Raw genomic sequence first — 49,115 nt, 5'->3', positions numbered from 1 at the left:
AAATCTTTTGTCTTCGAATAAGTGTTCGATATCGGAGATAGCCGAATTAGCGAACGTCACTGTAGAGTTTGTAAAGCAGATCGAGGCAGAGAAGGCTAAAGCAAAATAAAACAGATTATAATATAAGATTTTAAGGCCACTTGGATACTGTTTAAGTGGCCTTTTTCTTTTTTATAAGTTAAGCTGGTCTTAGACAATACCATTTTGAATAAGCTCTCATTTAAATAAAAGTAATTGTAAGGCCGAAGCGACGAACTCAACTTTTTTAGAAAGGCTCCCTTGTCGGTTAATAAGGGAGCCTTGTATTTGAAAAAAATTAATTTAAATCACCGATTGTTTTGTTATCATCCCTTACTAAAGCAAGTAGTTTCTGAACAGCGGGTTGCCTCCATTTCTCGGGCATATCTCCGTCCAGGTAACTTAAATCCTCTGCTATAATTAGTTCGTATCCTTCAGACGATATTTTGGCATATTGGCCTACCTGACCACTTTCACCTAACTCAAAATCAAATAACTGTTCTGTTTCCGTTGTTAAAATAACCGGTATATCTTTATATATTTTAGTTTTTGTCATAGATTAAAATATTCTTTATTTCTTGATAGAAAATAGTTGTTAAAATAATAGCTCAAATTTTGAAAACGTTGGCAAAGACTTTGCAATGATCCATATGGCTTACGCTACCTATTCATGCTCCAGTTCTGATTTTTCACAGGCGAGAAGTTCATCTGCGCAGAGTTTCCCGAATTTATCAGCTGCTAACGGACTATCTGCGGTAATTAATTTTCTGTCAACGTGACAATCGCCGGCAATTTTTTTATTCAAAATTTCGATCCCAAGCTGTTTGAGTTTTTCGCCATAAAACCAGGGCATCTCGCCGGGCTGGTATCCACTTTCTGGCAAAGCCTTATCCATTTCATCAGGAAACGAATTAATCTTATATCCCTTAAAAGGAAACTCAGCGTCTCCGCAATCTGCTACGCTTAAGAGCGCTGCGGGGCCATGGCAGATTGCCAAGAGATATTTATCTTCCGCTATTACCCATTTGATAAGTTCTTTGACATCATTATTTTCAGGTAGTCCGAGCATTGCGCCATGCCCGCCCGGGATAAAAACGGCAACGTAATCAACATATCCTTTATTCGTGTCAGCTATAAAATCTCTCAGGTTGTGCGGGTTTGAAAATTGCGTATTATACTTGTCGAGGATTTTACCGATGTTTTCATCTTCATACGGCATAGCCCACATCTCAAATTTTACAGGAGCACCTGTTGGTGTGTAGAAGTCAACCTCAAATCCAGCCTGTTCAAAATGAAGAATGGGAACCAGTGTTTCGACCGGATGATTGCCCGTTGAAAACTTCTTTCCATTTTTCATGGTCATATACCGTTCTTCTGTGCAGAGCACAAGAATCTTTTTTCGGGTGTCCTTGTTGATATCACTGTACTTTTTTTTACTGTAATTTGTCTTGGTCGTAACCATCGTCTTTCTTGAAAAAAAAGAAGGTTCGTAACCAATGCCGTCAAATACAGGCTCTTTGCTCAAATCGTTTGAAAATAATGACATAGTACTATTTTTTATTGTTTGTAATTCGTGCTATTGAAAAGCTTCGAATGTCAAACTTTCCACATTTTATAAATCTTTAAGAGATAACAATATCCAAACCCGTGCTGTTTCGCCTAAAAAATATTTGTAAAAAAACAGCACCCAAACAAAGTCGTCAAACGGTCATGGCTGAAGAAAAAAAGGTAGTCTCGCAGGGTAAAATGAGTTGTCAGCAGATCTCAAAAATTATCATGGAGCAGATGTCCAAAATAAAAGTTCCATTACTGGAGCACATTTTGATGCAGTTCGAGCCTCTGAGTTCAATTTGAAAGGTTGCTTTGATGCCTATAGGAGAGGGGATGGCAGATGCCTATGTTGTATCCATTTAATAACCAACGGTCAAATATAGCTTTAACGCGTTGGTTATTTCATAAAATGAAAAGACAGTTTGATCTTAAATGGTTCTTCCATCGTTAGCTAACTCTCCGTCGTTGGCTTCCTCACGGTCATCAATCTCTCGTTCATCAATCTCTCTTTCGTCGTCTTCCTGTTCGTCAATTTCAGGAAATTCATTTTCTTCTTCGTTTCCCAGTTCTTCGTCGATGCCTAAATCATCCTGATCGGGCATTTCTGGAGTTTCATCGGGTTCATTTTCAAATATTTCCTCTTCAGGATTGTCCGGCACATCGTTCGGAAGATCCTCGGGCCCCTGTTGTGCAACAATTGCGAATGCAACGATAAGTATACCTTGATACCGATCCTGCGTAATTTGGTTTTTATTCATCTTTTAATAAATATATAAAGTGAACCTTCTTGGGATCGGTTTCGTTAACTGATAAACTACGCAATATAGATCGTTTAATACTTGAAATCGCTGTGATAGCATAGTGTCTATACCAGGTAAAGCATTAGTGCAAATATCAAGTATGTCGTTAATCCCTAAAATAATAAAATTGGTGCCCCAGATTGATAAATTTTTGGGGAGTAAAAGATCTTAATAATTTAAATTTAGCATTTTATTGATCACCTTCTCCAGATCGACGATGTCGAATGGTTTTTCCAGGTAGTCATCAGCTCCTGCCAGTTTAGCCAAGCTTTCTATATCTTTGTTCGCGGAAAGATAAATTACCGGTATTCTCTTGAATTCCTGATGGTTTTTGAGTAACTGAGTCGCTTCAATTCCTCCAATGGATGGTATCCAGTTATCCATTAAAATTAAGTCAGGCTTTGTCTCAGTAACCTTTTCTATCACGTCGTGGGAGGTAGAGGACACAGCTACTGAATATCCGAAGCTCTCCAATATCATAGAAATCATCTCCAGCAATTGTTTGTCATCGTCAAACAATAATATTTTCTTCTTTTCCATTCTTAAAATTTTTCGATCAGCGGAATAAGTTCGTCGATATCTATAGGTTTAGAAATATAACCATCTGCGCCAGCACTTAGGCATTTTTCCCGGTCACCGGACATGGCCTGAGCAGTAACCGCAATTATGGTAACATCGTTAAATATTTCGCTGGATCCCCTGATCCTGGCAATGCCTTCATATCCATCTATTTCAGGCATCATCATATCCATCAGCACGATATTGATATTTTTATGCTGATGGAGTATTTCAAGCCCTCCTGCTAAGGAAGCACTGCTTAGTACAGCATAACCTTTTGACTTAAGAACCAATTTTAGGGCAAAAATATTATAAGGTTCATCATCGATGATCAGAATCAATTTTTTATTGTCCATATTTTAATCAGTTGTATAACCATACACGTAATAATGAAAGCAATTGATCGGTATCCACGGGCTTTGAAATATAATCAGAGGCCCCGGCTATGATACACCTTTCCCTGTCACCGATCATGTTTTTTGCTGTTATGGCAATTATCGGTATTTCACTATAATGGGGATTTTGACGAATCATTTTAATCGTTTCATACCCATCCATTTCGGGCATCACCATATCCATAAGAATAGCAGAAATATCATCGTGTTCTTCAATTTTGTCTAGACCTTCCTTTCCGTCCATTGCAGAAACAACATTAATCTGATACCTTTCAAGCGCTTGAGAGAGATAATAAATAGTGCGTATATCGTCATCGACGATAAGAACTTTTTTATTTTGCAGTACTTCTCTGATGGTTCCTAAAGACGATTTTTTTGACCATTCTTCACCAGGATGGTTTCCTACTAAATGCAAAAACAGTCCAACTTCGTCCAGTATTCGCTGGTAGGAATTTGCCGTTTTGATGACAATCGAATCGGCATATTGCTTCAATTTTAGCTCTTCAGATTTCGAAAGATTCTTCCCTGTGAATACAATGATAGGTATATTTTCTAAACCGGGTTTTTGTCGTATCGAGTCTAATGTGTCATATCCCATATTGCCCGGAACGCCCATGTCCAGTATAACGCAATCTGCTTTATCAGAATAGAGACTGTCGACGCTTTCTGTAACGGTAGTCTTTATTTCAGAAATGATATCATAGCTTTCCAAAAAGTTAGCAAGTGCTGCTGCATGTTTTGAATTTTCCTCTACAATAAGCACCTTTTTCGGATTCCGGGCAAGTGCTTCCTCAATTTTTATAAACATCTGCGCCATTTGTTCCAGCGCAATAGGTTTATCCATAAAATCGATAGCCCCTTGGAGCAGACTTTCCCGTTTAACTTCAAAAGATGACATAACATGGACTGGAATCGGACGTGTAATTGGATTGTTTTTAATCTCTGCCATAACCTGCCACCCATCTTTTACAGGTAATTGAATATCCAATAAAATCGCCGTAGGCTTATACCTTATCGCTGCATCAGCTGCCTGGTCTCCACGCACGATAACTACCCCTTTATACTTTTGCTGCCGGGTATACCTAAGCAGCGCTTTAGCAAAATTAACATCATCTTCCACGATCAATATCACTTTATCGTCCTCTTTTATATCATTCCGGTCATCATCAACATCCGGCGGGATAATGTCAACGGTATGCGGATTACTGGACATTATGATGTCCTGTGTTTCTTCGATGTTTTCCGCAATGGACTGTATAAGCTCTTCCGTTGTCGGAACAGTATTTTCTTCCTGATTTTCGGGAATTAAAAGGGTAAAGGTACTTCCTTTTTTTTCCTGGCTACTTAAACGGATCTCTCCGCCCAACAGACGCGAGAGTTCACGGCTGATCGAAAGCCCAAGACCTGTCCCGCCAAATTTACGCCGTGTGGATCCGTCAGCCTGCTGAAAAGCTTCAAAAATGACGTCCTGTTTGTCCGGTGCAATTCCTATACCGGTGTCAGTTACGGCAAAAGCAATCTGTCCATCTTGTGCCTCGCTTGGGAAGACGGAAAGTGTGACTTGTCCCTCTTTCGTAAACTTGATGGCATTCGATAATAGATTCCGTAGGATCTGGTCCAGTCGCTGGCGGTCAGTACGTATTGTCTTTGGCAGGTTGTCTGCCAATTTTATTGTAAATGAGAGTGCTTTTTCCCTTATAATCGGAGAAAATAGATTGTCCAGGTCTTTTGTCAGATCCGAAATTGCAACCTGCTGATAATCGAGTTCCATTTTACCGGACTCAATTTTTGAAAGATCGAGAATTTCGTCGATAAGGGTCAATAGGTTTTTTCCCGATAATTGGATCACCTCGGCCGATTCAATCTGTTCGGTTGTCAGGTTCTTTTCGGGATTATCCGACATTAGGCGTGATAGAAGCAAAATTGAATTGAGCGGTGTACGCAGCTCATGTGACATATTTGCCAAAAATTCTGACTTATATTTCGTGCTCCGCGCCAGTTCTTCCGCTTTTTTCTGAATTTCCTGATTTCGGTCTGCTATCAGTATATTTTTTTCTTCTAGCATTGCAGAGCGTTGCTCCAGTTCTTTATTGGCTTGCAGCAGTTCTTCCTGTTGTACGCGTAGTTCTTCTTCGGACGTCTGGAGTTTTTGGGTATGGATTTCAAGATTTGCATTGAGATTTTCCAGCTCGGCATGCTGTGCCTGAAGTTCCTCTGTCTGCGATTGCGTTTCTTCAAGCAGCTGCTGTACTTTCAGCCGCGCCTGAGCTGCAACAATCGCTGCACCAATATGACGGCCCGCTTCTCTATAAAAGGGCATCTGGGGTTCCTTGAATTTCCTGAAAGAACCAAGTTCAATAACACCAATGCAGGTGTGACCATCAAAAATTGGAAGTAATAAGATCGAATGCAGGGGTAAATATCCTGCAGTAAAACTGACCACATTTTTCGAAGGATATGGATTTTCTATGATCCGTACTTTGCCGTCCACAAACGCTTGACCGACAGCGCCTTCTCCGGGTGCGATAAATTGCCGCATCGAATCTTCATGGCCGTAGGCTCCTATCAGTGCTAGCTGCGTATGCTCAAGGATATAAAGGGAGCCGTTGGCACATTCCCCATAAGTGACTAAGATTTGCAATGCATCGGAAACTAGATCTTCTTTCACTTTGTTGCCGACTAAAACTTCGTTTAGCAAGGCGAGCCCGGTCTGGCGCCATTCATTGTCGCTAAGTTCATCGAAAGATTGTTTTAACGAATCTGCCATATTGTTCAGTGAACCGGCTAAACTTCCTAGTTCATCATGCTCCTGGTCATTGATTTTAACCGAATAGTTTCCGGCAGCAATCTGTCCCGCAATACGTTGTGTTGCGACGAGTCTTTGGGTGATCTCCCTATCTTTTTTCTTAAGGTCTTGTTCGAGCTGTACCCGTTTCGCCAGGTCCCTTCTAAGCCTTATATAAGAAAATATGGTAATGAACAGCGAAAAAATCGCAGCGATGATCACAAAAAGTGAAGTCAATGTTGATGCCGTATTGAGCCTTCCGGACCTACTGTCGAGCAATTTCTCCTCATTGTCCACAAGTCTGGCGAGAAGCGCACGGCATCTGTCCATATATTTCTTGCCCTCCTCCATGTCCTCTAAGGTCACCGTACCCCGGGCCTTTTTTATGTTAACCAGTCCGGCCAGTTTATTCAATCGGGACTCGACCAGCTGGCCGATGCTATCTATTATTTTTTGCTGCGGGAGATTGTCCGATACCAGGTCACGGGCGGTGGCAATTGACTGAGGGAGGGAGCGGGAACTGCTATAATAGGGTTCCAGAAAATGTTCTCTTCCGGTGAGCAGAAACCCCCGCTGTCCAGTCTCGGCATTTTGCAGGTCGATCAAAATTCTGTTCGAGCGTGCAATAACACGTCTACTGTGATCAACCATTTGACTATTATGGATCTGATTACGGATACTTAGATATGATGCTGTCGAACTGGTCAATAACAGGGCCAGTGAAAATCCAAAGCCGATCTGCAGATCTCTTAAAAAACGTTTTGGCATTGCCTGGTTCAATTTAAAGGTAAAGAAAAATAAAAAGTAGTTCCTCCTGTGGGGGCACTGCGTACACCGATAGTTCCATTGTGCTGCTTAATTATTTCAGCGCAGATATAAAGACCAATCCCCAGACCCTGAAAGTTTACGGACGATTCTTCCACACGGTAAAACTTATCAAACACGTGTTTTTGCCTGTTTTCCGGGATACCTATACCGCAATCGGTGACAAATACACTAACTGAGTCAGATTCATATTGTATGTCTACTGTTATACAGGGCCTATTGACTGAATATTTTATCGCATTACTGAGAAAATTGATCAAGACTTGCTCTATACGCCTCTTATCAGCTTTTATCATGTGGTTGATAAGATTGGGATCGTAATGAAAATAAAAATCAACATCGGCATTCATCTGTCTCATTGAGGATATAGTCTCTTCAATCAGGTTTTCAATTACAAAATCCTCTTTTCTTAAATTTAGCTGGCCGCTATCAATTTTAGAAATATCGAGCAGGTCTTTTATCAGCTCCTGTAATTTATCTACATGTCCATCTAGGGTAAGGAGATGTTTTTGGATAGAAGAAATGTCGTTTAAGCCGATCAGACGCATCATAAATTGCACATAACCCTTAATACTGGTCAGAGGTGTCTTTAGTTCGTGGCTGGCAATGCTCAAGAATTCGTCTTTCTTTTTTTCCAATTGTTTTCTGTGGTCAATGTCCGTCAGGGTTCCCACCCAAATTGGGCCCGATTCCTGCTCGCGTATCGGTGCTATGCGAAGAAGAAAATATTTGTAATTTTCTGCGCTAAGCTCTTTGATGCGGACTTCTTTTTCATAAACCGTTCTGTGTGACACAGCGTCAGTCCATAGCATTTTGATCTCCTCGTCATCGGGATGTGTGGGTGGAAAAGATTCAGCGGACCGAGCAAATCGGTACCATTGGGAATTGACAAATTTTATGCCCCCATCAAAATTTGCAGTGAAAGCCAGCTGCGGTAAGGATTCGAGTGTCAGGTGGAGCTGGTCAACCTGTTTTTCAAGGGCACGCTGGGCTTTTTTGCGTTCTTCGATTTCAGATAGAAGCTGTTCCTGCATTTTATTGAGAGCGACTGTCTTTTCATGGAGATCATAGAAAGTTTTGACTTTCAGATTCAGGATATCCGGATCGACAGGTTTAGTGACGTAATCATGACCACCGGAAGCATATCCCTGCGTAATGAATTTTTTGTCCTTGCTGACTGCCGATAGGAATATTATCGGGATATTTTTTGTTTTATTGAGGCCACGTAGGGTTGCTGCAACTTCAAATCCATCCATATCCGGCATCTGGACATCCAGAATAATGAGTACGTAGTCGGTTTTCAGGGATTTTTTTAGCGCTTCCTCACCAGAGAGGGCAGTATCCACTAAAAAATTTTTTGATTCTAAGAGCTTCTTTAATGAAAATATGTTTTCTTCTTGGTCATCTACAATTAAAATCATGGTTTCTGCATTTATGTTTAACGGTAGTTTGAGATTGTATAAGTAAATGTTAAATATACACAGTTTATTTGTATCAACGAATTCAACTCTGTCCTAAAGGGAAAATTTTTGATAAATTATAAAAGCCGGCAGCAAATATAGATTTAGCCGTTTATAAATTGGGGTAATATAGAAAATCGATACAAGTCTACCAAAACTAGCTTTGCGGTATTTTTGTTGATCATGTTTTCCTCATTAGTTCATATTTTGATTATTTATTCGACTCGGTTTTAAAACATTTTTGGAGGGCAAATGGTTGGGTAAAAAAGCAGATAGATTAGAAACAATTAGGTTGTTTTTAATCTATCATTAAGGATACTTAAAAATAAATGAACTATTGTAGCTTCAATAATGCATAGAAATAAACTCTAATTATCTGATATAGTATTTACTATCGTCTTAAAGCGTATGATTGATTTACAAAAAATATTTGCAGATGGGGTGGTCCCAGATCGAAAGTGCTGCAGCTAATTTTAAAGGGGGGATTACAGCTTACACGCTTGAAGAGAAAGTAGACCAAAGCACAGCAAAAATATGGAGAAAATATTTTGGTAACTTTTGAAGGAATACTTGCGAAGCTATTTTAGCGATTTGCGAAAAGGCCTATCCGCATTAACCGAACGATAAACCGCGAGGGAAAATCATTTAATGTTTACAGCAAGCCTGCTCATTTTTCGTGATTTTTCCTCGCAACTATATCTTAGGGTTTCAAAACTACTTTAACGCAATCGTCTTCTTTCTCATTGAAGATTTTATAGCCATGCTCCGCTTCAGTAAGCGGAATGGTGTGGGTGATAATATCATCGAGAACTACTTTATTTTCGCTGACGAGGTTGACAAGCTTGTCAATATAGTTAAGAACAGGGGCTTGACCCTGCTTAATGGTGATACCTTTATCAAAAATCCTGAATAGTGGGAAATTATCGTATGGTGAACCATATACGCCCATGATCGATACTGTTCCCATTCGTCTGACCGCTTCAAAGCACATTTCCAATACTTTTATCGACCCTTTTTCAAAATTTATCGTTGCTTTTACTTTATCCATAAAATTTCGTTCGGGCTCAAAGCCTACTGCATCTACGCACACGTCGGCTCCTCTTCCGTTAGTCATTTCACGAATTGCCTGAATAACATCTACTTTATGTGGGTTTAGGATTTCAACGTTATTGACTGCTTTCGCTTTCTCCAACCGATAGTCCAGTGGGTCTATAGCGATAACTCGACCAGCACCATTAAGCCATGCTGCTTTTTGAGCCATCAGGCCGACAGGACCCGAACCAAAGATTGCAACAGTTTCACCGCCTTTCAGATTTGCCCAATCAATCGCAGACCATCCGGTAGGAAAAATGTCTGTTAAAAACAAAGCCTGTTCATCAGTCAGGTGTTCGGGAATAATCCGAGGACTGATATCGGCATAAGGAACGCGTACATATTCAGCCTGACCGCCAGAATATCCTCCGTAAAGATCAGTATAGCCGAAGAGTGCACCACCTTTTTGATCCATCAAATCCCCGTTGGGACCATAGTGTTTAAAGTTTGAATTCTCGCAGGCAGGAGATGCTTCATGCGTACAGAAAAAACATTTTCCGCAAGCGATCGGAAAGGGGACTACTACACGGTCGCCTTTTTTTAGATTGGTGATTTCTGAGCCCACTTCCTCTACGATGCCCATAAATTCGTGTCCCATGATCAGGTTTTCCTTCTGCGGGACTGCACCGCTTAGAATATGTAGATCGGAGCCACATATTGCGGTCGCGGTTACTTTTAGAATGACGTCTCTTGGGTCAAGTATAGCTGGGTCAGGTACATTATCGACCCTGATATCGCCGGGCTTATGGAATACTGCTGCTTTCATAATTTATATTTTAGAATGTGTGTACATTTAACCAATTATTAATCTGTGTTTTAAAGGAACACATCCAAAACAACTTTGGTTCAAAAAATAATAGCACACAACTATTCACAACTCAATGAAGGGTATTTTTCTCAAAAGATAACGTATATGCAACATCAATATGTGTCAAACCATTAGGTGTTCGGTGATGTTCACGGTGAAAGAATAATTCATTAAATGAAGGTGATGAAGATTAAATAGAATAGGTTGTATGGCGGAATGATATTATTTTTAAATTCACTAGAATCAATCTCTGTCGAAGAGTCTTCGAATTGCTCTATTGTTTTTTTGAGTTCTTTCCGCTCGCAACAATACTAAGGCTAATCAATAACAGCAATGATAAGGTAATTAGGTAAGGTCTTTTGCTTTAGCTCAAAGCCGCCGAAGCCCGTTAACATGTAACCAATTAACAAGGGAGGCTTTTTATTTTTCCCTTTTCTGCTTTACCAGCACGATCCAATCATCTTGTACGCTTTCTGTAACCACCAATAATCGCGCATCGTCTATTGACAATAAATCGTCCTCCCAAAGTGGAGTTGTGCAAGTTCGAGCGAGCAATTGCTCCAGATTTCCTTTCATGGGTTTATAGGCATGCGCACCGCATTTCCGCCATAAGTAAGTGAAGTTTAAGCCAATCCTTTACTATAAATTATATCGCTGACAATGAATGTGATAAAAATTAAATCATTTCTCGCTGTTGATTGTTTGCTAATAATATTAGTAATTTTGAATGCAGCAATTACCAAAAATCAAAGGCGACAATACAGGGCCTTTGATACAATTGAAAAAAACATGGAGAGGAGTATAGTACATTGTGATCTCGATACATTTTTTGTATCTGTCGAGCGTTTGCAGAACAGCAAGCTCATCGGAGTACCTGTGCTCATAGGAGGAAGTAGTGACCGTGGGGTAGTTGCATCTTGTTCCTATGAGGCCCGCAAGTTTGGGGTGCATTCGGCTATGCCAATGCGGCTGGCGCTGCGCATGTGTCCAGAGGCGGTGGTCGTACGGGGCGATCACGATCGGTACAGTCATTATTCGGGTATAGTTACACAAATTATCGAGGAAGAAACGCCTATTGTCGAAAAAGCCAGTATAGACGAACATTACCTTGATGTCTCCGGTATGGACCGCTTTTTTGGCTGTTGGAAATGGACACAGAAACTCCGCCAGCGTATTATCCGAGAGACTGGATTGCCCATTAGCTTTGGCCTGTCGGTCAACAAGACCGTCTCCAAGATTGCCACCGGTACGGCCAAACCCTGTGGTGAAAAGCAGGTGCAAAACGGTGCCGAAAAAGGTTTCCTCGCACCACTATCCATCCGTAAAATTCCCATGGTAGGCGAGAAGTCCTTTACCTTGCTCCGAAATATGGGAATTTCCAAAATCGGAACCTTACAGCAGATGGAAGTGTTCACCATGCAAAAGGTCCTCGGGGAAAATGGGATCAACATCTGGCGTAAAGCCAATGGGCTCGATGATTCCCTCGTGTTGCCTTTTCGGGAGCAAAAGTCCATGTCCAAAGAAAATACCTTTCAGCAGGATACCATCGATATGGACGTACTTCGCCGAACGCTGATCAGTATGGTCGATATGCTCGCTTTCGATCTGCGCAAAGAGCAGAAGCTGACGAGCTGCGTTACCCTCAAGATCCGTTACAGCAACTTCGATACCCATACGCAGCAGTTGCAGATTGGCTATACCAATTCGGATCGAAAGCTTACCGATGTGGTACTTGCACTCTTCAAGAAACTCTATAGCCGCAGGATGCTGATACGGCTTATCGGGATCAAATTCTCCGGTCTGATCTATGGTTCCTATCAGACCGATCTCTTTGACGACAGTGCCGAGGAGGTCAACCTCATGCAGGCCATGGACAAGATCCGAAAACGCTATGGGGCCGAATTTCTGATGAAGGCCATCTGTGCACCGCTGCCAGAGAAAGGAGGGGAGCATGCTCCTAAATCTACATAGCTATTATAGCCTGCGCTTTGGCACGCTCAGCCTGCAGGATCTTATTTCGGGCATGCTGGCCGGCGGTTATGACACTGCCGTGCTTACCGATATTAATAACAGCTCGGGATCGCTGGATTTTATCAAACTGGGCCGTGCTGCCGGACTGAATTTACTGGCGGGAATGGAATTCCGCGCTGGCGATCAGCTTTGTTTTGTCGTCATTGCCAAAAACGAACAGGGCTTTCGTGAGATCAATGAATACCGCACCAAACTCAATCTGGAAGACAGCGCTATACCAGAGCGTGCGCCCGAATTTGAGCAGGTCTTTGTCATCTATCCCTTTAGCAAGCTTAATGGTTTTCCATTGCGGGATTTTGAATACATCGGCATCCGGCCCAGCGAGCGCACACGGGCCCAGCTGATGGACCGCAAGGTGCTCGATCGCTGTGTAATACTCGCACCAGTCAGTTTCCGAAAGGCCGACTATACCTTACATCGGCAGTTGAGGGCGATTGATAACAACTTGCTGATCTCGCAGCTCGGCGATGAGCAGATAGCTGCTGAGGACGAGGTATTTATCACTCGGGTTAAGCTGATGCGCTTATTTTCCGACTTGCCCCAATTGCTGGCCAACACCAACCGTATACTAGGCCAGTGTTCTTTCAGCTTTGATTTTACCAGCGTCAAAAATAAAGCAACCTTTACCGGTAACCGCTACAACGATAAGCAGCTCCTGCACAAGTACTGCATGGATGGCTTTACCAGGCGCTATGGCCGCAATGATCGGGTCGCGACCGAACGTATCCAGCGGGAGCTCGAAATTATCGAAAACCTGCGTTTCTCCAGTTATTTCCTGATTACGGACGATATCTGCCGCTATGCGCGTGGGCGCAATTTTCACTATGTAGGCCGTGGGTCGGGGGCCAATTCTGCTGTCGCTTACTGCTTAGGGATCACCGATGTTGACCCCATTGCACTCAAGCTTCCCTTTGAGCGTTTTCTCAATCCCAAGCGCAAGAGTCCTCCTGATTTTGATGTGGACTTTAGCTGGAATGAGCGCGACGAGATGTACGATTATATCTTTAACCGTTATCAGACCGGTCATACAGCCTTGATGGGCGCCATGAGCACCTTTCGCTCCCGGAGTATCCTGCGCGAGCTGGGCAAGGTATATGGGCTACCCAAGGCCGAGATCGACCGTCTCGTGCATGAACCCGAGCATATGCTCAACAAGAATGAGGTGACCAACACCATATTAAGCGTGTACAACCGCATGGCCGATTTCCCCAATCAACGCACCATACACGCCAGTGGCGTGCTGATCTCGGAGGAACCATTGACCTGTTATTCCGCAATGGACAATCCGCCTAAGGGATTGCCGACCATGCAGTTTGATATGTACGTGGCCGAAGATATCGGTTTTGAAAAGTTCGATATCCTTTCGCAGCGCGGTATCAGCCATATCAAAGATTGCCGTACCATTGTGCGCGAAAACTTGGGCGTGGTCATTGATACCGACAATCCCAAGCGTTTTTTTCAGGATGTCCATATCGCAGCGCAATTAAAATCAGCCAATACCATCGGTTGCTTCTATATCGAGAGTCCGGCGATGCGGCAGTTGCTCACCAAGTTACGTTGCGATGATTACCTGACTTTAGTGGCTGCCTCATCCATTATTCGTCCCGGGGTGGCCAGTTCGGGCATGATGGGCGAGTATATCCGTCGGCATCACGACTCCACTACAGTCGTCTATCCGCATCCTGTGTTCAAAGAACAGCTCGAAGAAACCTATGGCGTGATGGTCTATCAGGAAGATGTGATGAAGATCGCCAATGCCTATGGCGGGCTCGATATGGCCGATGCCGATGTGCTGCGGCGGATGATGTCGGGCAAATATCGCAGCAAAGACCATCTGATCGAAATTGAGGATAAGTTCTTTTCCAACTGTAAGACGAAGGGCTACCCCGAAAAGATTAGCCGCGAGATCTGGCGGCAGATGGAAAGCTTTGCCGGTTATTCCTTTAACAAGGCGCATTCAGCATCCTTTGCCGTAGAGAGTTATCAGAGTCTTTTTCTCAAGACCTACTATCCTTTGGAGTTTATGGTTGCGGTGCTCAACAATTATGGCGGGTTTTACAATCGTAAGGTCTATGTGAATGAAGCGCGAATTTCAGGTGGCAATATCTGCCTGCCCTGTGTCAATCAGTCGGTCTTTAATACGTCCATTCAGGGTAAGGATATTTACCTGGGTTTTGACTGCCTGCTCAATTTGGAAGGTAAACTGGCCCATCGCATTATTGAGGAGCGTGAAGCCAATGGCAAGTACACCAGTCTAGAAAACTTTGTCAAACGGACACAGACGGGTATTGAGCAGGTCGTTATCCTAATTCGTGTGGGTGCCTTGCGTTTTACGGGGACGGGGAAAAAGCAATTGCTGTGGGCTGCTCATCTGATGATGAGCAAGCATAAGCCTGTCGCAGCAGGTATGGCGCTCTTTGAGACCGAAAGCCGCAAGCCTATTCTTCCGCCTTTGGAAGAAAATATCTTGGAGGATTATTACGACGAGATGGAGCTGATTGGCTTTTGCGTAACGGGTACGCTATTTGATCTTACCAAAAGCGATTACCGGGGCGATATGCCCGCTCGGGAACTCCATCTGCATGAAGGAAAGATAGTCCGCGTGGTGGGGGATTTTGTCTGTGAGAAATTTGTGAAGACCAAGCGTGGCGACCTGATGAAATTCGGGACTTTCCTCGATGCTGAGGGGCGATTTTTTGATACCGTCCATTTCCCGCAGAGCCTAGCCAAATATCCGCTCCGTGGGGCCGGAATCTATTTGGTTGAAGGCAAAGTTATCCTTGAATACGGATGCCCTTCCGTTGAGGTGATCCGCTGTGCGAAGATGCCATTGAAACCTGATCCGAGGAGTGAGTAGTATTTTCTTTTGGATAAACGGGCAAACGCTCTGCAACGAGGATTGTTCTTTCCTCACAGGGATCACGTTGTGATGCGGTAAGGTACATCGTTATAAATTTAAAATCATTGCCCCATGGATCAACTTAGTTTGTTTGAAAATGAAGGATATATTTTTCCAGAAGATCTCCTGGAATTTGAGCCAAATTTTATTACCCAGCTAGAAGCTGATCAGCTGTTTGATTTCCTGTTCAGGGAAGTGCCTTGGCAGCAGACATCCAAAAAAATGTATGATCGAACGGTGCTGACCCCTCGGTTGACAGCCTGGTATGGTGATGAGGATGTAGACTTACAGCTGGCCGGAAAAATGATAGGCGTTAACGAATGGCTTAAGCCTTTAAAGGCGTTGAAGGAGCGGATAGAAAAGCGGTTTCATTGTACTTTCAATTCCGTATTGCTCAATTTATATCGTGACAACAATGATTCAGTAGCCTGGCACCGCGATCGTGAAAGCGAATTAGGCAACAGACCCGTGATTGTGTCGGTGAGTCTGGGGCAAGCACGCTATTTTGATTTCAGAAAAGTGGACGATCACAGCAAGAGGTATTCATTACTCCTTAAGCATGGCTCGTTACTATTGATGAAAGGTAATCTGCAGGAGATATGGGAACATCGCATTGCAAAATCCACGCAAAAGATGAGTGCACGTATCAACCTGACTTTTCGCCTGATCAACGAACAAAAGAGAAATAATATATAGGCATCTATTTAAGACCAGCTTTTTCTGTGCTCAACTTTTTTATAAAAGATCAAACGAAAGCAAATCAACCCTTGTTATATCCATACTTTCATAAATTAGGTTAATAACAGGTAGTAAAAACCTTGAGATCCCCCTCCTCAAGGTTTTTTTTTTTAAAACGAATTTTATATTTCTGTTGTCCTTTATACGAAAAATGAGAAGATTGCTTTTGCTGGCTTGATTTGCACTTGTTAGGCCAGCATTTTTTTGAAACCGACTATCCCATTATTGGGATCATAACTATATATCAGGGCTGGTTTATTCCGGCCTTTTTTAGGATATAAATCCTATCTTAGTTCTATGCTGTACAATCCCTTTGAACAAGTCACCAAAAGTTCGTTTCGCGAGCTCGTCGAGTCAGGCTATGCCGACTTTGTGCTGCAGCGTTTTGAGTGGCCCGATGTTAAGGAAAAGACAGGCTTTCTGCTTACGCCTTATGATGATAAGGAAGCCGCCGATCAGCATGCCCATCAACTGGGGGTAAAGGAGGGAAGAGCCTTGCAGCTGCCGCAGGATGCCGATAAGATCGAAAGCTTGTTGGAAGCAGGATCAGGCTATCGTATTTTTCTCAATCGTATCAAAGAGGAGAACTGGGATAAGCGTATGCTCAAGCTATACGAGAAAAATATTGTCAATTACCTGCGTACCAAGACCAGGTTTCAGCGCAAAAATCCGATCGATATCCTATTCTCCCTAGCATATGGTCGGGTAGTGGCTACCATTACCGATGGGCAGACCAAAAAGAAAGTATTTGCTATCGAGATCCTTCGGTAATCAGATCCGGTCCGAACCAGAAAGCAGCCATTTTCTTGTCGTAGGGCAATCCATATTTACAGCACAAATTGCGTATATTCGTATCAAAGCCAAACAAAAAAGGATACCATTATGTGCTGGGATATTAGCCTACATACCGATATTGAGATTATCAAAAAGACCTTTCCGCAATTGCGGGACGAGCGTCGTCAATTGGATTACAACTATGATTACCTGGAAAACGTCCAGGCCATTACCTTTCCCAAATATCCGATCCTGTATAAGGACAAGGACTCAAGCCAGCTTGCATTGACCGAGATGGAGTGGGGGGTATTGCCTACCTATATTGACGATCCCAAACTGCAGGCCGATCGGCGGCGCAATATGATCAATGTGCGTAGCGAGCGTATCCTGGAAGATAAAAAGTCCTATTGGTACCGCTTGCGCAAGCAACGTTGCCTTATCCCTGTGAGTGGTACCTTTGAGCATCGTGCGGTAAAGGGCTGGAAAAAGAAAGTACCTTATTTCATCGGCGAAGCGGGGAGAGAGCTATTCTATTTACCAGGTTTGTACCAGTGGCATGAGACGGTGGATGAGGATGGTGCGGTTGAACGCGTGGGTTCCTTTGGAATGCTTACAAGGGCAGCCAATGAAGTGATGGCCAATATCCATAATGATGGCCCCAACAAACATCGTATGCCTTTGTTCTTGCCTGAGGACCTCGAGCGTCAATGGATCGAGGATATAAACGAAGAAGATATGCCGCCGATTTTTCGATTTGAAATGCCCAATGAAAAGTTGAAACATTATCCAGTTTATACCTTGAGAGGATATCCAAACCGCCCAGATGGTAAACATCGTTATGAGCAATTTGATTGGGAAGGATTGCCACCATTGGGGAGTGATAAGGTGCAGACTTCGTTGTTTTAATCGAAGGCCACATATAGCTAGCACCTTAGTTTACTAAGGTGCTTTTTGCTTTTCTTATCCGCGGGCGATCCTATCTTAATTGTGTGCTATCCCATATAAATCTTTTGGAGGCGGCTGGTTAGCAATTCAATTTTTCCTTCCAAAATAAGATGATAAAAGTTTTCGAAACCATCCTGATAGATTACCTGTTCGAGCGATTTTATTTCATCTCGGATTTGATCCTTGAGTGAAGATCGTCTTGGTATTCATTTCCATAATAGGTTAGCTATTTTTAAATATTACGCCAAACTTCCTTTTACAAAGGTCGCGCGCAATGAAATTATTTTATTGTTGCAATTCCAGTTTTCAATTTATAGGCATTTCTTTACAGAAAAGGGCTCGAAAGACCAACCGACAATTTAATTGTTAGATCTGATATATTTCATTGCCCTCAGTCGCATAGGAGCTACTATAATTCAATTCAGCATTTAGCTCTATAGCAAAAGTTTTTGTGAGATATTCTAATTCTTCCATTAAAAAGGCCACTAAGACAGTTCGGATCTTTTCTATTTTATACGCTTTAGAATTTATAGATGCCACTAAGTACCTGTCTTTTGTTTCCTCCATTGGGGAAAGAGAGATACGATCGTTGTTGACTGAGTAGATTTCTATCCTGTCGTTGTCCGAATCTGTATTAAAAAACAAGTATCGACTCTCGTAAAAGGAGGCCGAGCCTACTTCATTTTTTAACTTCCCACATATCCGGAATGAAAAGTAGTCGGGCAAATTCCCGTCGGATTCATAGATAAGATCTAAATTCCGATTAGCTAACAGCAGCACAAGATAAGGTGAGCGAATTACTTTTTTTATCTCATTTAGAATAGTATAGAAGTCTTTTCTATAAAATGGTGCAAAAGCAATTCTAAATTCTGAAGGCTCATTACAGACCTGATGAAAGGTTTTTAGCTTGGCTTGAAGAGATTTATACATTGGGTATTTTGTTGATTTAGTTATATAATTTTAAGCTATTCATTATGACAATTCGTTGAAAGTCCTGTTAAGATAATAATTCTACTGGAGAAATAAAATTATAAACGCTAAGCCTGCTGGCCATATTAGGATTTCAGGTCAATACACCTATCAAAAGTGTCAAGATAATTTCCGAAGTGGTGGCTTTTGGTTCGTTCGATAATAGATATCTTCACTACTTAAAATTCTGATACCTCATATAAGTGAATATCCTACCCAAATATTTTGTAGGGGGGACTGCAAAAGTGGCAAATCGCTGCTGCAAATTTAAGGGTATCAACACGGATAAATATTCATCAAGCAATTGCTGCGCTATGGCTACATTGGTAGGAGCAAGCTTCCTACTCAATAGCTTTTCCACCTTGACCCATTCCCTCATTTCATGATCAGTAGATTCTTCCATAGTGTCTTCGGTTGTGCAGATAAAGGAGATCAGCTCGATCGGATTCTCCTCATTATGGTGAATGGCATTTTTAAAAGGCCGTTTGATTTTTACCGTCAAATTTAATTCTTCGAACAGTTCACGTCGTAATGATTCCTCATAAGATTCTGACGCCTCCACTTTTCCGCCCGGGAATTTTTTTTTTACTTTTAATGGTTTTATGAGATTATTATCGACCTATCGAATTCGTGTTTGGCATTAGTCGGCAAGTTCACCCTATACCAATTTCCCTTATTCCTTGAGGTTTCCTGAAAACATAAAAGCCAGTCCATTTTTGTATAAAGATGAAGGTCTTTCATACCAATGGTTTTGTGGTGCACAGTCATTAGGAACTAAATCATGTGATTTCAACAGTAGAATTCAAGAGTTTTCATGACTCAAAGTCACCAATATTTTTAGTGATTTGTTAAAAGCGATTTTAGAATCGAATTATTAAACTGAGCAAAATGCCATTGGGCGGCAAAGTGCTATAAAAATTATAGTCGTTAATTTCAAAAGCTAAGCGATACAGTTAAAAAATATTATGCACATTTGGTTCCTAAATTTTCCGTAAATTAGTGATACTAATTAACATATTATGAAAAGATTAAACCTATTAATTTGCATAGGAATATGCGTGTCATCCATTTCTTGCTCTTCCGTTCAGGAGATTCTTCCAGGATACAAAATGTATGCAGCGCCAAATGGTGCGGACAAGCCAGGTAGAATTTATAGGCTTGGCAATGACAAAAAAACAGATTTCTTAGTGGGCTATGTCGAAGTAAATCCTGCTGCTGAAGTTATTGTAATTCCAGAACGCGAACAGACGAAAACATTCAGTTTGGGTGCTTTAATGTCATTTGTTTCTGCTGGTGGGACAACTATTGGGGCAAATGGTGGCTTAAATATAGATCAGCTGTCGAAATTTAAAATTAAATTGAATGATACACATGTTTATAAGGTGAGCGATCAAGATATTGTAAAAATCTATCCTGATCTTAAAAAACGTTTAATGGATGATATTAAGATATTTGGTCATAAAGATCCGAAATATTTCATTGTTCGAGAAGCTGTCACAGCCAAAGAGATTTTTATACAAATGGATAAGTCTCTAACTTCGGATTCAAATGTTAAGGCTAATTTGGAAAAGCTGATAGACGGAAAAGCAAATGTAAAATGGTCTAACTCGGCCAAAGATGAAATAAAAGTGTCTCTGGATCAGGGACTATTTGTGTTCTATAAGCCAGAGCAGATTGTTTTAAGCAATAGTATAGACGGAAGTGGTAAAATAGCAATCACTAAGGTCGATAATGAGAGTTTACAATTATTATCTATCGGTGATTAGCAATGAAACTCATATATATATTATTTTTTTTGTCTATACTTTTCATTATCAACTGCTCACCTTCAAGGAGAAATTTAGTTCGTAAAAATCGAGCTGTAGAAGAAAAAGCGAAAGTTCTCTTGAAATGGTATGATACCCTTGTAAAAACGCCAACTTTGCATACTTATGTTTTTGAAACCAAAGTTTTTAATAAAAAAGACATTCCTGATCCCGACTTTGATTATATTTTTATCAATCCAAGTTGGTGTTTTGATGAAGATGCATGTGCTTTTCAAACGGATCGGGATCTAGTGAAGAAAGCCAAAAGATTTATGATTAGGGCTTACGGGGAAGGGTATGATTCATTATTTCTAAAGCCTGAATTAGAAAAAGCTTATACTTATCTAAAATCAAAAAATCTGAAATACGATAATGTATGGTTACAGGTTCCAGTGCAAAAGCCGGACAGGGCAAATGTAGACAGCATCCTCAAAGAAAGCTATCTACTAAGTCCAAAATTGCCAGCTTTTATGCCTGATGATGAGTTTAGAAAAATATTTAAAACCTCGTACGAAGATTATGACCGAACAAATCGACTAAATACATACTACAATATTAAAAGGGAATGGGTTAAGTATGAGCTTTTTCAAAAATATTACGCACAGGCATTTGAAAATATTTCAGAATTAGTAGAGTCAGACCGGTATAATCCCAAATTTAAGATGAGTGACCTTCCAGGACCAATGTTAGACTCTTTAAAGACTCGCTTTAATTATTTAAAAAGCTTACTACCTGATTCTCTGCAGCAAAAAATTTCATCAAGTACATTGAAGATAGGTTACCTATCGCAGCCTTACTTAGCACCTAAATTATATCTTGAAAATTTTGGACAAGACGTTTATATTTCACCGTTACTCATTCGAGCAGCTGTTATCAGTGGACTTCTAGACGTTTTCGAATATTCAAGCAGAGTTATAGGTTTTGAAAATCCAAGGTTATTTTCTGTTCTTTTGGTTGAAAATTATAATAATGTTGTGGAAAGATCCTTTAAACGGTCGAAACCTCGAAAAAGTTTGCTTTCAGTTGAGATGGATATTTTCTATCCACGTATCCAAGAGAAATGGAGAACTCAATTCGATTTCGTTTTATTGCACGAGGTTGGGCATATTATTGATAAAAAGTTCACGGAAGAACAATGTGATTGTTTTGCCATAAATATTTTGAAACGTAATTTTCCAAAGGTGGATCTAGGTATTTTTAACAATTTGGTTTTTACTTATAAAAATGACTATTGGGGGCGTTCGGATGATGAGTTAGTACGTGAAATTTTCAGAGAGCGATATAATGGAGCTATCAAAATGAGTGAAAGTCCAAAAACTATAGATTGTCTAAAAATTGCGTATTCGAAAAATTAATATTTTAAGTGAGCTAAAAAATATCGATAATAAATAATTGTAGTAATTCCAAATAATATTACACTTTTAGTTTAGATGAAAGCTCGAAGTTGGCACAAGATTGAAAATTTTAGATGGGAATACAATCATTACAGACTGGACAGCACACTGAATGATTTAACTCCCAAAGAATTTGTTAATTTACAGCTCACAAGGCCCGAAACTCCACTTTTGACTGTGTGAACAAGGGGGAGGAGGTCATAAGTTACTGCGAAATATGGTATTATATTTCCGAGGTAAGGTCTACAGTTCTTTCAAGATTGAAACACTGAAATTCAATAGAAAACCGTATTTGAGATACAAACTTTTGTCTTCGTAAATCCATCAACGGTTAGAGAAGCAATTAAATCATTATCTAATCTGGGTATTGTACAATGAAATCCCTGTAATCCTCAAGCATCCGAGTATTGAACGTTTTAATCTTATGGTTAGATCGCTTGAATATCAGGGTAAAATTATACCGATCACAGCTTTATCCTACAATAAGTTATGGAAGTACTTTTGGCACAATGTTTTATAATTCTTTTGTATTCAAAAGTCTCCCGGCTGGTAATCAATTAAAGAATAATCTTTATCAACAGGTATTTTTTAGAATATCTGTTCCTATTTATAACAGAAGTGTAGTTAAAAATAGCCTTTCTCAGAATGCAGTATTACGAAAGCAATTATTAAACAATTTAAGCGGCGAAAGATTACAGAGGAATAATCAGTTAAAGAATTATATCATCAATTGGCGGTCAAACTATAAGATGTATAATTCCAATGCCAGTATTTGTATTGCAATGAAAGGTGCACTTAATGATGCCGAAATTAATTTTAAAAATGGAAAAATCAACTACAGTGAACTTCATGATGTAAGAGCAAGATATTTGAGCTCCGAGCGTGAAAAGATAAGATCAATGTATAATTGTTATTTCCACAAATTTTTAGTAAACAACCTTATAAGCAATTTGTAATAAAATTTTAATAATAAATGAAAAAAATATTCTTTTTGACTCTTATGTCAACATTTTCCTTAGGTATAGCCTATGGACAAGAATCTCTTGAGATCTATAAAAAGACGGATACCGTTCCGAAAGTAGTCTACAAAGTACTTGATGATCGAGCGCATGCTACAATTGAAATCCAAGGCAAAGATTATTTGGATGATATTGTACCAACATTGAAAGCTGAAGGTATAAATTCGATAGGGCATAGTACTGAGAAGAAAGCTTTGGTGGTTGAACTGAAACCTGGATATAAACCAGTTTTAATAAATTTGTCTACATTAAAAAACAAATATACCAACGTAAAATCTGAACGAGTATTATTTAAAATTGATGACCGGTTTGTTCAACAGAATCCCGATGAAGTTTTAGTTGATTTTCTTTCCCCCATATCGTTTTGCGCTCTCCCTGCTCAATGTAATCACCTGATCATATTGCCAAAGGGTATTCTGTTCGTATAGTAAACGATATGATCAATAGTATCGATATCTAGTCACTTTTAACCGTATGAAGCTCGAAATTGTAGTAATCTTAATCGACAGGGTACTATTTTTTAAATTTCATGAAACCGTTCCCATTATTTGGGAGCGGTTTCATGAAATTTAGTTGCGTCTAACCGTCAAATACCTTAAACCTTTGCTGTAATTTGGGGTAACCAATATGTCCTCCTGTAGGAAGATTTCAAAAACCATTTTAAATATTTAAAGAGATGAAGGTATCAAAAACTAAATGTTTCAAAATAAAGGTATTAATTTTTCTCCTATTGACTGTAATTTCGATTCCGATAGTTGTAGCGCAGTCATCAGTTTTCCATCCAGAGGTTCAACTGGATTTTGTAGAATCGAAGATCAGACAAAAACAGGAACCCTATTGGTCTGCTTATCAGTCTTTGATCCGTTTGGCAGATTCTTTGCCGATGAATCATCACGCCGTTGAAAACCTAAGCATTCCTGGTTTCTACTCCGATAAGGAGAAACATAGGGAAGTGGCGATGTATTTACAGAAAGACGCATTTGCAGCCTACAGCGCTGCATTAGCCTTTCGTCTTAACCGGCAAAAGAAATATGCGAAGAAAGCTCTTTATTTTTTAAACGCTTGGGCTACTATTAACAAGAAATATGATCAGTTGGACGGCTCATTGGTGATGTCCTATGCTGGCTCTGGTTTGATGATTGCTGCTGGATTAATGCAGAATACAAAAGTCTGGAAAGCTAGCGAGCAGCAGCAATTTAAACACTGGACACACAACGTCTTCCAGAAAGCAACCCATAGTATCCGATCACGTCATAATAATTCAGGAGATTGGTCACGCTTTTCTGCTCTGTTAGCTGCGGCCTACTTACGTGATACCGCCGATTTCAATGTCACGACCAATCTTATTAAAAATGATCTTTTTGATAAGATTGCTGCAGATGGCCATATGGTCGAGGAAGTGAAGCGAGAGGGTAAAGGATTGTGGTATACTTACTTTTCTCTCGCGCCGTTAACAGCTTCGATGTGGACGATCTTCAATATGACCGGAGAAAATCTATTTTTTGTAGAGCAAAACGGAGCATCCTTATTAAGTGCACTGCGTTATTTGGAGTACTATACTTTGCATCCAGATAAATGGAGGTGGTATAAGAATCCCGATGTCGCTACTTCCAAAACCGTTACTGGTTTTTGGCCACCCAACCTTATGGAAGCCATGAAAGATGTTTACCGGGAAGAAGCATTCGAGACTTTTGCAGCTTGTTACAGACCCATTATATTTCAAAGGCATCATTTCGCTTGGACTTTCCCAACGTTAATGCCGCTCGATTTTGATCAGTATAAAAGCAGAAACTAAAGGCAATCGACACTATTGGAAATTATAGGAGATGCGGTTGTTGGTAAATATTTTAAAATAATATAAATTGATGAAAATAAGGTTTTTTATTGCGTTAAGTATACTCGGGCTTTATCCAGAACTATCAGCTTGTCAAGGATTAGTAGGTGATAAGGAGGCACGGAGTGAAAAAGTGGTTCAAGTTAGGAAATATTTGGATCGGGTCGCTTCCTGGCAGTTGGATAGTATTGAAAATAAGGGGTTACGTCATGCTGCCCGTGAATGGACGTCGGCGACTTTATTCACTGGTATGATAGAGATGACGAAGCTGTCAGGTGGAGAACGTTATGCCAGGTATCTCGAGTCGGTAGGAGAGCAGTTTGATTGGAAAATGTATGCGGACAAATATCGGTATTATGCGGACAATTATTGCGTTGGGCAATTGTATACCTGGAAATATAGTCACGATAAAAATACAGGTTATATAGCGGATTTCGCCCGTTTAGCAGATACATTGGTACGTCGTCCGCATAGCGAATCCCTGGCTTGGAAAAATGATATTGCACTTCGAGAATGGGCTTGGTGCGACGCCCTATTTATGGGGCCACCAGCACTTTCTGCAATTTATAAGGTTACGGACAACCTACAATATCTCGATTTGGTAGACACGCTGTGGTGGAAAACTACAAACTACCTTTACAATCCTAAGGAAAGCTTGTTCTATAGAGACCAAAGTTATTTTGATAAAAAGGAGAGCAATGGTGAGGATGTTTTTTGGTCTAGGGGAAACGGCTGGGTTTTGGCCGGGTTGGTTCGTGTCCTAAACGATATGCCGCAAACTTATAAAAGCCGCGCGAGATGGGAGGGCCTTTATCGTAGTATGGTACAGCGGATTGCATCTTTGCAACAGAATGACGGTTATTGGCGGACGAGCTTGTTGGATCCCGAGCTTTACCCCGCAAAAGAAACCAGTGGAACAGCATTATTTACGTATGCGATAGCTTGGGGCATCAATAATAAACTTATCCTTTCCAAAGATTATGAGGCTGTCGTATGGAAGGGCTGGAAGGCACTCCGTAGTGCGGTGCATCCCGATGGTAAATTGGGTTATGTGCAGCAGGTAGGCGAGGCTCCCGGCGAAGTTAGCTATGAAGATACGGAAATTTACGGTGTAGGTGCCTTTCTTTTGGCGGGTAGTGAGTTGTTGAAGCTCTTGCAAAAAGAATAGTCTAGGGCGAGTGACATGAGCAAAGTTTTCGTTAGGTTGGATTTTGACAGCGAGAAAAATTTATTATTATCGTCAGGGGAATTACAAAAGCTATTTTCTTAGCTGTGGAAAAACAGAAAGTTGTAAGGCAATAAATAGGTTGGTATCAAGATTGGTCGTAGGGATTTCTACGGCCAATCATCCGAGCGAAAAGATGCCACAGGAATACCTTCAGTACGATATAGTTCGCCAAAACACCAGTCATGAAAAGCATACCGCACAGCAACGGGCACCTGTACGGCAGTTGAAGTAACAACAATACGGTTATTTTGGAGTACAGCTGTTGCTGGATGAAAGATCTGGTCAGCGCCCGCTAGTTCAAACTGGGTTAATGGTTTTCCGTAGCTCGTGAGCCCCATAGGACAATGTTTCATTGAAACAAAGACAGTATCATTAAGGATGACGATTTTATCCAAAGTTGGTGTCTGATAAGCTATTCCATGTTTTTGATAGTGGCTACCCAATGCCCAGCTTGCCAATCGCTGAGCTACAAACGTTTTATTGGCAGGATGGATATTGTGCATTTCACCTATATCTATCGTAGAAACCATTCCTGCATTCGGGAGGCTATCTTGTGTTTTGAGCTGCATTTCGCGAAGACGAGGTAGTAAAGTAGCCTGTCCAGCAGGATATTGCATAGGAGCTATCTCTACATAATAAAAAGGCCATTCTCCCATATCCCAGCTCTTTCTCCAATCGCGGATCATATTTGTTTGTAATTTGTTGTAGTCATAATAATTATATCGGTTTTGTTCGCCTTGATACCAAATCACACCAGCAATGCGAAATCCGATGAGTGGGCAGATCATGCCGTGATAAAGATTGCCCGGCTGTTGGTGTGGCTGCTTTCCAATTGATCTATTCGGTAATTTTTGCCCTCTTAGTGACTTTTCTACAAGGGAGGGCTTCATCCAGGCTTCAATTGCTGAACCGCCCCAAGTGGCTTGAATAATACCTACAGGCACGTTAAGATGCTGTTGCAGGTACTTTGCAAATTGGTAGCCCAGCGCACTGAACCTGACGACCGAAGCCGTATTTGCTACAGACCAACTTCCCTTTAAATCAAACTGGGCATTTTCCGCATGTTGTCTTTCTACCTGGAAGAGACGAATTTGATCATTGGGTGACTCCAATAGCATTTCTGTCGCATGAAGAATAGGCTGGCCGTAATAACCCTTTACGGGAATGTCCATATTGGATTGACCTGAGCATATCCAAACTTCACCGATCAAAACATCGTGCAATGTCAGTGTCTCTTCTTGTTGTATTTGAATCTTATAGGGACCACCAGCTTTTGGAGTTTCGACCCATAGTGACCAATTCCCAGCTTGATCTTTGAATGTTTGATATCTCTTTCCATCCCAGGAAGTTTGTATCTGTATTTTCTTTTTTGACGTGCTCTTACCCCAAATCTTGACCTTACTTGATTGCTGCAATACCATGTTATCTGCAAAAAAATGTGGTATGGTTAAATTTGCTAAGCTTAGTTGGCAAGATATTAAGCTGCATATAAAAGCAAAGATGTATTTCATGAATTGAACTTTCTATTACTTGTAAGTTTTGCTATAAATCCAGCAATGATCAAGACGGCCAGTCCGACAGCCATGACCATATACGAGAATTGTGTAGTTAATGCCCCGAGAACGATGATCCCGATCCCGACTACTGCCATAGAAGCGGCGATAACCCTAATTCCAAATTGATTCTGTTGCTCGGTATCGGCATGTTTTTCATGGTGTTTTTTGGCGATGGAATCGCTATCTTCGATTTTTATAGGAACTAGTATATGTCGCGCTATTTGACCGGTTGAAAGATAATACAATTCAAATACGGATAATATAAGAATTGGAATTCCCATACCAAATATAGTTTCCATGGTTAAATTTAACTTCAATCCCAAGGTGTCAGGGGCAATTGTTTTTAAAAATAGATTTACTGCCAAAGAAATGATCGTAGCGCAGACGACCGAAAGCCCAGTTTGTCTTTTTGAAAATAAGCTCCATATAATGGGAGCGAAGAGTGCACCACCGGCAATGGATGCAGTGCTCAGTACCACATTGACGATCCCTCCAGCAGAAGGTATCCACATGGCAATTAGAATAGTACCTATGCCAAAGATCAAGGTGAATAATCTTGCTACGGCGATAACTGACTTTTCAGAAGCTTCAGGTTTGATAAGATTCTTGTAGATATCTTGTGCAAATACTGTTGCTGCCATATTAATTGTGGTGTTAGCTTTACTTGACGTTGCCGATACCATGCCTGCCAGAACCAAACCGATAAGCCCTGCGGGCATTACCTTTTGGATAAGCATCATGTAAGCATCTTCTACCTCCAGTCCTGCTAGATTGGGGTTAATAATGCGATAAATCATAGGCGGGAGCATCCAGATTAATGGACATATAAAATATAAGATGCTAAAAATACCCGATACTTTTTTTGAGTCTTTAGCTGTGCCTACACTGGTGTACCGTTGTACATAAGACCAATTCCCGCCGAGATAGAATGTTTGGTATACAATAAAAGCTAACATAAAGCCAATCGTATATTCTTCATTAAAAGGTTTGAAAAAATCTTTGGGTGCCTCGCGAATCAAGGTATGAAAGCCGCCAATTTCACTGAAAGCAATGGGAATCACAATGACTACTGCGGCCGACAATATAACGAATTGAACTACATCAGTTACCAAGACTGCCCATAATCCGCCGGCAGCGGTATACAAGATGATAATCAGTCCAATGATTACAATGCATAAATTAACGGGCAGATCGGCAGCGACGTGAACCATCTTTCCTACGGGATAGAGAACTGCGGCTGTAGTGAATAAGCTTAATAGCAAGGTCATATAAGTATAAAACTGCTTTTCCTTCTGACCAAAACGCTTCCCTATATACTCTGCGGCGGTTGCCACACCTGTTTTTTTCCATCTTGATGCGATAAAGAGAGTTACAAGCAGACCGCTAATAGCCATGGTCAACTGGATGGCATTCGCGATTAATCCGTGTCTGTAAGCTATCGATCCCCAGACAACAAATGTGCCTGCGGAAAAATAACTAATAAAAAGAGATAGTCCATTGATCCACCAGGGGGTTTCACCCCCTGCCTCAAAAAAAGCTTGTCCAGTTCTACTTCCTACACGCGTAAAAGTAAGCCCAATAGCAAAAATCAACAGGCTAAAAATGCCCATCACGATATAGTCTAACTGTATCATCCGATAATTTTTTTAAATATCATTTATTTTTTTCCGAAACAACGTATATCAAATAGTGAGGCCGGTACATGATCCGACGGGTGCAGCATTTGTATACTAATACTTTCAGTAAGTATCGGTTCGGTCAAGGTAATGCGATTTAATGTCCTGAAGTTTTCAGACGTTGAATATATGATCTCACCTGAGGAATCTTTGATAGTATATGCGCGCACACAGAAAGGCATGATGTTTTCTGGATGACTCATCAACACTGACTCCATGGCATGGTCAAAGTCTGTGTCGAACCAAAGGTCAATTTGTGTGATATCCTGCGGGCTATTCCAATTGAGTACAATGGTAGGTGTTTTATCTTTAGGGTCTGCAACCCAGGCATTTGTAGAAGATACAGGTCTATTAATTCCATTTTTTAGTTGAATACTTGCAAAAGTATCTATTTGCTGTTCGAAAGTCACCGCAATGTTTTGTCCATTGGGTCTGCGTTGCGGGCACCAGAATTCAAATTCGTCTACACCTACACCAGTTATTGGAATTTGCTTTCCATTGTTAGATACGGCTTTGTTAAAAGAGTTAAATACGGACATGGTGCCTGTTACACGTTGATCTGTGTAGCCCAATTGTATATTAGTGTTGGCTTGGAAAGTCAAAAAGACATATCCATCAGAAGGTAATAGCGTATCGAAATCAATGTCGACCGAAGTCGTCCCTTTGCTAAGCGGAATCGTACGTGTCGCCAAGGTAATGTCTGGAGTGAAATTTCCAGCTTTCTCCGGTATCCGTATCGAAGTCTCCAATACGGTGTCTTTTGTTACTTGCAGGACCAAATGGAAAAGCGGGAGTTTTCCTTTTTTCATGGGAAGCAATTGCGCTGATGGTATAGCCAGCGGCTTCCATAGGCTGACGCGATCAAAACCAGTAAACTGTAATTCACTGGAAGTACTGATGTGTGCTTGGAGAGCAAGATCTTTCTCATCGTGTAAGGCCAATGAGGGAATATGCTGACCTTCTGCCATTAGACGTTGTTGCAGGTTATGCATGTTGTTGTCCAATGTTAGTTGTCGTGGTGACACTTGCAACTCTTTGCATAGTGCCGCTGCCATACCCACTGCTTGACCGACATAAGCACAGGTTGCCATTACTCGCGTGGCACCAAAAGCCACATGGCTTACACTAATTATACGGCCTGTCAGAAATAGATTACCGATGTTTTTGCTATATAAACTTCTGTAAGGGATATCGAATATCCCCTTGCTATGCCATTGATTACAGCCTGGCAATTCACTATAGACTCCGTCGGCTGGATGTAAGTCGATCGACCAACCGCCATACGCAACTGCATCTGGATGTTGACGTTGTTCAACGAGATCCTGTTGTATCATCATATAGTCGCCTTCAAAGCGCCTACTTTCACGTTTTCCAGGTATCATTCCTACCCATTCTAAAGTGAGCGTTTCAGCTTCCGGAAAACTTCCGGAGTTTTTAATATAATTCCATACGCCATAGATGATTTTCCATAATTCCCATTTGATCGTTTCTGTATCGTGTACTGTATCTAAGCGGCCTCCATATTCCACCCACCATAGTTTACAGCCATGTTCGTTGGCTTTAAACTGCTTGAATCGCGGTATTTGACTGATATCCTTCAGAGCGAATGCAGGTGGGGTGAAAGAAATAGGCATTCCAGCATCCTTTGTATAGAAATATAAAGAATGGCCTAGTAATTCACCATATTCTTTACTTGGTGCCATACCTTCACCAAACTCCTCCTTACTTTCAGCGCCCATACGGAATGCAGCCCCTGCTAGAAATCCTACGATGCCATCGCCAGATGCATCGCAAAAGAATGGTGCTTGAAATGTGTATAGAGTTGAATTCTGGCTACAGAAAGCATGTATACGCTCTATTAGGTCTGCAGAGGATTTTTCGACACTGTATACAGCTGTGTTTAAGAAAAGTTGGATATTTTTCTCCTGATTTACTTTATCAATCAGGATCATGTCCAAGATGATTGGGTTGCCTTGAGGATTGCGATAGGTATTTTCAACTAAAATTTCATCGATCACACCACCTTCCCTAGACCAGCGATTGTTGTTTCCCATGTGTGAGGTGGCACCTAAGATCCAAAGACGAACCTCGCTGGAGGCATTGCCACCTAGAACGGGTCTATCCTGTATCAGGATTACTTTTAAACCTTGTCGTGCTGCGGTAATGGCGGTACAAATACCCGACATCCCTCCGCCTGTCACGATCAGATCGCTATTGTATTGAATATGGTGTAGATTTCTTTTTTCTAGCGTATTGTTTTTGATCATGGATAAAATTGGGATTAAGTGCTATAATTCGTTAGATCAAATTTATCCAATCTATGGGTAGGAGCTGCTGTGGTTTGTTATAAAATTTCCATGGGAACGCTCCCTATATTTGGGAACGCTCCCGCGTTAGCTGCTTTTTTTGGGAAATTATTTACCAGAGCGTACCGTCGAATCGCGTACCATGAGCTTGGCTTCCATTGTACAGATTATCGGTTTCCATTCTTCGATATTTTTTCCAATTAGCCCCAATAAGAGGTCCATTGCTGTTTTACCTATTTCCCGTACAGGCTGTGCCACTGTAGTAAGGCTAGGTTCGGCAAAGCTCGAACCATAGTTGTCACTGAATCCGACTACAGCAATATCTTCAGGGATACGTTTATTCATTTTTTTGATTATCTGCATAGCTTCTATGGCTGTGGGGTCATTCACAGCAAAAATACCGTCTATGGGGTTATCGAGTTCAACTAGAAATTTGACAAACATTTTGATTTTATTTAAGCTGAGGTCCGAGTCGATAATTAGATCCTGATCGATAGGAATACCATGTTTTGCCAAAGCATCACAATATCCATTGAGTCTTTTTTGGCTAATGCTGAGTTGTCTGGGGCCGGCTAAGTGTGCAATTCGGCGTCTTCCTAGGCTGATAAGGTGCTCTACAGCGTTGAATGAGGCATCATAATCGTTGACGACAACCTTGGGCACCATAATTTCATTACAAACTCTATTGAAGAATACAATGGGAATTTTTTTGCGAATAAATACTTTCCAGTGATCATAATTCAATGTTTCTTTTGTCAATGATACCATTACGCCATCCACACGATTGGCCAGCATGACCTTGGCATTGGCAACCTCCGTTGCGTAGCTTTCATTACATTGCGTTATCAGTACCGAATAACCATGTTTACTGGCTTCTTCCTGTGCACCAACGACTACCTGAGGAAAGAATGAGGTAGAGAATTCAGGCAAGACAATACCGATCGTGTTGGTCTTGTTGGTGATAAGACTTAGTGATTGCATATTGCGTTGATAATCTAATTTCTCGGCTAGTTCCAAGATTTTTTGACGCGTTTCTGTCTTTACATTAGCATGGCCTGTGAGGGCGCGGGATACGGTGGATTTTGAAATATTTAGTTGGTTGGCAATATCAATAATTGTTATCTGATCACTTTTCATAGAAATTAACGTTGGTTTCGACTTATAATGAGTAATTAAAAATAAGATATGTTTATGATAAAGCGAATACTTTTTAATTTTTAGATTTTCTAATAATCATAGCGGTATGCAAGTTGGGGATCTAGCTAAAAAACGATAGTATCCTGTAAATCTTTTGGATATTTTTTACAGCGGTAAAAGGTGCTAATAGCGACAGTCGCACCTTTAACGCTGTAAATAGTCGGTTTTATTGTTAATAACCGGGATTTTGTCGCATAAGTGGCATTTTTTGAATTTCACTTAATGGAATTGGTAGAAGGTACATTGCTTTCCTAAAGTTTAATGGACGTAAGGCCGAACCGACTAGATAAGTAAAAGTATTATCATTGCGAGTAATAATAATTGTCTTATTAAAGCCTTTCAGCACATTTTCGGCAATCATCCAGCGACGGATATCATTAAAACGATGATCTTCAAAAGCGAGTTCGATACGTCTTTCATTTTGAATGACCGTCCGCATTTGCTCTACATTCATACCCGCCTTCAAGCCATATAGGCGGTCTGGACCAGCTAATATTCCAGCCCTTTCACGTAATTCCTTAAGCTTGTCATAGGCTCGGTCTGGAAAGCCGGCTTCATTGATTGCTTCGGCATAGTTGAGTAATATCTCTGCATAGCGAATCAGGGGCCAGCAGCGCTCAGTAGATCCTGCGGTATTGGTCGCTAAATTCTCGTCCAGCATTTTTCTGCTGTAATAGCCTGTAGAGTAATTATTGGGGGTATATGCATCGTTTGTGGAATTAACCGGATTCGAACCACTACTCATATAGGTATAGATGGTTGTCTTGGGGCCTGTATTGGATACATAAGATAATCCATTGTAAATAATGGAGTAGTCGAAACGCGGATCCCGATTCGCATAGGGGTTGTTGGGATCATATAGCGTACTTTCATCAGTAGGTTTACCATCTCGCATGGGAAATGCAGCGACCAGATTGTGCGTAGGTTTCATCACTGAGCTGCCCGAGCGAGTGGGAGGCAAATAGTAGGCCTCCAGCTCTTTCTGTGTTGACCGATTGTAGGCAAGGATATACTCGCTGTTCATTCGTTTTAGAAACACTTGATAAAAGCCGTTGCCTGGGCGTGTATCGTTATCGACGTTTAAAGCATATTTATGACTGTTGATCACAGCTTCAGCAGCAGTTGCAGCAACTTGCCACCGATTTTTGTCGTAGTTTGGGTAGCCTACCAAGCTACTTAGTTCTGTCGGGGTATCACTTAGCCCACCGTTAAAGAGCGGGCTTGCTGCATAAAGTAATACCCTTGATTTTAGGGCCATGCAGGCACCGTTCGTTATACGACCAAAGTCTATATCCTTGTACACCACAGGCGCAAGAGTCTGTGCTGCTGCATCCAACTCTTGGACAATATAATTTATAGATTCTTCAAAAGTATTACGGGGTAGATCAATAAGATCATTGATTTCAAATACGCGATCCCCTACGAGGGGTATTCCACCAAAAACCGATACCATGTTATAATAGTAGAATGCACGGAGGAAGCGTGCTTCCGCAATCATCCTTGTTCGGGTAGGAGGAGTAAAGGGGGCATTAGGAAGCTTTGTTAAGAGTAAATTGACACGACGGATATTAGTGTAAGGAGTATTCCATAGATCTCTATTTGTTGCAAAGCCTGTGAGTACATTGCTGGGAGCTATTACACCTTGTGCATAAGCATTTCCCCATACCGAGACGTTATTGTTACCTTCGACATTATCGGTAGCTAATTCCATATTACCAGCACCACCAGCTGCTGAGAAACGATAGGGATCAAAACTATAGCCCATATCCTGATAAATCCGATTGAGAAAACCGAGTGTTCGAACGCTGTCGGTAAATACATCCTCGGCAGAAATACCTACAGTTTTATCATCCAAAAATTTAGAATTTTGACAAGAGTATAATGTGCTTGTCAATACGATTAGAAATATAAATATCTTCATGATTGCGCTTTAAAAAGTTACATTTAAACCTAAGTTGAAAATACGTGTAGGGGGGTAGGGTAGGTCAGCTGATGACTCTAACACTTCCGGGTCCAAATTGTACAGTTTGTCGAGCTTTGTCCATGTAAATAAATTATAGCCACTGCTATAGACGCGTAATTGTTTTACTTTCAGTTTTTGAAGTACATTCCCAGTTAGTGTATAGCTGATCTCCGCGGTCTTAAGACGAATGTAATCACCTGGTATAGCCCAGAAGTCCGAATACCAATCTCTTGGGCTTTGGCTCAGCGCACTTGTATATACTTGTGGGTATTTGGCGTTATTCCCTAATTCTGGTGTCCAATGTTGCAGGTGTATGGGGAGTGCTTTACTGGCGTTGTGGTGTATAACAGCACCTTCGGCACTAGCGACAAAGTTGGCTGCTCCCTGAAAGAGAACTGTAATATTAAAATTTTTGTAACCAGCACCCAATGTAATGCCATAGGTTGTATTAGGCAGGTTTGTATAGCCAAAATAAGATTGATCGCTCGCGTTGATGATGCCATCCCCATTTAAATCTTTGTATTTTAAATCTCCCGGGCGACCGCCTGCGGGTTTGGCTACATTAGGATCCGCAATTTCTTCGGAGGTATAAAACTCTCCTGTCCAGCTGTATTTTAGTTTGGCTCCAATCGCTTGGCCGGTTTGTTTTTGATAAGGGTATAACGGTACTGGTTCGTCCCTAAACAACACTTTATTTTTCGCTAACGAATAGGTTCCTTTTACAGTGTATCGCCAATTGTCCTGAATTTTGCCTGTATAGCCTAATTCAACTTCCCAGCCTTTATTATTAGTTTTTCCTAAGTTTACATTAGGCAAGGTTTGGCCGAATACAGCAGAAACAGCCCCTCTGCTGGTCAGGATATCAAATCGATTGTTGTCAAAATAGTCAATGGTTGCTGTCAGCTTGCGATTAAAAAAAGCTAGATCTAGACCGATATCCATTTTCTTTTCTTTCTCCCAGGTTACTTGATTATTTCCCAAGGCGCCCTCGACAGCGGTAACATAGCTGTTGTTGTTGGCTTCACCAAATAAGCCCGAACCGCTACCAATGCTATAGTTTTGAAGGTAGGCATATACGCCGCCAGTATTGTCAACGCCGGTTAGACCATAGGAGCCACGCAACTTGAAGATATCAATAAACGGAAGTTTTTGCTTAACAAAGTTTTCTTCCGCGATATTCCATCCGATGGAGGCTGCAGGGAAGAAGCCAAATCGGCGTTCTTTCGCAAATCGATCGGATCCATTATAGGCACCGCTCAGCTCAAGTAGATATCTGTTCTTTAAGTCGTAACCTATACGGGCAGTATAGCCTCGGAAATTCTCCGGAATAAAATTATAATCTTTTGCGCCTGTTGCGCTTTTACTATTCTGGTTGTATAATATCAGTGCGGATATATGGTGTGTCTGTGCGAAGCTACGGCTATAATTCAGCATGGCTTGAAGGGTGATCGCATAATTGGTACTGCCAGCAGCATAGTTTAAGGTTGGAGTTGCGATGCGATAGACGTTGTCCTGACGTCCGAACGAATAGGAATCGGTTGCCGGATCGTAGATATAGGACGGAAAACCGCCGCCCGCAGTAGGTCGCTGTAAAGAACGGTTGTAAGCGTAGTCGTTACGATAAGCTAATGTTCCTTTGAAAGATAGCCCTTGTGTAATAAAATTCAGTTTCTGGTTTGCGGAGGCGGCCAAATTCATATTATTATTGTGTGTACGATAATAACCGTTGTACATCAGCCGACCAATGAGATTGTTGTTATTTCTACCCGAGGAATTTCTCTGCCATACGCTGTAACCTAAACTACCATCTGGATTGAATAGGGGATAATTATAAGGAGCGGTCTCTGCAGTACGCCCCAAGTCGCTGAAAATATTGTTGTTAGCACTAGCGTTGTTGCGGTTGGTCTCACCTAGACTACCAAAGAAATCAAAGCGTACGTCAAGGTCATCATTAACTTTTAAATCTATATTTGAACGATAATTATATCGTTTATAATAAAATTTACTGTTCAAGTCTTCGCTGAAGTCCTTTAGTTGCCCTCCTTGGTTCAGGTAGCCTACAGATACATAATATCTGGCGCGGTCGGTACCGCCGGTTACATTCAGTGTATTCGTAGACTGTGGTGCGAATTTGCGCAATAGGATATCCGTCCAATCATTATCGGGATGCGTATAAGGGGAAGTTCCATCTTTGAACAACTGAAGATCTTCTTCCGAAAATTGCGGTTTAAAATTTGCGTTTGGATTCAAGTTATTTGTGTTGACCTGAGACTCGACCAGGAGTTTGGCTGATTCGTAAGCATTCAAATACCGGGGTGTCCGGGTCAATTGACTCAGCGCATATTCCGTCTGGAAATTGATTTGAGGCTTGCCCGACTTTCCCCGTGTTGTTGTCACTAAGATAACGCCATTGGCACCTTTGATCCCGTAAATGGAGGTTGTTGCAGCATCCTTAAGGATGCTGATTGATTCGACTTCATTTGCATTTAACGTTTGGAATTGTGCATAGGTGAATTCGATGTCATCCACAATAATAAGCGGTTGGTTGTTACCCGTGTAAGAACTGGTCCCACGGACATAGAAAGTGGCACCATCGTTTCCGGGTTGTCCAGAGCGTTGTTGGCTGGTAAAACCTGTTAAACGGCCCGCTAATGTGTTTTGTAAGCTAGGTGATGGGCTTTGCCGGATTTCTTCGCCACTAATCGAGCTAACAGATCCTGTCAGCGTCTTTTTAGTGGTTTTGCCATAACCCACCACGACCACTTCATCGATTTCCTGCTCGCGAGGTATCAATTGGATGGTAATCGTGTTCTTTCCCTGTACGTCGACCTCCTGGCGTAAATAGCCGAGGTGGTTGACTACAATCGTCCCAGTGCTAATATTTATTTTAAAGTGACCATTTTCATCCGTGCGGGTTTGGTGTGTTGTCACATTTTTCTCCGTAATCGTTACATCTTTTAGCGGACCACTGCTTCCTCGAACGGTGCCAGTCAGCAGCCTTTCCTGACCGAATGCGGTTGAGCAAGTGATCGCGGTTAGGCCAATCAGATAATATGCTAAGTTTTTCATTTTAGAGTTTATGTCTTTTGGATTAATAATAGCCCTCATTTTGGATCAACGCGGTATTTTTAGACGTTTCGCTATAAGGGAGAGGCATATAATAGTACTTTGTCTCGAAATGAAACGGTGCCAGCATTTGTTCGGTTGCGGTCACGGTTGCCTCTGATTGATGCAGCACAAGACCTTTGAGGGGATTTTTGATCTCTCCAGCATCCTTCCAACGCCTGATATCCCAGAAGCGATGTTCTTCGAAAGCCAGCTCGATACGCCTTTCATTTTTGATGAGGTCGCGCATTGCGGTTTGTGCGATCCCTTCCGAAATGCCATAACGACTATTGTTTCCAGGTTTAATACCAGCCCGTGTCCGTATCAAGATGATCTGTTTGACTGCATCTTCTGTACGACCGACTTCGTTTAGCGCTTCGGCGTAACTTAGTAAGACCTCAGCGTAACGGAAATAGGGGAAATTATGACTTTGATTTGCATAAGTAGTGGAGTTTGTGAAATCACCCAAGAATTTGCGTAAGTAATACGAGGTCTTGGTTTGGTTTAAGAAAGGCTTATTGGGTTTATCCAAGCCACCTTCAAATGTTTCAATCGGCCTACTCAACCAACGGACACCATTGTAGAAGAGGATAGCTTTTAACCGGGGATCCCGATTTTCATATTGAGTGAGATCAGTAGTTGAACCAGCATATGGTAAACCTGTGTCCGTCGGGAAGGCATTGACAAAATTTTGTGTAGGGCTTGTTCTACCATTGCTTGCCGCAGGTGCTACATAACCTACCGGTGCATTATTTGCTTCTAGTGACGTGGAATTAGCCGACTGTTTGGCGAAGATAATATCTGTGTTTACCTTGGTAGTAAAGATATTTGCATAAGCTGTGGAACCTGTGCCAGCAGGTAATTTATGATACCCTTTAGCAATTAGCTCTTCAGCGATTGAAATGACCCGTGTCCAACGCCCGTTGTTTTTGTCTGGATAGCCATTAAGTAGCTTGATTTGTGGGTCGATACTCATACTACCACCGTTAAAAAGGGGGCTAGCTGCATATAGGTATAACCTCAGTTTTAGCGCTAAAGCTGCTTCATTTGTCACACGTCCATATTCGGTGGTGGTGAGCAGTGCCGAAGAAGCCGCGGGCAGATCATCTTTGATCGCCGTACACTCATTGGCGATATAATCCACACATTCAGCATAGGAGGCCCGGGGGATATTCAGGTCATCGGTTAGTTCGAATACCTGATCGCCCAATAATGGAATCCCTCCGTAGCGCTTCAACAACTCAAAATATGCAAATGCCCTAAGAAACCTCGCTTCGGCTTTATAGCGGCGGATCATATTTTCGGGAATCGGTACCACGGATATATTTTGTAAGAATATATTCGCCCGACGAATAATTGTGTAGCTATTCTGCCAGTTGTTGTCCGGGTAATTGACAGCAGTTAACTGGCCATTTGTAAATAGTTTAATATCCGATGTTTCGGAAGATGATACAGCATCATCGGTTGCTGCGTCGAGCATATCGCCCGTTATGCGGTTGAATCCATTAGGGAGAAAGGAGTAAATTCCAAATAAATAGGCCTTTGCCTGTACCCCCTCCTTGTCTGTCGGATCGAATACGTCTCCAAGCAGAATCCGTTCTTCTGGTTGTTGTTCAAATTTGTTGCAAGATGCTATCCCGAGCATGGCACAGGTTAGCACACAAATTACTGTTTTTCTCATATCTCCCTGTATTATAGTTGGATGTTTAGACCGAAACTGATGACTTTCTGTATGGGGTACAGACCACGGAAATTTTCTGGATCGGCACCATTGAATGTGTTTGAGCTGAATGTGTGTAGATTAAAACCATTTGCGAAAATCCGTGCTGATTTGATCTTTGCCCGTTGGGTCAACGTCGTTGGTAAAGTATATCCCAGCTCGATATTGCGTATACGTAGGTAGTTGCCACTGCGTAACCAAAAGGTTGAATAAACATTATTGTTAACAGCACCGCTCTGTGGCCCTGAACTGGTGCTAAGTCGTGGATAGCTGCCACCGGGATTGTCTATGGTCCAACGATCGAGGTGGGTGTCGTAAGCCTGACCGGTACCGCCGTTAAATTCCCTGTAACTATTGCCTGAAAGATAGACTTCCCGATTTATCATGCCCTGAAATAAGATTGAAAAGTCGATGTTGGCGACACTAAAACCTAAATTCACACCCAGTAAGATTTGTGGTTTCTCCGAACCTATAGGTCCCTGATCGTATTGATTGATTAGACCATCACCATTCAGGTCTCGGTAACGAATATCTCCTAACTGAGGTGTATACCCTTCAACTGTTGGCGACGATTGTAATTCTGTATCATTCCTATACAATCCTTCTGCTATATATCCTATGGTTTGTCCAACGGGATGACCTGAGGAGGACATCCAAGAATAGGCCAGTGGAGGTTCGGCTTCGTAAACCATTTTCGATTTTTGGAAGCTGGCATTTAGCAAGGCATGATAGGTGAGTTTGGAGGTGTGATCGCGCCATCCCAATTCGGTCTCAAATCCCGTGTAGTCTTGTTTGCCAATATTTTCATTAGGATAGCTGATGCCCAACAGAGTATTATTACTTTTGCGTGTAATATTGAGGTCGCGATACTTATTTTTATAGTAAGTTAGTTCAAAAATAAGCCGGTCGTTAAGGAGAGCGCCATCGATACCTAGGTTTAACATGTTAACTTTGGCCCAGGTTGGGTTGGCGTTGGCCAAATAAGACTCACCTATAGTTCCTGCCGCACCCGCAGTCGATCCGAAAAATGTCTCAGGAGTTCCATTATAACTTTGTATATAGGTATAATAATTCGCATTGTCACGACCTAATGAACCATATGATCCAAAAAGCTTCATCCGGCTTATCCACTTTGAGTGTTTAAGGAATTTTTCACGATGTATATTCCAACCTAAGCCAATAGCAGGGAATGTGCCGTATTTGAATCCACCGTCAGTTGGATAACGATTGGCACCATTCACAGCAAAAGATACTTCTGCTAGGTAGCGGTTGTCATAGTGGTAAGCAGCATGCCCTGAGATACCCTGTATGGTATAAGGTAGGTCTGAGCCATTTACCAGATTGTCCCGATTAGCTAACAGGATGAGGTCTATCCCGTGCTTTTCGGTCTCACTGGAATAACCTACTGAAAGTTCCTGAAAATTAGATCTATTCTGAAATGCAATATTATTGCTGTTATTTTGTTCTGTATTGTTACCATACTGTTTATATATAGGGCCTTCGACATCATTGTTTACTAGCTGAAATACAGCAAATGACTTATTCCGCACGTAGTTTTCACGTAGATTCGAAAAAAATGAAGCTCTTGCTTTTAGCCATAAACCTTTCACTACATCGTCCAAAGAACGTTTTAAGTAGAAGTCTGTTAATACGGTACGCGTATTAGCTACAGCATAACCCGATGCGATTGTTTGCGCTAATATATTATTCTGAAACGTTGAAGAACCACTATAGCTTCCATCTAAGTTATAGATCGGGTATGCGCTATTGGGGGTATTCAAAATCGATTGAAAAATATTGTCGGTACCGTCATTACCTGGGCTATTGGCATTCAATATTCGTCCTTGGATATACACTCCTGCCTCCAGCAAATCGGATAGTTTGACGTCTACATTCGAACGGACAAAATAACCTTTAGCGTTGGTATTGGTGTTATAATTGTTTTTAGCATCGGTTTTCAGGAATCCATTTTGACTGAAATGTTCGAGATTGACGAAGTATTTGACGTATTTATTGCCTCCTCGGGTATTCAGATTATACCGTGCAACAGCAGCGTTATTTTCCATTACCTGTTCAGACCAACGGACATTTGGATAGACCAATGGATCATTCCCATCTTTGAAGCTCGCTAGGGCAGTTTCACTAAAACCATTGTTTTTGACGGAAAGTCCATCATTTTCCAATGCTTCATTGTACAATAGGGCATATCGATAGGCATCCAATGGTTTTCCGATTAAGTTCTGTAATTGTTTTTGGATACCGTATTGAGCCGAGAAATTAATCTGTGTCCTATTGGTGTACCCTTTTTTTGTGACAATAGATATAGCACCATCTGCACCGCGGATTCCCAGCATTGCTAGGGAGACAGCATCTTTCAACACGGAAATAGATTCGATCTCCTGCATACCGATTTCTGTTACGGAACGAGGGATGCCATCGATTAAGATAATCGGCGTCCGGCCCCTGAGTTGATAGCTTACATCTTCATTAAGGGGCTGCCCATTGCTTTGGTTAACTTTTAGACCTGGCAATTGTCCCGCCAAGGCAGTAAGGTAGCCAAATGTGGGTGTTGTGGCAATTGCATTGCCTGATAGCTTGGATACTGAAGCTGTGGAGTGCTGCTTAGGTGTCTTGAAATAGATTAATTGATTGATCTTACTGATAGAATCTTGCTCTAGAGTTTTCTCTAAAGAGACATCTTGCTGCGCATAGCTCCACAAGGGAAAACAAAAGAGCATAGCATAAGCGGTCTTAGATTTAAGCAAACTTTTTAATTCTAACATACCTGATTGGTTTAAAATTGGTCTCTTAACATTGTTGAGCATCACGAATTTAGCTACCTACGGTTAAAGCTATTTAACCGTACTCTTATTCTCACTGTTATTATAAAATAAGGCTCGTAGGTCTATTATATTCGGTTAGTCAATACCCAAAGATATTATAGTTGAACTCGGAAAGGTTTGCTGGATTGTTTTTTTTTTAATGAAACCGTTCCCAAATTTTGGGAACGGTTTCATTATACAAAAGACCGACTTTGATCTTAGCAAGCATCAGGGACGGGGTATAGGATGAGGTATAAGATCCGTGTGAATAACAGTGCCCTTTACTTCTAAAGTATATAACTTTCCATAATTGTCATTAGATGTGAATGCTACTTGAAGTCTGGCGAGTACTGATTGATCTGAAGGAAAGCTGTATCCGAACTTAAAGATTTAATTTCATCGCTCTTAATTTGGCGCTATTTTAAAAAGATTGCCTATTTCGCGTTTATGAATGCTGAACAAGTTCCTTACCTTAACGCCTTTAGCCATGTTGATAGAAAGAATACCAGAGATGGATTGTTTCCACATAAGCTGACCTTGCTCTCGATTTTGGTTGAGCTTATTGAAAAGGGTATCGTGATCAATAATCGCATTGAAGTGGTTTCACTTCCTGAGATACCGTTGTGTTAAATATTCATCCACAATAGGTAAATCAGCCTCTGCCCAGTCGTAGTCTCTTAATTGATTCGCATCTACCCATATGGCTTGCGCATGTTCCAATGCTTTGACCTCACCATTTAACAAACTGCATACGAAGGGGTACAGTTGTATAGAAAAATCAGAATAATGATATTCAACAGTTGAAAGTGTGTTATTAATCTCTATATCAATATCGATTTCCTCTTTTATTTCTCTGCGAAGACAGTCCTCTTTTGATTCGCCTGGTTCGATTTTTCCACCTGGGAATTCCCATTTTAAAGGTAATTTCATCGAAGTGGAACGTTGACAAATTAATATTTTATCGGCATGTTCTATAATTGCACAGGTTACTTGTAGCATAATGATGTAAAGATAATCATTTACAGGCATAGCCCAATTGAAATTTACTACGTATGGGTTCCCGTAAAATTAACCGTTTATTATAAACTAACTTTAGCTCTTTAAAATTATTATCATAGAGATTTGTGTACTGTATCCGCCCGACCAAGTGCATATTATTTTCTTCGAATTTCTGTAACAATATCCTTTTCGGTCTGAAGTTTGAAGCCTTTCTTTCGGTTCTTTTTTATCGAAATCTGGATGTCTTCCAAATTCTCAGGTAGGACATTTTCGTTAAAAACAAATAAATAATGGTTAATCACTCGATATAAATCGAGTTTGGAAATCGTATATTTATTGGGATCAAAGGGCATATTCTTATTTACATATGTATAAAAAAGCAATTCCTTCTCCAACTCAGCGCTTTTAATCGCATTATCGATATACTGTTTGTATTCATTTGAATTAGACTTGAGCTTCTTTTTGTCTATTATAAATTTCGGGACGTTTTGCCGCATATCCTTTTATGTTCAGTGTAATTTAGGTTTCTGGCAATAGGGGAATTCCTGTATTTTTTTGATGATTAGTTTTGGATCTAACGTGCTTATTGCTTATCAGAATAGAGGGTATTGTAGGAATGTATTATACTTTAGCCGTTGTAAAATTGTATATTGCTGGATATATAATTGGTACTAGTTTATGGATAAATTTGAAGTGCAATTCGTTTTTAAGGACATTTTTAGTGAAGATCAGCCTTCTGACAGCTTTGATTTGCTGAAAAAATATTCAACTAAGAATATCCTCATTAAATTAGCGCATATTAATGCTATCCTATTTAATAGACGAGCTGATGATGATATACAAATTTTCAGCAAAGTACTTTTTGGTGGACAAGACCTCCCTAAGTCTTTTGTAAATACTTTAAATTTAAAACTAAAACAAGGGACATTTTTCGGGCCACAAAGCATCTCTCTTCTTATAAAACAAACCCTTAATAATTATAGTGAACATCATCCTGAAAATATTCCATACGTTGAATTTGCAATTGATCTTTTTAAGACAATTCTAATTTATAATGAGCTCTTCTTAAATTTAATTGATAAAGAAGACGATTTAAAAGACTTTAAAAGCTTATTTAAACTTGACCTGATGCAGCAAACTTACATTAGGCCGATCCGTTTTACTAACTATCTGATGCGGTCTGCGTTTATGTGTCACTTCTTAAATCAGGACGTTGAATTAAAACCTTTCACAATACAGTTTTGCCAGCATTATGGTATGAGCGACCCTTGGAAAATTAGTAAATTTTTAATTGAGCTATTAAATGATAATGGTAGGAAAAAAGCAACATTTGGACTTACCAGAAGTCAGATACCGCCAAATTTATTGGAGGATTGGATTATTAATATTAATGATCTTGAACCTAAAGAATTATCTTTAAACTTCGATATTATTCCTAAACCACTATTTCAAATTGATGAGAATGAATTTATCATTCTTGACCTTTCTTTCTTTCAATACATGGTTGACCAGGGGTTTTTCTATAATATCTTCAGGACATCCATTGCAACCTCAACCTCCAAACTCAATAGCTTCAACAATTTTAAATCATATATTGGAAAGAAGTATTTTGAGGATTATTTATGCAAGATGTTCCTTGAAAAGACCTTTTACAGGCGGGATCAACTTGTCGTTTCCAATGAAAAATACCAGGACTTTATTGTGAAAACAACTTCAGATAACTTACTTGTGATTGAGGCCAAAATGCTAGATATCAATGCGCGTGTTGTTGAACATCTGGATTTTGATGCTTTTAAAAATAATATAGACGATAATCTTTTGAGCAATAAGGCCAACGGCAAGAAGAACAAAGGTGCATTTCAAATTATAGATCAGATCAGGCAATTGGCCGATCCTGCAAATGCTTCGGAGCTCCATGAGATATTTAATGTCAAAAAGGTAAAAAACCTGAACATTTATCCAATTTTACTGGTTTCCGATACGAATTATAGTATTTCTGGTACGAATAAATACATTACTTCCCAAAGCAACAGGGAAATTTATAATCTGGCTTTAAATTTTAAATCAATCAGGCCAATAATAATTATTAATATCAATGTATTCCTGGAATACTTTCCATACTTTAAACAAAATAAATCAAATTTTACAGACCTAATTAAGGGGTATTTTGCTGAATTAAATAAATGGGAGAAATCATTTAATAAACATGCCGATATCTACAGCTATTATCAGTGTTCAATTCCATTTGATAAATATTTAAGGAAGAAATTAAAAGGTAAAACTATTGTTGAAAATTTTGACATTTTCGAGGAAAATTTTGGGCAAGAGCTTGGGAAAATCAATTTTTCGCCTGATCCATCTAATTAACAAGCCATAAAATAGTTCAATTTACAATCATTATTATATAGAATCATGGAATTAGCATTTATTTGGATAAAAAAGTATGGTCCTATCAAAAAGCTCGGAATTAATTTCAATAATTCTTCAAACTCTTTCTTCGAATATAATGGACAAAAACTTCAGATTACCTCGAAAGAGAATAATAAATTGAGCTTTGGAGATAATATAACAGGGATAAGTATCATAGCTGGGCAGAATGGAGCCGGTAAAACGAGTCTGTGTGAAGCCGTATTATATTCTACTGCAACGATTCAGGAGGGAATTTTTGGATATGATTTACCATTTGATGGCATTGTGTGCTACGGTAACTACATCTTTTATCATCAAAACCTCATAGTAAGAAATATCGAAGAATTGCAATCATTAGGATACACTGTAACCTCCTTCGAAAAGTCACCTTTTGAAGATATTAAATTAGGACTTAAAAAAGAATTCAGTTCAGGAGGTTTTATATATTACTCTAACAATTTTGATTTTAGCACAGCATTCCAGGGTGTAAACCTAGTAAACATCTCGAGTGCTAATTGTTTATTTGAATCCAGTCGTTATAGTAGTTATCCTTTAAGTCACGTAAAAAAAGATCAAGTTTCAAGTGTTTATAAATATCGCATTCTTGAAGTCAATAGTATTATTGAATTCATAACCGGAGATACAATTAAACCGCCCTTCGATTATCCAAAATCATTTGTTTTGTTATCATCCTATTCTGGAAATAACCGGTTTATTTCAGAGGATGAAACAAATAGATTTTACAGTGAATTTGAAGATGAGATATTTAGTAAGCTTTGTAATAGGTATTACTCAATTGATCAAAGAAATCTTGAATTAACTTTCGATTGGGTAACAGTTAAAAATTTGATACATCAGCTTTACAGACTTAATATCTTGCGGTTAATTCTCGATGGAGATGGTATTTCTGCTGACCAGGTCAGAGAAATTATTTTCGAGGATAGAGGGCCAGCTATACTGACTCATTTAAATACATCTACTAAAATTAAAATATCAGCTTTGTTTAAATTTCATAAGAATATTTTAGATAATTCAAGAGAATATGAAATTGATAAATTCAATCCATATAGTGTATATACAATGTATAATGATAATGTTAGGGATTGGAGGTTTATTCTTATGGAAAAATTATATTTCGAACCTAATGAGAATAACAGAGAGTATGTAAGAGGATTATTGAATTTGGAGAAAGAATTGTTGAATAATGATAACCCAGGAATTAAAAAAATATCTAATTTTTTGATGGTAAACTTCTATAGTTCAGGAGAGTTGTCTTACTTGTCCTTATTCTCAAGGTTAAATGATGTTATAAAGAACTATTCCAGCGGTCATTATAAGAAGAAAACTGTGATTTTATTCATTGATGAAGGTGATGTTGGTTTCCATCCTTCCTGGAGTAAAAAATTTTTGAAATGGCTGATTGATTTTCTGAATAGCAGAAATGAAGGACTTAAATTTCAACTTATCTTCTCAACACATAGCCCTTATTTATTATCAGATGTGCATAACGAGAATCTAATTTTATTGAAAAGGGAATATGGTTCTAATACAGAAATTGTGGACTCATCTAAATTTCTGACATTTGGAGCCAATATCTATGATTTGCTCGCTGATGGCTTTTTCCTTAATGATGGTGCAATTGGAGATTTTGCGAAGGATAAAATTAATTTTGCGATACAAAAGATAAATCAATGGCTTGACTTGAAAAAAGATGGACTGGATGGAAATAACACTGATTTAATAAGTGATTATAATAATGAGGTTTTTGATATTATTAATCTTGTAGGCGATAATATAGTTCGTAACAAACTAAATGAACTATATTTTCAAATATTTGAAGACAATTCGCCAATTAACAAGGAAATTGAATATTTGGAAGCACGATTGAGAATTTTAAAAGGAGGGAGGATATGATAAGTATCTTAGAATGTACCGCTGACATTAATAAATGCAAAAAGAATCATATTGCTTTCATAAGACCGGTAATATTTTCTACAATTGAATTCTATATTGATATATATGAGTTATTGATATTCTCAGATAAAAGGAATATAAGTCATAATGTTTTTCAAAAAAAATTGGAAGACATCAAAGTCAAGCATAATTTGGGTAACTACAAATCATTATTAAATCAAATTTTAAAACCCGTTAAAAAAATAAAAAATGAAAAGGAAGTACTAAAACTAAAATATAAGAAAAATAGGAAAACTGTTCGTGTTTCCTTGTCTGTAATATTAGATTCTTTGAAATTTTTATTAACTAAGATTGATTTCCTGATAGGAGAAAATTTTGAAGTGGGGACAGCAAGAAAAGTAAAAGAATATAACGATATACTTTTTCAGTGTAAGAACATCTATTTTTTAGCTGAAAGAATTTTTGATTACGAATGGTTCCGGGATTTGCCTGCAAATAGTTGGGGAGCTTATATGCTCACAAAAGAGCTCAATATTAATTGTTGCCCTTATTGTAATGCACAATATACTTTTACTATAACTGGTAAAGGAAATATTAAGTTAATAAGACCACAGCTTGACCACTTTTTGCCTAAATCTCAACACCCGCTTTTAGCGCTATCTTTTTATAACCTTATTCCTTGTTGTAGTAATTGTAATTCTAGTTTAAAAGGGAGCACTACAGTTTCACATGATACTCATTTTAGTCCCTATGCAAAAAATAAAACTCATTCCAATACAAGGTTTACTTACATTCCAGGCGATTATGATGCAAGTGTTGGATTAAATCAAAATATAAAAGTAGAACTTTTATATAATGGTAATATAAAAAACGCACGGCTTAAAACCCGAGTAAATAATACAATAAAATTATTATCCCTAAACGATCTTTATTCATTGTATACGGATACAGTTCAAGAAATCATTCAAAAAAGGCATTATACTTCTGACAAATACATCAAAATGACCCAAAATACCTTTAAAGCATTGAAACTCTCAAACGAAGACGCATATCGCCTGGCTTTTGGAAATTACTATAATGAAGAAGAATTTAGCAAAAGACCACTTTCAAAATTAACGAAGGACTTAGCAATTGAGTTGAAAACATTAGTAGCCTATATATCGCCTTAGAAAATATTCTGCCGGTAAAATTTTATATCACAGGCAGAATATTGCGGTGAATTCCTGGATAGATTCGGAATTTGATAAAATTCTTAAATTTAAATCTTATTTGATTTGTGATAATAAGTCATAATATACTTCTCTATAATCGTTATAAAAATCTTTTTCTTTAATACCCAGATTAAATTGTTCGTTCCAAACTTTTAAAAATATTGCTAACATGGCCCAAATAGGATTTTCATTAGTAGGTTTAAATTTATCCAAAGCATTCTCTAAACGAACATCAATATGGATATTACGGTTTGATTTGTGCCAGTCATTTCGGTCGGATGGTGCCAGTAAGCTGCGCCCGTTTGTTTA

General features: G+C 40.0%; 36 protein-coding genes. 15 read left to right on the top strand and 21 right to left on the bottom strand.

The genetic code is table 11. The features are described 5' to 3' along the window. Positions 1–316: 316 nt before the first annotated feature. The 7 genes from B4N43_RS12305 to B4N43_RS12275 all read right to left on the bottom strand — a co-directional run bounded on the left by B4N43_RS12305 (position 317) and on the right by B4N43_RS12275 (position 8,353). A complete protein-coding gene (locus B4N43_RS12305) occupies positions 317–574 on the bottom strand; it encodes a hypothetical protein (protein WP_088161288.1) in 258 nt (85 codons plus the stop codon). A 108-nt stretch (positions 575–682) separates the two neighbouring features. Beyond that, complete coding sequence (locus tag B4N43_RS12300; RefSeq protein ID WP_286734978.1) at positions 683–1,564, bottom strand: DJ-1/PfpI family protein; 882 nt, start codon at positions 1,562–1,564, stop codon at positions 683–685. A gap of 433 nt (positions 1,565–1,997) precedes the next feature. Next, positions 1,998–2,327: a hypothetical protein gene (locus B4N43_RS12295; RefSeq protein WP_286734976.1), complete on the bottom strand. Its 330-nt coding sequence runs from the start codon at positions 2,325–2,327 to the stop codon at positions 1,998–2,000. Positions 2,328–2,537: 210 nt separating this feature from the next. Further along, a complete protein-coding gene (locus tag B4N43_RS12290; RefSeq protein WP_070568401.1) occupies positions 2,538–2,909 on the bottom strand; it encodes a response regulator in 372 nt (123 codons plus the stop codon). Between the two features lie 2 nt (positions 2,910–2,911). Beyond that, positions 2,912–3,283, bottom strand: a complete 372-nt coding sequence (locus B4N43_RS12285; RefSeq protein ID WP_145331363.1) for a response regulator — start codon at positions 3,281–3,283, stop codon at positions 2,912–2,914. A 7-nt stretch (positions 3,284–3,290) separates the two neighbouring features. Continuing rightward, on the bottom strand, positions 3,291–6,875 hold the full coding sequence (locus B4N43_RS12280) for a response regulator (RefSeq protein ID WP_286734973.1): 3,585 nt from the start codon (positions 6,873–6,875) through the stop codon (positions 3,291–3,293). A gap of 8 nt (positions 6,876–6,883) precedes the next feature. Next, on the bottom strand, positions 6,884–8,353 hold the full coding sequence (locus B4N43_RS12275; RefSeq protein ID WP_286734971.1) for a hybrid sensor histidine kinase/response regulator: 1,470 nt from the start codon (positions 8,351–8,353) through the stop codon (positions 6,884–6,886). A 475-nt stretch (positions 8,354–8,828) separates the two neighbouring features. Here B4N43_RS12275 and B4N43_RS12270 point away from each other — a divergent pair, with 475 nt between their 5' ends. Beyond that, positions 8,829–8,954: a hypothetical protein gene (locus tag B4N43_RS12270; protein WP_262507993.1), complete on the top strand. Its 126-nt coding sequence runs from the start codon at positions 8,829–8,831 to the stop codon at positions 8,952–8,954. A gap of 138 nt (positions 8,955–9,092) precedes the next feature. Here the strand turns inward: B4N43_RS12270 and B4N43_RS12265 are convergent, their stop codons facing one another. Together B4N43_RS12265 and B4N43_RS12260 are read right to left on the bottom strand one after the other, a co-directional pair. Beyond that, positions 9,093–10,250 carry a zinc-dependent alcohol dehydrogenase gene (locus B4N43_RS12265; RefSeq protein WP_070568391.1) on the bottom strand — a complete coding sequence of 386 codons (1,158 nt, stop codon included), beginning with the start codon at positions 10,248–10,250 and terminating at the stop codon, positions 9,093–9,095. Positions 10,251–10,712: 462 nt separating this feature from the next. Further along, the gene (locus tag B4N43_RS12260; protein WP_286734964.1) at positions 10,713–10,868 is read right to left on the bottom strand and encodes a hypothetical protein; all 156 of its coding nucleotides are present in this window, start codon (positions 10,866–10,868) and stop codon (positions 10,713–10,715) included. Positions 10,869–11,081: 213 nt separating this feature from the next. Here B4N43_RS12260 and dinB point away from each other — a divergent pair, with 213 nt between their 5' ends. From dinB to B4N43_RS12235, 5 genes are all read left to right on the top strand, one after another. Then, entirely contained in the window at positions 11,082–12,263 is a 1,182-nt protein-coding gene (gene dinB, locus B4N43_RS12255; RefSeq protein WP_286734962.1) for a DNA polymerase IV, read from the top strand. Next, positions 12,244–15,180: a DNA polymerase III subunit alpha gene (locus B4N43_RS12250; RefSeq protein WP_286734959.1), complete on the top strand. Its 2,937-nt coding sequence runs from the start codon at positions 12,244–12,246 to the stop codon at positions 15,178–15,180. The genes dinB and B4N43_RS12250 overlap by 20 nt, the downstream gene beginning before the upstream one ends. A 114-nt stretch (positions 15,181–15,294) precedes the next feature. Further along, positions 15,295–15,918, top strand: coding sequence for an alpha-ketoglutarate-dependent dioxygenase AlkB family protein (locus B4N43_RS12245; protein WP_286734957.1), 624 nt, complete (start codon positions 15,295–15,297; stop codon positions 15,916–15,918). 339 nt (positions 15,919–16,257) lie between these two features. Continuing rightward, positions 16,258–16,731: a hypothetical protein gene (locus B4N43_RS12240; protein WP_286734955.1), complete on the top strand. Its 474-nt coding sequence runs from the start codon at positions 16,258–16,260 to the stop codon at positions 16,729–16,731. Positions 16,732–16,842: 111 nt separating this feature from the next. After that, positions 16,843–17,640 (top strand): SOS response-associated peptidase, encoded by a 798-nt coding sequence (locus B4N43_RS12235; RefSeq protein ID WP_286734954.1) that lies wholly within the window; start codon positions 16,843–16,845, stop codon positions 17,638–17,640. A 405-nt stretch (positions 17,641–18,045) separates the two neighbouring features. On the opposite strand, the gene B4N43_RS12230 is transcribed toward B4N43_RS12235, so the two are convergent. Together B4N43_RS12230 and B4N43_RS12225 are read right to left on the bottom strand one after the other, a co-directional pair. Continuing rightward, positions 18,046–18,609: a hypothetical protein gene (locus tag B4N43_RS12230; protein ID WP_286734953.1), complete on the bottom strand. Its 564-nt coding sequence runs from the start codon at positions 18,607–18,609 to the stop codon at positions 18,046–18,048. A 214-nt stretch (positions 18,610–18,823) separates the two neighbouring features. Continuing rightward, positions 18,824–19,252, bottom strand: coding sequence for an NUDIX domain-containing protein (locus tag B4N43_RS12225; RefSeq protein WP_286734979.1), 429 nt, complete (start codon positions 19,250–19,252; stop codon positions 18,824–18,826). Between the two features lie 415 nt (positions 19,253–19,667). On the opposite strand from B4N43_RS12225, the gene B4N43_RS12220 reads away from it, so the two are divergent. From B4N43_RS12220 to B4N43_RS12200, 6 genes are all read left to right on the top strand, one after another. Then, entirely contained in the window at positions 19,668–20,414 is a 747-nt protein-coding gene (locus B4N43_RS12220; RefSeq protein WP_286734951.1) for a hypothetical protein, read from the top strand. A gap of 2 nt (positions 20,415–20,416) precedes the next feature. Further along, positions 20,417–21,808: a hypothetical protein gene (locus B4N43_RS12215; RefSeq protein WP_286734950.1), complete on the top strand. Its 1,392-nt coding sequence runs from the start codon at positions 20,417–20,419 to the stop codon at positions 21,806–21,808. 446 nt (positions 21,809–22,254) lie between these two features. After that, positions 22,255–22,803 (top strand): TolC family protein, encoded by a 549-nt coding sequence (locus tag B4N43_RS25505; protein ID WP_414711898.1) that lies wholly within the window; start codon positions 22,255–22,257, stop codon positions 22,801–22,803. Positions 22,804–22,820: 17 nt separating this feature from the next. Next, positions 22,821–23,294, top strand: coding sequence for a hypothetical protein (locus tag B4N43_RS12210; RefSeq protein ID WP_286734948.1), 474 nt, complete (start codon positions 22,821–22,823; stop codon positions 23,292–23,294). Positions 23,295–23,542: 248 nt separating this feature from the next. Next, positions 23,543–24,661: an alginate lyase family protein gene (locus tag B4N43_RS12205; RefSeq protein WP_286734945.1), complete on the top strand. Its 1,119-nt coding sequence runs from the start codon at positions 23,543–23,545 to the stop codon at positions 24,659–24,661. A gap of 70 nt (positions 24,662–24,731) precedes the next feature. Next, a complete protein-coding gene (locus tag B4N43_RS12200; protein WP_286734942.1) occupies positions 24,732–25,868 on the top strand; it encodes a glycoside hydrolase family 88/105 protein in 1,137 nt (378 codons plus the stop codon). Between the two features lie 167 nt (positions 25,869–26,035). Here the strand turns inward: B4N43_RS12200 and B4N43_RS12195 are convergent, their stop codons facing one another. The 10 genes from B4N43_RS12195 to B4N43_RS12150 form a co-directional block, all read right to left on the bottom strand. Next, a complete protein-coding gene (locus tag B4N43_RS12195) occupies positions 26,036–27,349 on the bottom strand; it encodes a sialate O-acetylesterase (RefSeq protein ID WP_286734939.1) in 1,314 nt (437 codons plus the stop codon). An 86-nt stretch (positions 27,350–27,435) separates the two neighbouring features. Beyond that, positions 27,436–29,118: a sodium:solute symporter family protein gene (locus B4N43_RS12190; RefSeq protein WP_286734938.1), complete on the bottom strand. Its 1,683-nt coding sequence runs from the start codon at positions 29,116–29,118 to the stop codon at positions 27,436–27,438. Between the two features lie 23 nt (positions 29,119–29,141). Further along, positions 29,142–31,427: an FAD-dependent oxidoreductase gene (locus B4N43_RS12185; protein WP_286734936.1), complete on the bottom strand. Its 2,286-nt coding sequence runs from the start codon at positions 31,425–31,427 to the stop codon at positions 29,142–29,144. Positions 31,428–31,574: 147 nt separating this feature from the next. Beyond that, positions 31,575–32,603, bottom strand: coding sequence for a LacI family DNA-binding transcriptional regulator (locus tag B4N43_RS12180; protein ID WP_286734934.1), 1,029 nt, complete (start codon positions 32,601–32,603; stop codon positions 31,575–31,577). A 232-nt stretch (positions 32,604–32,835) separates the two neighbouring features. Next, the gene (locus B4N43_RS12175; protein WP_286734932.1) at positions 32,836–34,584 is read right to left on the bottom strand and encodes a RagB/SusD family nutrient uptake outer membrane protein; all 1,749 of its coding nucleotides are present in this window, start codon (positions 34,582–34,584) and stop codon (positions 32,836–32,838) included. A 9-nt stretch (positions 34,585–34,593) separates the two neighbouring features. Then, on the bottom strand, positions 34,594–37,695 hold the full coding sequence (locus B4N43_RS12170) for a SusC/RagA family TonB-linked outer membrane protein (protein WP_286734930.1): 3,102 nt from the start codon (positions 37,693–37,695) through the stop codon (positions 34,594–34,596). Positions 37,696–37,717: 22 nt separating this feature from the next. Continuing rightward, positions 37,718–39,412 carry a RagB/SusD family nutrient uptake outer membrane protein gene (locus B4N43_RS12165; RefSeq protein ID WP_286734928.1) on the bottom strand — a complete coding sequence of 565 codons (1,695 nt, stop codon included), beginning with the start codon at positions 39,410–39,412 and terminating at the stop codon, positions 37,718–37,720. Positions 39,413–39,423: 11 nt separating this feature from the next. Beyond that, on the bottom strand, positions 39,424–42,234 hold the full coding sequence (locus tag B4N43_RS12160; RefSeq protein ID WP_286734926.1) for a SusC/RagA family TonB-linked outer membrane protein: 2,811 nt from the start codon (positions 42,232–42,234) through the stop codon (positions 39,424–39,426). 642 nt (positions 42,235–42,876) lie between these two features. Next, complete coding sequence (locus B4N43_RS12155) at positions 42,877–43,272, bottom strand: (deoxy)nucleoside triphosphate pyrophosphohydrolase (RefSeq protein ID WP_286734924.1); 396 nt, start codon at positions 43,270–43,272, stop codon at positions 42,877–42,879. Between the two features lie 155 nt (positions 43,273–43,427). After that, positions 43,428–43,769 carry a hypothetical protein gene (locus B4N43_RS12150; protein ID WP_286734923.1) on the bottom strand — a complete coding sequence of 114 codons (342 nt, stop codon included), beginning with the start codon at positions 43,767–43,769 and terminating at the stop codon, positions 43,428–43,430. Between the two features lie 181 nt (positions 43,770–43,950). On the opposite strand from B4N43_RS12150, the gene B4N43_RS12145 reads away from it, so the two are divergent. From B4N43_RS12145 to B4N43_RS12135, 3 genes are read left to right on the top strand one after another with little or no spacing between them, the layout of a single operon-like run. After that, positions 43,951–45,639, top strand: a complete 1,689-nt coding sequence (locus tag B4N43_RS12145) for a hypothetical protein (RefSeq protein WP_286734921.1) — start codon at positions 43,951–43,953, stop codon at positions 45,637–45,639. Between the two features lie 45 nt (positions 45,640–45,684). Beyond that, on the top strand, positions 45,685–47,595 hold the full coding sequence (locus B4N43_RS12140) for an AAA family ATPase (protein WP_286734918.1): 1,911 nt from the start codon (positions 45,685–45,687) through the stop codon (positions 47,593–47,595). Then, positions 47,592–48,764: an HNH endonuclease gene (locus B4N43_RS12135; RefSeq protein ID WP_286734916.1), complete on the top strand. Its 1,173-nt coding sequence runs from the start codon at positions 47,592–47,594 to the stop codon at positions 48,762–48,764. Before B4N43_RS12140 ends, B4N43_RS12135 begins: the two co-directional genes overlap by 4 nt. Positions 48,765–49,115: the final 351 nt, after the last annotated feature.

Origin of the sequence: Sphingobacterium sp. UBA1897 (assembly GCF_002337775.1) — a bacterium.
GTDB lineage: Bacteria > Bacteroidota > Bacteroidia > Sphingobacteriales > Sphingobacteriaceae > Sphingobacterium > Sphingobacterium siyangense.
The sequence above is the reverse complement of the archived record's forward strand: the minus strand, read 5'-3'. Positions and strand labels throughout refer to the sequence as shown.

Coding starts and splice junctions, on each gene's coding strand:
- B4N43_RS12205 (WP_286734945.1), top strand. CDS start 23,543: ATGAAGGTATCAAAAACTAAATGTTTCAAAATAAAGGTATTAATTTTT.
- B4N43_RS12135 (WP_286734916.1), top strand. CDS start 47,592: ATGATAAGTATCTTAGAATGTACCGCTGACATTAATAAATGCAAAAAG.
- B4N43_RS12285 (WP_145331363.1), bottom strand. CDS start 3,283: ATGGACAATAAAAAATTGATTCTGATCATCGATGATGAACCTTATAAT.
- B4N43_RS12295 (WP_286734976.1), bottom strand. CDS start 2,327: ATGAATAAAAACCAAATTACGCAGGATCGGTATCAAGGTATACTTATC.
- B4N43_RS12140 (WP_286734918.1), top strand. CDS start 45,685: ATGGAATTAGCATTTATTTGGATAAAAAAGTATGGTCCTATCAAAAAG.
- B4N43_RS12180 (WP_286734934.1), bottom strand. CDS start 32,603: ATGAAAAGTGATCAGATAACAATTATTGATATTGCCAACCAACTAAAT.
- B4N43_RS12165 (WP_286734928.1), bottom strand. CDS start 39,412: ATGAGAAAAACAGTAATTTGTGTGCTAACCTGTGCCATGCTCGGGATA.
- B4N43_RS12155 (WP_286734924.1), bottom strand. CDS start 43,272: ATGCTACAAGTAACCTGTGCAATTATAGAACATGCCGATAAAATATTA.
- B4N43_RS12290 (WP_070568401.1), bottom strand. CDS start 2,909: ATGGAAAAGAAGAAAATATTATTGTTTGACGATGACAAACAATTGCTG.
- B4N43_RS12260 (WP_286734964.1), bottom strand. CDS start 10,868: ATGAAAGGAAATCTGGAGCAATTGCTCGCTCGAACTTGCACAACTCCA.
- B4N43_RS12145 (WP_286734921.1), top strand. CDS start 43,951: ATGGATAAATTTGAAGTGCAATTCGTTTTTAAGGACATTTTTAGTGAA.
- B4N43_RS12250 (WP_286734959.1), top strand. CDS start 12,244: ATGCTCCTAAATCTACATAGCTATTATAGCCTGCGCTTTGGCACGCTC.
- B4N43_RS12230 (WP_286734953.1), bottom strand. CDS start 18,609: ATGTATAAATCTCTTCAAGCCAAGCTAAAAACCTTTCATCAGGTCTGT.
- B4N43_RS12235 (WP_286734954.1), top strand. CDS start 16,843: ATGTGCTGGGATATTAGCCTACATACCGATATTGAGATTATCAAAAAG.
- B4N43_RS12270 (WP_262507993.1), top strand. CDS start 8,829: ATGGGGTGGTCCCAGATCGAAAGTGCTGCAGCTAATTTTAAAGGGGGG.
- B4N43_RS12175 (WP_286734932.1), bottom strand. CDS start 34,584: ATGAAGATATTTATATTTCTAATCGTATTGACAAGCACATTATACTCT.
- B4N43_RS12245 (WP_286734957.1), top strand. CDS start 15,295: ATGGATCAACTTAGTTTGTTTGAAAATGAAGGATATATTTTTCCAGAA.
- B4N43_RS12280 (WP_286734973.1), bottom strand. CDS start 6,875: ATGCCAAAACGTTTTTTAAGAGATCTGCAGATCGGCTTTGGATTTTCA.
- B4N43_RS12200 (WP_286734942.1), top strand. CDS start 24,732: ATGAAAATAAGGTTTTTTATTGCGTTAAGTATACTCGGGCTTTATCCA.
- B4N43_RS12265 (WP_070568391.1), bottom strand. CDS start 10,250: ATGAAAGCAGCAGTATTCCATAAGCCCGGCGATATCAGGGTCGATAAT.
- B4N43_RS12240 (WP_286734955.1), top strand. CDS start 16,258: ATGCTGTACAATCCCTTTGAACAAGTCACCAAAAGTTCGTTTCGCGAG.
- B4N43_RS12190 (WP_286734938.1), bottom strand. CDS start 29,118: ATGATACAGTTAGACTATATCGTGATGGGCATTTTTAGCCTGTTGATT.
- B4N43_RS12210 (WP_286734948.1), top strand. CDS start 22,821: ATGAAAAAAATATTCTTTTTGACTCTTATGTCAACATTTTCCTTAGGT.
- B4N43_RS12170 (WP_286734930.1), bottom strand. CDS start 37,695: ATGAAAAACTTAGCATATTATCTGATTGGCCTAACCGCGATCACTTGC.
- B4N43_RS12160 (WP_286734926.1), bottom strand. CDS start 42,234: ATGTTAGAATTAAAAAGTTTGCTTAAATCTAAGACCGCTTATGCTATG.
- dinB (WP_286734962.1), top strand. CDS start 11,082: ATGGAGAGGAGTATAGTACATTGTGATCTCGATACATTTTTTGTATCT.
- B4N43_RS12150 (WP_286734923.1), bottom strand. CDS start 43,769: ATGCGGCAAAACGTCCCGAAATTTATAATAGACAAAAAGAAGCTCAAG.
- B4N43_RS12185 (WP_286734936.1), bottom strand. CDS start 31,427: ATGATCAAAAACAATACGCTAGAAAAAAGAAATCTACACCATATTCAA.
- B4N43_RS12215 (WP_286734950.1), top strand. CDS start 20,417: ATGAAACTCATATATATATTATTTTTTTTGTCTATACTTTTCATTATC.
- B4N43_RS12220 (WP_286734951.1), top strand. CDS start 19,668: ATGAAAAGATTAAACCTATTAATTTGCATAGGAATATGCGTGTCATCC.
- B4N43_RS12305 (WP_088161288.1), bottom strand. CDS start 574: ATGACAAAAACTAAAATATATAAAGATATACCGGTTATTTTAACAACG.
- B4N43_RS12195 (WP_286734939.1), bottom strand. CDS start 27,349: ATGGTATTGCAGCAATCAAGTAAGGTCAAGATTTGGGGTAAGAGCACG.
- B4N43_RS12300 (WP_286734978.1), bottom strand. CDS start 1,564: ATGTCATTATTTTCAAACGATTTGAGCAAAGAGCCTGTATTTGACGGC.
- B4N43_RS12275 (WP_286734971.1), bottom strand. CDS start 8,353: ATGATTTTAATTGTAGATGACCAAGAAGAAAACATATTTTCATTAAAG.